Source organism: Synechococcus sp. GEYO (assembly GCF_900473955.1).
Taxonomy (GTDB): Bacteria; Cyanobacteriota; Cyanobacteriia; order PCC-6307; family Cyanobiaceae; genus Synechococcus_C.
Genome location: NZ_UCNL01000001.1, coordinates 1 through 52,985 on the forward strand (window position 1 = coordinate 1; position 52,985 = coordinate 52,985).

Below are 52,985 nucleotides of genomic sequence, written 5' to 3' on the forward strand. Positions count from 1 at the left end.
CCTGCCGCGCAGTCCAAAAACATAACTCACAAACATCCCCTAACGCAACTGATCGCATCTCAAGACTTGCTTCCACTGCCGCAATCGAAAGCCAGCACTACGTTTTGGCTACACGCAACGGATCATGGCAGGACGCTTCAGCCAGCAGAACCAGCGTGTCCGACCGAGCTCAAAGGAAGACCAGGTGGTCCAGAAGGCCCGCGAGCACTTCGAGCGAACGCTGATTCCCCTGCGTGGACATTTGGCTGGCAGCGTCGCCGCCCTGGAACATCCCCGTCACGACGAAGCTCTCAACTACGGCGAGATCTTCCTGAGGGACAACGTTCCCGTGATGGTCTACCTGCTAACGCAGAAACGATTCGACATTGTCCGTCAGTTCCTGACCATCTGCCTTGACCTGCAGAGCACCACCTACCAGACACGAGGAGTCTTTCCCACCAGCTTCGTGGAAGAGGAAGGACATCTGATTGCGGACTATGGCCAACGCTCTATCGGTCGGATCACCTCAGTCGACGCAAGCCTCTGGTGGCCGGTTCTGTGCTGGATGTACGTGAAGTCCAGTGGAGACGAAGAATTCGCCTCGAGTCAGGCTGTTCAGCGCGGAGTTCAGCTGCTGCTGGACCTTGTGTTGCATCCCACCTTTGAAGGAACTCCGGTGCTGTTCGTGCCGGACTGCGCTTTCATGATTGACCGTCCGATGGACGTCTGGGGAGCACCACTGGAAGTGGAGGTGTTGCTGTACGGATCTCTGCGTTGCTGCACTCAGCTCATGGAGCTGGGACGAAAGCACCACAACAGCAGGCTGCTGGATCAACGACTGGTGCTAACCAGGCAGTGGGTTCACGACCTTCGCCAGTTTCTGCTCAAGCACTACTGGGTCACCAGCAAAACCATGCAGGTGCTGCGTCGCAGACCGACCGAACAGTACGGAGACAACCAGCACCAAAACGAATTCAATGTTCAGCCTCAAGTCATTCCTGACTGGCTGCAGGACTGGCTGGAAAACCGTGGGGGCTACCTGATCGGCAACATGCGCACAGGACGACCTGACTTCCGCTTCTACAGCCTCGGAAATTCACTCGGCTGCCTGTTCGGACTGCTGACGGCCCCACAACAACGTGCACTGTTCCGCTTGACGCTGCACAACCGCGACCACCTGATGGCCGAGATGCCCATGCGCATCTGCCACCCTCCGATGGAAAGCCTTGAGTGGCAGAACAAGACCGGGTCGGATCCGAAGAACTGGCCCTGGAGCTATCACAACGGTGGGCACTGGCCGAGCCTGTTGTGGTTCTTCGGTGGCTCCATCCTTCTGCACGAGCGCCGCCATCCCCATGCCGATGTCCTGCTGATGGGGCAGATGAAAGCACTGCTGGAGGAGTGCTATTGGAGTCATCTCAACCAGTTACCAAGGCAACAGTGGGCTGAATACTTCGATGGCCCAACAGGGACCTGGGTGGGCCAACAGTCGAGGACCTACCAGACCTGGACGATTGTTGGTTTTCTGCTGCTCCACCACTTCCTGCGCGTCAATCCAGATGACGTGATGCTTCTGGATCTCGATGAAGGAGCTGTTCCTGACCCTGCGGATGAGTTTCCTGAAGACAATGATCACGACTGGGATCACCATTAAAAAAGCCCAGCCATAGGGCTGGGCCAATGAGATCCATCTCAGGGAAAATCAGAAGAGTCCCAGGGTCAGAGATTTATCGATGGGCATTGCTGCACCGATACCGAGGTAGATGGTGGTGGCTGTACCGAACAGGAACACAGCCATCGCGACAGGGCGGCGGAAAGGGTTCTGGAACTTGTTGAAGCTCTCGATAAACGGAACCAACATCAAACCGAGAGGAACAAGGGTCTGAAGAGCGATTCCCAGAAGCTTGTTGGGAACAACCCTCAGGATCTGGAAAACGGGATACAAGTACCACTCAGGAAGGATTTCCAGAGGAGTTGCGAAGGGGTCGGCCTTGTCGCCAAGCATGGCGGGATCCAGGACGGCGAGTCCGACGATGCAGGCAATGGTGCCCAAGATCACGACCGGGAAGATATAGAGGAGGTCGTTCGGCCAGGCAGGTTCGCCGTAATAGTTGTGGCCCATGCCCTTAGCGAGCTTTGCGCGCATTTTGGGATCGTTCAGATCCGGCTTCTTGAGGATGTGCATGGATCAGGGGGTGTTGTTTGAAGCTTAAGCAGACCAGGGGGGCTGAACGACAGAGCGCTCAGAGACTGAAACGGATCACAAGGGACCAGAAATACCTTGCTTCCGGATCATCAGGAAGTGCATCAGCATGAACACCGCCAGAAGCCATGGCATCACAAAGGTGTGAAGGCTGTAGAAGCGAGTGAGTGTGGACTGTCCAACACTTTCACCGCCTCGGAGCAGTTCAACCATGAAGTCACCAACCACTGGGATGGCAGCAGGAACACCTGAAACGATCTTCACAGCCCAGTAGCCGACCTGATCCCAAGGAAGGGAATAGCCCGTCACGCCAAAGGAGACAGTGATCACAGCCATCGTGACGCCGGTGACCCAGGTGAGTTCACGGGGGCGCTTGAAACCGCCAGTGAGATAGACCCGGAACACGTGGAGAATCAGCATCAGCACCATCATCGAGGCACTCCAGCGATGAACCGAACGGATCAACCATCCAAAACTCACATCCGTCATCAGGTACTGAACGGATGTGTAAGCCTCAGCGACCGTGGGCTTGTAGTAGAAGGTCATCGCGAAGCCTGTCGCGAACTGAATCAGGAAACACACAAGTGTGATTCCACCGAGGCAGTAAAAAATGTTGACGTGTGGAGGCACGTACTTGCTGCTGATGTCATCAGCAATGTCCTGAATTTCAAGACGTTCCTGGAACCAGTCGTAGACAGGTGAGGAGTTCGCCATGCAGAGGTGGGCTTGGATTGCGAGAGTCTACCGATGTCGTTCCAGTTGCGGGCAGGGATGAAGCCAATGTTGCCGACTGTTAACGGATGGCCAGATCGTCTGCGACGTCTAGCTTTTGGTTTGGCGAGTGCCATTCTCATCGTTCTGATTGCCAGCCCGCAGGCCCTGGCGCTCAACGATGCTCAGCAACTGGTGGTGGAAAGCTGGCGTCTTGTGAACCAGGGTTATCTGGACCCTGACCAGTTCGATCGGATCCGCTGGAAACGCCTTCGCCAGAAGGCTCTTGAAAACACCATTGAAAACAGCGAAGAGGCTTACAGCGCCATCGAGGCGATGCTGCTGCCGCTCAATGACCCCTACACCCGCCTGCTGAGACCTGCGGACTACGAGGTGATGAAGGCCAGTAACGAGGGGAACCTCAGCGGCGTTGGCCTGCAGCTCGGTCATCGCCAAGACAGCAATGCAACCGTGGTGATTGCTCCACTGGAAGGGTCCCCCGCAGCTGAAGCCGGCATCGTCAGTGGAACTGAAGTCTTGGCCGTGAATGGAGAGGCTGTCGAGATGCTCGGCCTCGAAACGATCGCGGCACGCCTCCGGGGAGCAGTAGGAACCCAGGTGGTGCTCACCCTGCTGCCACCGCAAGGCGAGCAGCAGGAAATCACTTTGGAACGACGCAACATCGATCTGCGGCCGGTGCGGACAAGGCGGCTGCGCAGTGACACCCACACGCTCGGTTACATCCGGATCACACAGTTCAGCGAAGGCGTGCCCGAACAGGTTCGCGCAGCCATTGACGAGCTCTCCGACAAGAGCGTTGAGGGGCTGGTGCTTGATCTACGCAACAACTCAGGGGGGCTGGTCAGCGCTGGGCTTGCGGTGGCCGATGCATTTCTGGATCAGCAGCCGATCGTGGAGACCCGAAATCGCAGCGGCATCGCCGATCCGATCCAGGCAGGAGCTGAAGTGCTTTACAGCGGACCGATGGTGACGTTGGTCAATGAAGGGACGGCAAGCGCCAGCGAAATCCTTGCGGGCGCACTTCAGGACGATGAACGATCGCTGCTACTTGGCAGCAACACCTTCGGCAAAGGCCTGATTCAGACTCTGACCAACCTCAGTGATGGCAGTGGACTCGCCGTGACGGTGGCGGGCTATGTCACCCCCAGCGGGAGAGACATTCAGGGCGAAGGCATCACTCCAGACAGAATCCTGGACGGACCGGAACCACTGAATCCCGGCGGAGAAGGCGATCGCTGGCTCAGCGACGCCGAACTCGTCCTCCAGTCGATGATTGATCAGGAAGCAAGTCAGGCCAGTCCAGATCCCATGCCGATCACGGATGACGTTGAAGCGGAGCCAACGAGCTGAATGGGCTCCCGCACCTATCACGACCCACTTCATCACGGCATCAGCCTGGACGCCGATCAACCCGCCGAAGCCATGGTGCTCGCGCTGGTGGACTCGGCTCCTTTTCAACGACTGAGGCGTATCCGCCAGCTCGGCCCAGCATTCCTCACGTTTCACGGGGCGGAATCCAGCCGATTCACTCACTCACTGGGTGTCTTTGCCATCGCCCGCCGAGCGATGGACCGCCTGATTGAGCTCGATCCCTCTCTGGACAAACAAAAGGGAGTGCTTTACGCCGCCGCCCTGCTTCATGACCTTGGCCATGCTCCTCTCAGCCATTCAGGCGAGGAGATGTTTGGCACGCACCACGAACAGTGGTCAGCGCGTGTGATCCGCGAACATCCCGACATTCAGGCCCCCCTCGAACAGTTTTCAACAGGGACGGCTGCCTCGGTAGCCGATCTTCTCGAACATGGTCGTGCAGAACGGGGCGTCATCAAGGCTCTGGTGAGCAGCCAGCTTGACTGCGATCGTCTGGATTACCTCTTGCGCGACAGTTACAGCACAGGGGCCCGATATGGCCAGCTGGATCTTGATCGCATCCTTGGTGCGATCACCCTTGCGCCAGATGGTGAATTAGCCATTCATCCGAAAGGGCTGATGGCGGTGGAGCATTACCTGGTGGTCCGCAGCCTGATGTACCGCAGCGTCTACAACCACCGCCTCAATGTGGTTTGCAATTGGTTGCTAGATCAGTTGATCCGCCAAGCACGACTGCTGGGACCTAGTCGCATCTGGGCTGACCAAACCATGCAGGCTTGGCTGTGGCAGACCCAGGAGCTTGACCTCCACAGTTATCTCGCCAACGACGACCTGCGCACCGGTTATCACTTTCAGCGATGGAGAGAGGAGGCACCGGAGCCGCTTGCCGATCTCTGCGATCGATTCCTCAACCGCCGACTGTTTAAAGCTCTCGATGTCAGCCAGATGGACGCATCAACACAGTTGGAACTGCTGGCTAAAGCGCAGACTTATTCGGCTGCAGCAGGCCTCGACCCTGAAATGTGTTGCGGACTTCGACACCAGCAAATCCGGGGATATCACCCCTATCGAGGTGGATTACGCCTTTGGGATGGTCAAAGCCTTCAGGCGCTCGAGCAGTGCTCGCCACTGGTCAACAGCCTCGCGATTCCCGCGGCATCTGCCTGGTTAATTCACCCGGGAGAGATCACAACCGAACTCCATGTGGCCATGGCCAGCATTCGCTAGGCGGATGATCGCACTAATCTCCGGCCATGACCGCTGAACCAACACCTCAGGTTCCTTACTCCCTCAGGCTGCCGGCGTTCCGGTCCGTGTCCTGGCAGCAATGGCTTCCGGCACAGCTGCCATCTCTCCCTCCAGGTGATCTGGATCTAGACATCGGAGACTGGAGCCTGAGCTGTCGCGATTTAGACGAGCTGCTGCATGCTTTAGATGAGGCTGGCCACGGCGTTCAGCTGCTGATCACGCGCTGCCGCGACACGTTGATCAGCGCAGCGGCACTGGGTTTGTCTGTTCGCGAGGCCAGCAATGTCATTCCCACACGTGAAGCCAGGGATGATCAGCCGAACGCGACCAAAACCATGGTTGACCTCACAGTTCATCGGGGAACCTTGCGGTCCGGTGATCACATCGAAACCCAGGGTCACTTGCTGATCGTGGGTGACGTGAATCCAGGGGGGTCAGCGTCCGCCGAGGGGGATGTCTATGTCTGGGGACGCCTACGAGGCCGGGCTCACGCAGGCAGCAAGGGCAACAGCAACGCCAAGATCGTGGCGTTGCAACTGAGGCCACTTCAGCTGCGGATCGCGGAGCTTGTGGCCCGAGGTCCTGAGGATCGGCCCCAGCCTGGTCTGGCCGAGCAGGCTTGCATTCTCGATGATGCCATCTCCATCGAGCCAGCCAGTCCGCCCTTTTTGCCTCAGCAAATCTGATCGATTTCAGGCGGACGAGATGAATTAATGCCATTAAGGTGGCGCGATCAAAACGGGACCCCGTGACCAATTCGCGAACGATCCTGATCTGCTCGGGAAAGGGCGGCGTCGGCAAGACCACCCTCACTGCCAATCTCGGCATTGCTCTAGCCGGGCAAGGGGCTCGCACCGTGGTTCTCGATGCGGACTTCGGCCTCAGAAATCTCGATCTGTTGCTTGGACTCGAGAATCGAATCGTGTTCACAGCTCAGGAAGTGCTGGCAGAAACCTGCCGCCTTGATCAGGCCTTGGTGAAGCACAAACAGGAGCCGAACCTGGCACTGCTGCCTGCGGGGAATCCACGCATGCTCGAGTGGTTGAAACCTGAAGACATGCAGACCATTGCTGGAATGCTGTCGGAACGTTTCGACTATGTGCTGATCGATTGCCCCGCAGGCATCGAAGACGGCTTCAAGAATGCCGTGGCAGCAGCGAAGGAAGCGATCGTGATCACGACCCCGGAAGTGTCTGCAGTCAGAGACGCGGATCGCGTGATCGGATTGCTCAACACCCATGGGGTTTCACCAGTTCAGCTCGTGCTGAATCGAGTCAGGCCAAAAATGATGGCCAATCAGGAGATGTTGGCGGTCGATGACGTTACCGACATCCTGGCTCTACCGCTGCTTGGCCTGGTTCTTGAAGATGAACAGGTGATTGTCAGCACCAACCGAGGTGAGCCTCTGACACTTAATGGGAGTGCTTCTCCTGCTGCCAAGGCTTACGGGAACATCGCCCGTCGCCTTCAAGGAGAGGACATCCCTCTGATGGACCCTGCGAAGGATGGACGACGGGGAATTCGCGCCAGGGTGCGCCAACTGATGCAAACCAAGATTTTCTGAACGCCATGACCTTGCAAGACTTGATCGACAAAATCCTGCGCCGTCAGCCCGCCAGTGCAACCACCGCGCGCGAACGCTTGCAACTGGTTCTGGCTCACGATCGCAGCGACCTGAGCCCTGAAACGCTGGATCAGATGCGACGCGAAATCTTTGAAGTCGTGGCCAAATACGTGGACATTGATCTCGAGGAAGGCGATGTGAGCCTGGAGACCGAAGATCGCGTCACAGCACTCGTGGCCAATCTGCCGATCCGACGTTCAATGGCGACTAGCTCACAAGATTGACCGCACTGCGATTGAGGGGAATCCCAAGAGCAGGACTTCCCTTGATCCATGACGAACTTTCAGCTCACACCAGCCGAAATTGGCGTGCTCAATCTTTTATTGCAGGGCTGCAGCAACCACGCCATCGCTGAAGCACTGGTTCTGAGTGTGCGAACGGTTGAAAGCCATATCAGCAGTTCCCTCAGAAAGACAGGCTGTCGTTCAAGACTGCAGCTCAGTCTCTGGTGGATGCATCAAGTCAGCGCGGATCAGCGGATGTGCGCCGGTAGAGTTCGATCATTGCCGGCTTAGCTCAGTGGTAGAGCAGCGCTTTTGTAAAGCGAAGGTCGTCGGTTCAAATCCGTCAGCCGGCTTCTCGGGACTCAAATCCGACTGTTCAGGGCACTCGATCTGAGTCAGTGCGCCCAGCCAGCAACCAGATTCCTACCAAGCCCAACAACAAAGGCAGCACCCTAAGTTCGAACAAGGGCGTGAACCATCGGATCGCAGGCTCCAGCGTCCAGTGAAAGAGGGCCTGGAGCACCAGCACAAGCGCGATCAGCCAGAGCATGGGGGAGATCTCTCAATCACATCAACCATCACAGCGCCCTGGCGCAGGAGTTGCCAGCAACCTGGTGATGTCCAGGCAATCACGGTGCTCGCCAGCCCAGAGGGATCAGGCCAGGGCAAAGGAGCCAGCAACGGCAGATCGGGAAAAGCAATAGCGGCTTCTTCTGCGCTCTGAGTTGGCGGAGCTCCGGAAGCATTGGCACTGGTTGTGGCCAGTGGACCGCTCTGCGCCAGCAGGGCTCGGGTGAGATCACAATCTGGAATGCGCATGCCCAGAGTTGCTTGACCAGGGTTGAGGCGCTGAGTCAGATGCCCCTCGACAGGAAGCACCAGAGTGAGTGCGCCTGGCCAGAAGCGACGGGCCAGCGTTTCAGCATCAACTCTGGCGTCTTCAATGGTGAGTGCCAGTAACTGATCAGCCTGTGCTGCCATCAGGATCAGTGGTTTGTCCTGCGGACGCTGCTTGAGGGTCCAGATCTGAGCCGCATGGTCAGGAGCAGCGGCAAGAGCTGGCAAGGTATCCGTGGGCAGCAGAGCTGCTCCACCATCGCTGAGATGTTGGGCCAACTCCTTGGCTGACATCAATGAGGACTCATCGTTGGTCATGGGGACGAGCGAGCAACAAGATCCGAGTCAAAGAGGGCGTCTAGCGATGGCAAAACGCTTCACACCGCTGAGATCTGAGCAGGCTCTGGACAACACCAGTCCTGCGGACCTCATCAGGCCAAGCACCTGATCACTCTGGTCGTGATGATGCTCGAGCAGGAGCCATCCGCCTGGAGAGAGCGACTCAGGAGCCCGTTCCAGAATCGCTCTGCAGCAATCCAAACCATCCTCACCGCCGCACAGCGCCTGCCTGGGTTCATGGTCGCGAACGAGAGGGTCGAGCACCTCCACAACCTCGGAGGGGATATAGGGCGGATTGGCGACAACAAGATCAAACTGTCCCCACCAGCGATCCAGGGGATCCCACCAAGACCCTTGATGCAGCTGCCATGTCCGAGACGTCGTCAAGGCGTTGAGGTTGATCCGTGCCAACTCGAGAGCAGCAGCGCTGAGATCCACAGCATGTCCGTCCCAACCCGGCAGTGCACGAGCGAGGGCAATGGCCAGGGCTCCACTGCCTGTGCCGAGATCTGCCCAGCGACCCGCAGAGGCACAGCCTGCCGTTAGTGGGTCCTGCAGACAATCAAGCGCAAAATCAATCAGAAGCTCGGTCTCCTGACGGGGTATCAGTGCGGCTGGGCTGATCTGAAGATCAAGATCGCGCCACGGACAACGTCCGACGAGATGTTGCAACGGAACATGATTTTGAAGATGCACGGCCCAGAGCTTCTCCAGGTCCTGGAGGGTGCTGGCCAGAGAAGCGGTTGACTCAGGCAAGATGCGCAGCCGCTGCAATTCAGCCCAGCTCAGGTTGGCCTCCATCGCCAGAAGCCAGTCGAGATCAACAGCCCGCCCGCCACGCAGCAACTGTCGGCGACGCCAAGCCAGCAACTCCTGTCCTGAGCACGAGGCGGACTCCATGAAATCAACCTAGAGCGAGCGCCAGCGCAGCCCTGGCTGCGCCACCACCAAACCCTCCAGCTCAAGCTTCAGCAGCTCCGCTGCAACACGTTCAGGATTGGATTGAAGTGCTTGCACCATCTCGTCGAAGCTGGAATCCTCATCCACCAGCTTCAGTAAATGGGTTTGCACAGGGTCGGAAGTTTGAGGCTTCTTTGACTTCAACGCAGAGGCATCACCTTGCCCAAAAGAAGACACACAAGGGCCTGCCCCAAGTTGATCCATCAAAGACTGCGTGTTGATCAGCGGCAGCGCCCCCGACTGCAGCAACGCATTGCTGCCTTGAGACGATTCCCGCAGAGCATCGCCTGGAACAACCCAGACGGGAATACCCAAAGAACGCGCCATCGCTGCCTAACGCAGCGCCACACTGTTTTCTGGACATTCCACCACCACAACAGCCTTGGTCACAGCAACGAGCAAGGACAAAAGACGTCGACGTCCACGCCACTGAATCGACAAAGGCGGGCGCTCCAACCTCTCAAAGCCAGCGGGCCACGCAGGATCACAAAGCAACAAAACATCGACAGGAACCTCGATGCAAGGTCGCAGGCCGATGCTGGCTCGATAACCCTTGAGCAAAGACAGCACCGACGCCGGCCATGCGAACTCCTTGTGCAATTTCGAGAGAGGCCAACTCCAGAGCTCCTGAAAACCTTGAGGGGCCTCAGCGGCTGCAGAACAGAGCTGGCGCATTCGGGCTGACCCAATCCCAAGACACTGCAACCACAACCACCGCCAGGAGCGCTCCGACACGCCATTATTGCTAGTACAAAAATACCATCAAAGCCCTTGTTGTGGCCCGTCAGCGAGAGCGCGAAATGCTTCCGCCACTGCTTCGGGCGGATGACGCAAAACCCTTCGGACCGGATGCACGCTCACCAGGGCAAGCTCCACAGAAGCTTCAGCCACGCAGACACTATTTTTGATAAATCGAGTCGACCAGGGCCAGCGAACACCCTGGGGAGCACTGGAGACACTGATCAGCTCCACCTCATCCCCAAGCATCAGCGCTTCCCGATAGCGGATCTGAAGCTGAACAACGGGCATTTCCAGGCCGACTGAGGCCATCGCTTCATAGGGATAGCCCGTTGCGGATAGCGCCTCCACCCGAGCCTCCTCAAGCCATCCCACATAGGCCCCATGCCACATCACACCGCCATGGTCTGTGTGCTGTGGCAGCACTCGTTTGACCAGGCGCCAGGGATGCCTAGTAACGCTCTCATTCACCATCCGAACTGGACACTCCAATCGGCCATAGGCTGCTGCATAGGCTGAAACTTCGCCGTGTTCAAGAACCTTTTGATCGCCGATTCAGGCAAAGGCCATGTCGGTGAAATGATCAACATGCTGCGCGACCTGCCGGCCTTTCAGGCAGCCAGGATCAACCTGCTGCATGTGGTCCCGGAACAGACCATGGCAGCAACGCAACAGCACTGGGAAAGTGCCGGCAGCCTTCTGGCTGAATCCGTGGAGAGACTGGGACTCAATCCACAGGACGTGAATTCAATCATTCGCCAGGGGGACGCCAAGCAGACCGTTCTCAGCGTGGCGGATGAACTGAACGTGGACCTGATCGTGATGGGATCACGAGGTCTTGGCCGGCTCCGGTCGATCCTGGCCAACAGCGCAAGCCAGTACGTCTTTCAACTGTCGACCCGGCCGATGTTGCTAGTCCGCGACGATCTTTATATCCGTCATATCAACCGTGTTCTGGTCACCATCGATGGCACGGGAGTCGGCGACGACGCCCTCAAGCTGGCCTGCGAAATGGTGCGCGAGATTCCAGGAGGACAACTGACCGGCGTTCACGTGGCGCGCCAAGACCCCACACCATCACGAGGAGCAGCCAGGAAGAGCGATACCTACCTCGACCGCGCCGTCCAGAGAGCTCGCAAGCTGGGGGTAGAACTCAAGCCCTTGCACGTGACCGACTCGGACATCGGCAAAGGGGTGTGCATGGCAGCCGAGACGGTCAACGCTGATCTGGTCGTGTTGGCCTCTCAAGACCGTCGTCCTCTGGTGGCGAGAGGACTCGTTGACCTCGACAAACTGCTGGGAGGTTCAGTGAGCGATTACATCCGAGTTCATGCCCCTGCCCCAGTGCTTCTCGTGAGAGAACCGGAACAGCGGTGATGAATAGGGAGCTAACAGCCCTGAGGGAAGTCACCCCTCACGGCTGTTGGTCTGAATGAACAGGATGATCAGGAAGACGGTCGGCACCAGAACAAACAGCAGGCTGGCCACGAAGCCGAGATCGTTGGTTTCCATGAATGTGAAAGAACCTGCTGGAACGTATCACCGTCCGGAAAGCTTTGACTCGAACCGATCAGCGCTCTTCACCGGGCGTTGCAGGCGAACCTTGACCAGAGACTTCCAAAGGCCGCTTGGTTTCGTCAGTGACTGACGTGTCATCAGCGTCCTCATCAACGGCGGACGCACCAGGCCATTCCAAGGGTCCGGAAGGCAGAGGCGCCGCCAAGGCTGCAGCCACCCGCTTGTCCTGATCAGGCATCGAAGCCTGTGGCTTGGTCACCACCACGACCGACTGCTCAACCAGAGATTGACAAGCGAGGCGCCATCCTTCTGGCCTCCGTCTGAGCTTGGCCTCCTCCACCGCAGTTCTCGGACTCATGGCGGCTGTCGAAGTCTCGCCTTCAACTTTCACAAAGCAGGTGCTGCACTGTCCGCAGCCACCACAGTTACCGAGCTGCCCTTTCAGCCCATAGAGCTGAATCCCTTCACGGACGGCCACAGCGCGCAGGTTTTCACCCGGGAAGCACTCCACATCCCGACCCTCACGCACAAAACGGATGACAGGCATTGAACCTCTTGCAGAGAAGGGCGCTGCGACACGCCGAGGTATAGACACTACGAGTCCCAGGTTGCGTTTTGTAACCCCCCGGCCAGAGATGGCAGCGAACACAAGCAATGCCAGGAAAGCGGCGGGATCGAGAATTTCGATCACCTCGGCAACCGTCAATTCACGTTGCAGCTCACGACAGCCTGACGCGTACATCGAAGTGAACGCCCTACGATCGCCGGGTCTGGCTGCATTGGCAGCTCCGTTCCCCCGAACCTGACCCATGGGATTGCCCTGGTATCGGGTGCACACCGTCGTCATTAACGACCCAGGCCGCCTTCTGGCCGTGCACCTCATGCACACTGCCCTCGTCGCCGGCTGGGCCGGCTCGATGGCTCTTTATGAACTCGCCATCTTCGACCCCTCCGATCCAGTCCTGAACCCGATGTGGCGTCAGGGCATGTTCGTGATGCCCTTCATGGCCCGCCTGGGCGTGACGGACAGCTGGGGTGGCTGGAGCATTACAGGTGCCACTGGTGTGGATCCTGGCTTCTGGAGCTTCGAAGGTGTCGCAGCTGCTCACATCGTGTTCAGCGGCCTGCTCATGCTGGCCGCCATCTGGCACTGGACTTTTTGGGATCTTGAGATCTGGCAGGACCCCCGCACCGGGGAGCCAGCTCTCGACCTCCCCAAAATCTTTGGCATCCACCTGCTCCTCGCAGGCCTCGGCTGCTTCGGATTTGGAGCCTTCCACCTCACCGGTGTTTTCGGTCCTGGGATGTGGATCTCTGATCCTTATGGCATCACAGGTCACCTAGAGCCGGTGCAACCGTCATGGGGTCCTGAAGGTTTCAACCCCTTCAACCCTGGCGGAATCGTTGCCCACCACATTGCAGCTGGAATCGTCGGCATCATTGCCGGAATTTTCCACATCACAACGCGTCCGCCGGAGCGCCTTTACAAGGCTCTACGGATGGGCAACATCGAAACCGTTTTGGCGAGTGCGATCGCTGCCGTTTTCTTTGCTGCGTTCATCGTTGCAGGGACCATGTGGTACGGAGCTGCTGCCACTCCGATTGAGCTATTTGGCCCCACTCGTTATCAGTGGGACCAGAGCTACTTCAAGACTGAGATCAACCGGCGCGTTCAAACCGCGATGGATCAAGGTCAATCGGAATCAGAGGCTTACGCTTCAATCCCCGAAAAGCTGGCCTTCTATGACTACGTCGGCAACAGTCCTGCCAAAGGTGGACTGTTCCGCGTCGGCCCCATGGTCAATGGTGATGGCCTACCTACCGGCTGGCTTGGGCATATCGCTTTCACCGACAAAGAAGGACGCGAACTTCAAGTTCGCCGTCTGCCCAACTTCTTTGAGAACTTCCCAGTGATTCTTGAAGACTCCGATGGCATTGTCCGGGCAGATATTCCCTTCCGTCGCGCTGAAGCCAAGTACTCCTTCGAACAGCAAGGCGTCACAGCATCAGTCTTCGGTGGTGCACTCGACGGTCAAACCTTCACTGATCCCGCTGACGTGAAGCGATTAGCCCGCAAAGCACAGTTGGGAGAAGCGTTCGAATTCGATCGCGAGACCTACAACTCCGACGGCGTCTTCCGCAGCTCACCTCGCGGCTGGTTCACCTTCGGGCACGCCACATTCGCGCTGCTGTTCTTCTTCGGCCACATCTGGCACGGAGCTCGTACGTTGTATCGCGATGTGTTCGCCGGAATTGATCCCGACCTCGGCGAACAGGTGGAATTTGGACTCTTCCAAAAACTGGGAGACCGTTCCACCCGCCGATTGCCAGAGGGCTACGTTCCCCCTGCAGGCACACCGCTCAGCTGATCAGTCCTTAGGAGATAACCGATGGAAAGCTTCGCTTACATCCTCATCCTCACTCTCGCGATTGCAACTCTGTTCTTCGCGATCGCATTCCGCGATCCCCCGAAGATCGGCAAGTGATCATCTCCGCCCCGCTTTCAGCGGGGCTTTTTTTATGTCTAAAACGTGAATTCGCGCCACAGATGTCATGGGTGGACGCGAGCCTTACAATTCATACATCTACGTAATTGCTTGGGCGTGCAGTGCCCCTCCTGCCAGAACACCGATAGCCGGGTGCTCGAATCAAGAGCCGCCGACGGAGGTAGAAGCGTGCGTCGGCGCAGGGAGTGCCTCAATTGCGAATTTCGTTTCACAACATACGAACGGGTTGAAACCGTTCCAATCACAGTGATCAAGCGAAATGGCAATCGTGAAACTTTCAGTCGGAGCAAATTGCTTCATGGCTTAAGTCGAGCTTGCGAGAAAACTGGGATTCCTCCAGAACGCCTTGAAACCATGGTTGAAGAGCTGGAACTCAGCCTTCAACAACGCAGCGGCCGTGAAGTCTGCAGCAGCGACATCGGTGAACTTGTGCTCGACAAGTTGAAAAGTCTCAGCGAAGTCGCCTACATCCGCTTTGCATCCGTTTATCGCCAGTTCAGCGGTGTGAGTGATTTTGTCGCCACTCTGGAAGGCATCAATGCAACCAAGGCGGAGCTGACAGCCGCGATCTGAGCTTGGTCGTCGATCTGTAGACTCGGCAATTGCCTGATCCAGGTCGGCGGGCCTGTTTCAGATCCCATCGCTCTGCCCTAGAGGCAGACCGCCAACGTTCCATGACTGTCACTCCCACAGATCCTTCCCAGGAATCTGCAGTGGACGCCGCAGAAGCGGTCACATCCGAAACCGAAGCCGCGGCTGAAGGGTCAGCTGATCAAGCCGACTTCGGTACCGATGAAGACCTCGGCATTCCCGAAGACATCCCCACGGCTGATGATCCCAGCAGCCGGGCGACGAGCCGGGACATGGACAGTGCTGGATTCACCCTTGATGAATTCGCGGCATTACTCAGTAAGTACGACTACAACTTCAAGCCCGGAGACATTGTCAACGGCACAGTTTTCGCCCTGGAATCCAAGGGCGCAATGATCGATATCGGAGCCAAAACCGCTGCATTCATGCCTCTTCAGGAGGTGTCGATCAATCGCGTTGAAGGACTCAGCGATGTGCTGCAACCCGGAGAAATCCGGGAGTTCTTCATCATGAGCGAGGAGAACGAAGACGGACAGCTCTCCCTCTCCATTCGCCGGATCGAATACCAGCGAGCCTGGGAACGTGTCCGCCAGCTGCAGAAGGAAGACGCCACCATCTATTCCGAGGTGTTTGCCACCAACAGAGGTGGAGCCCTAGTGAGGGTGGAAGGACTGCGTGGCTTCATCCCCGGATCCCATATCAGCACCCGTAAACCCAAGGAAGAACTTGTTGCCGACTTCCTCCCCCTCAAGTTCCTTGAGGTCGATGAAGAGCGCAATCGTCTGGTGCTGAGTCACAGGCGCGCTTTGGTCGAACGCAAGATGAACCGCCTCGAAGTGGGTGAGGTGGTCGTGGGTACCGTTCGCGGCATCAAGCCTTACGGCGCTTTTATCGACATCGGCGGTGTCAGCGGTCTGCTGCACATCTCTGAAATCAGTCACGAGCACATCGAAACGCCACACTCGGTGCTGAACGTGAATGATCAGATGAAAGTGATGATCATCGATCTCGACGCCGAACGAGGCCGCATCTCACTCTCCACCAAAGCGCTTGAACCGGAGCCTGGTGACATGCTCACGGATCCGCAGAAGGTCTTTGACAAGGCTGAAGAAATGGCTGCTCGCTACAAGCAGATGTTGCTTGAGCAAGCCGAGGAAGGCGAAGAGCCCCTGGGTTCAATGATGATTTGAGGGAGCCGAGCCAATGGCTCATCTCAAACTCAAGGACCGCGAGCTCGGTTCAGTGCAGGGGGTGCTGTTCGATAAGGACGGCACCCTTTCCCATAGCGAGCCGCGTTTAATCGAACTGGCAGACGCCAGGCTTGATGAAGCAGGGCGCCGTTTTAGATCGAGAGGTGCCTCAGCTAGCGAGCTTCAGGAGCTGAACGATCTGCTAGCGCGAACCTACGGACGCTGTAGTGCCGGGGTCATCCCTGACGGCACGCTGGCTGTCGCGTCGCGACATCACAACCTGCTGAGCACTGCAACTGTGTTCTGTCAGATGAATCTGAGCTGGCCTCAATCACTGGTCCTGGCTCAGGAGGTGTTTGATCATGTGGATCACCACAGACAGGCGCTGCATCCAGGTGGGTACCCGATTGGCTTGTTGCCTGATGCAGCAAGGCTTCTCAGAGAGCTGGCCGCTGCTGGAATCACTTGTGCCGTGATCAGTAATGACACCACAGAGGGCATTGAGAACTTTCTGCACCAGCACCAACTGAATGACTGCATCAGTGGGCTCTGGAGTGCCGATCACCACCCAGCCAAACCAGACCCTGGAGCTGTTAAGGGACTGTGCTCACAGCTGGACCTCCGAGTGGAGAACTGCGCCCTGATCGGAGATGCCGACACCGATCTGTTGATGGCAAGACAGGCAGGGATCGAACTGACCATCGGCTATGTGGCCGGATGGCATCGCGAGCCAACGCTCACCGCCCATGAACATCTGATCAGTCACTGGAGCGAACTGACCGCAACAACAGACGCACCGTCAAAGCATTAAAGAGTCGACCCCGTAAAGTCGCCGGCAATGACAGATGGCCATGAGTCGATACGTTTTTACCTCTGAATCCGTGACGGAGGGGCATCCCGACAAGATCTGCGATCAGGTCAGTGATGCCGTACTCGACGCCCTTCTGGCGCAGGATCCAACCAGCCGTGTGGCCTGCGAAACAGTTGTGAACACTGGCCTTTGCATGATCACAGGCGAAGTGACATCCAAAGCGCAAGTGGACTTCATCCACCTTGTTCGCAATGTGATCAAGGAAATCGGATACAGCGGGGCTCGCGCCGGTGGCTTTGATGCCAACAGCTGTGCTGTCTTGGTCGCCCTTGACCAGCAGTCGCCCGACATCGCTCAGGGTGTGAATGAAGCCGACGACCACGCTGGCGATCCGCTGGATTTGGTTGGCGCCGGCGATCAGGGGATCATGTTCGGCTATGCATGCAACGAGACACCCGAGCTGATGCCCCTGCCCATCAGCCTGGCCCACCGGCTGGCAAGAAGGCTGGCGGAAGTACGTCACAACGGCACCCTCGATTACCTCTTGCCTGACGGCAAAACGCAGGTGAGTGTGGTTTATGAGAATGACAAGCCGGTTGCGATCGACACGATCCTGATCTCAACCCAGCACACGGCTGAGGTGGGAGGCATGAGTGATGAACAGGGCATCCGTGAGCGGATCACGGAGGACCTCTGGACCCACGTCGTGGAGCCGGCAACAGCCGATCTAGCCCTGAAACCCAGTCGCGAAGCGACCAAATATCTCGTCAACCCGACCGGAAAGTTTGTTGTCGGCGGTCCCCAGGGTGATGCCGGGCTCACCGGTCGCAAGATCATCGTGGATACGTACGGGGGGTATGCCCGTCATGGCGGCGGAGCCTTCTCAGGCAAGGACCCCACCAAAGTGGACCGCTCAGCAGCCTATGCAGCTCGTTACGTGGCGAAATGCCTTGTAGCAGCCGGTCTGGCCGAAAGGGCCGAGGTACAGCTGAGCTATGCCATCGGCGTTGCCAAGCCGGTGTCGATTTTGGTGGAATCCTTCGGAACAAGCCAGTTGGCCAACGATGCGCTGACAGGCCTGGTTCAGGAGCACTTTGACCTGCGCCCCGGAGCCATCATCGAAAGTTTCGGACTGCGCAACCTGCCTCAGCAACGTGGTGGACGCTTCTACCAGGACACGGCGGCCTACGGACACTTCGGCCGCAATGACCTGGAGGCTCCCTGGGAGAACGTTGACGCCAAGGCGGCAGAACTACGCAACGCCTGATCGGTTGATGCACGATTCACTGGCGCTCGGAATTGATCTGGGCACCAGTGGAGTGCGGGTTGCGGTTCTCAATCAACAGCGCGATCTGCTCCACACGGATTCCAGCGGCTACGAGCGAGGCCTGGCTGATCCAGATGACTGGCTGAAAAGCTGCATCCAGCTGATCAAGGCCATCCCACACGAGCTGCGCAGCCAGCTCAGAGCTGTGGCTGTCGATGGAACCTCAGGGACATTGGTGGCCTGCGATCCACATGGCACCCCCCTAGGACAGGCTTTGCCTTACAACGTTGCCTGTCCGGAACAGCTGGATCAGGTGCGTGAGCTGGTGCAAGCAGACCAGCCGGCGGCAAGCGCCAGTGGCAGCTTGGCCCGCGCACTGAGGCTGCTGGAACAGCACTCGCAGCCGCTGATTCTTCGTCACCAGGCTGATTGGATTAGCGGCTGGCTGCTTGAAGACTGGAGGTTTGGAGAAGAAGGCAACAACCTTCGCCTGGGCTGGTCGCTCAGCGATCAACGATGGCCTGGTGCATTGGAGCGGCAAGCCTGGCGTGAGGCACTGCCGCAGATCCGACCCAGCGGCTCAAAGCTCGGGATCATGAACGCTGCCCGAGCCAGACAGCTGGGGCTATCGGAGCACATGCTCGTGATTGCAGGCACAACCGATGCCAATGCGGCAGTCCTCACCGCCGATGCCGCCGACGATGAAGGCATCACCGTGCTTGGGAGCACGCTTGTGCTCAAACGCTTCACCAGCATCCCTTTACGAGCTGGTGCAGGGACATCCACCCACCGAGTGGGCGGTCGCTGGCTGGCCGGGGGAGCCTCCAACAGCGGCGGTGCAGTGCTGCGGGATTGCTTTCCAGGGATCGACCTCGACGAACTGAGCCGACAGATCGACCCTGATCAAGACAGTGGACTGAAGCTGCTGCCCCTGATCGGTCAAGGAGAGCGCTTTCCCGTGGATGATCCCGATCTTGCGCCAATCCTCACTCCTCGACCGGTGAGTGATGCGCTCTATCTGCATGGTCTTTTGGAAGGTCTGAGCCGGATTGAATGCCAGGGCTGGACCAAGCTCACCGAACTCGGCGCACCCGCTCCACAACGACTCGTGACCCTGGGGGGGGGCGCCAGAAACCCCCAGTGGCGGCGCCTGAGGCAACGCTTGATCGGTGTTCCGATCCGCAGTTGTGACAGCCCTCCTGCTGCAGGGGTGGCGCGACTCGCACTCAGCGCTCTGCAACAGCAGCATGAACAAATCAGCCATTCCGGGAGAGAATCGACTGAGCTTCCATGAGCCTTTGACAAACAAACTCCGTGACGCGCTCGCCATCGGGTTGTTCGTCGTGTTGGCCGGATACGTGGGGTACAGCGGTTTTCGACTGGCCCTGCTGCTCTGGCAGCGCTTTAGCTGATTTCGTTCATCAATCCCTGAATCTTTCCCATGGCCGCCGAACCGCTCACTCCAGCCATCAGCGAACGCATCTGTCGTCATATGAATGACGACCACAGTGATGCTGTGCTCCGCTACGCCCACCACTACGGAGGCCTGACATCCGCAACGGCAGCCTCGATGACAGGAGTGACCGCAGAAGCCATGACCCTTGAGGTGAATGGCGAAACCCTCAGCATTCCCTTCGACCACATGCTCACCGACAGCGAGGACGCACACCGCACTCTCGTGGCCATGTTGAGAGCCATGCCTGCCAGTGCTGACCAGGGGGAATCCTGAGGTGAATCGCAGATCGTTGCCTTGCTGACCAGCATCAAGAGCTGTCTGAAGCAGCTACTGATCGAACCCAGTTGCGCGATCTGCAAGCGACAGACCAGCTCAGAAGCTGATCAATCAGGCCTCTGCCAGACCTGCCAACAACGTCTGGGGCTTGCAGAATCAGGGCAGAGGGGCATGAGCCCCCTGCCCTGGCGCGCGGCCTCTTGGTACAGAGGCGCCATGCGTCAGTTGATTCTGTCGTTGCGCAGGAATCCGAAGATTGACTCTCTGCAAGCGATTTGCACGAGTCTTCAGTGCAATCTGCCACAAGGCAGTCTGCTGATACCGATCCCTGGGTGGAAGGCAAAGAGCCGGTCGAATCCGCTTCCGGAACTGATCTGCCGCTGCCTGGAACGACCAACACTTCAGCTGCTGCAGCGTTGCCGCCCCACGGTGGGTCAGCACCGGCTGAACCATCGACAGAGAGTGAGCAACCAGTGCGGCAGCTTCAGGCTGAACCAGGTTTCCACTCAGTGGACAAGCCATGCCTGGACGAACCTGCGCAGTCAGCAGCAGGTCTGGCTGGTCGATGACATCGTGACAACAGGTGCAACCGTTCTGGCCGCGAAGCAGGCCCTCCAGGCTTCAGAAGTCAACATCCAAGGGGTGCTTTGCCTGGCCAGAACCCCCTGGGAGCTCCACCCCGTGATTTAAGATTCAAAGGTCGCGTAGAGAACGCGCCGGGATAGCTCAGTTGGTAGAGCAGGCGACTGAAAATCGCCGTGTCCCCAGTTCAAATCTGGGTCCTGGCACCTTTCTTAAGAGCCCAAAGAGCACCGAATGGTTCCTGAAGTGGCACCGTTGGGTGCTTTTGAGTGCCCGACTCTCCTGAAAGCCATCCGCGTTGCATCAGCGCAAAAGCGAACAAAAAAAACGGGATGGTTTCTCGCGCCACCCCGTGATTCCCCTATTGGTGTCTTCCCAATTAAGTCAGCACCTCCTCCCAGCGAACAAGCACAGTGTTATGTATCATGCTGATACATAATGTCGTCAAAAGCACAGTTCAGAGAGAAGGGACCGTCAGGCGTCAATTGAAGCCATCAGCCGCCATTGCAGAAGCGAACTGCTTCGGCATTGGTCACGCCCTTTGCGATGACCTCGTCTACACAACCATTGAACGCCTTGCTTTCCTGCTTGACAGCACAGAGGCCCAAGGCGATTGCTGCCAGTGATATAGCGGAGATGACGGTGGCAGAAATCTGAATCACGCCATAAGCCAGCATCGCCTTCTTGTTGCCAGCACAACCTTTCTTCCCTTTCTTCTTGCTGGGAGAATTTTGGGAGGAGTTGACTTCAGTCATGGTCAAAGAAACGTTTTAAGAACGTTATGGACTGGGACCATGCGCCGAAGCAGATTTCGGACGTAATAACCGCACCAAGGTTCTAAAAGGAACAACACCTAGAGAGCATCAAAACAAGTGTTTGTTCTGCTCCCCAACCAGCACAAACCTCTTGAAGCCCTCTGACGGCCTAACCATTCAAAGCCCATCCAGCTCCTCTCTAAGCATCTTCTGAAGGTTGATCAGACGTGCCACTTTTCCTGGCGTGCTTCTTGATCACAGGAAATTCCGGGCAAGTGAGAGCAGGAAAATCGGCTCTTGCCTCCATGAAGAGGTGACGAATCAGGACTTTGTATTGACGCCTGGTGTCGTCCACAGAGAGCCCCTGCGCTGCACAGTGCTTGCGAACGATGAGCAAGAACTCCAAAAAATCGTTGCTGGAAATTCGCTCAATTGTCTTGGTCGTGGCCCACGGCTGAAGACCAATGCCGATCGCTCCATTCCAGAGGTTCCGCTTGTCACTTAACCAGCGATTGCGATTGCTCCTTGGTTGCTGCTCTGCATGGGCATACCAGCGCTCCCAATACACCGAAAGGGCTTGGCTTTGCTCACGCTGCAGCTGCTCCAGCTGCTGATGCAGAGTTCGCCACCGCTCCTGGGACGCAGCCACAGCAATGGTGACGGCTTCCCAGGGATCAGTGGTTCCACAGGTTCCCTCAATCGACAGACGCTTGCCTTGTCCTCGGTTGGTTCTTCCCTTAAAAAGACGCGGATCATCGGCCTTTTCTGGAAGAAAACGCCATTGAAGATTCTTGGTCTTCCTGCTTTTGGCGCTTGGTTTCTGGCGGAAGACGGATAGAGATGGATGAACGATCGCCCCTGCCCATCCCAGATCTCGCACCACATTCAGACTGTGCAGAGTGCCGTCGATCCAGTTCTGGGGAAGAGAGCGAGACATAGAGTTCCCCTACCAACGCCACCGATCAGGAGGGCGAAGGAGCTACTGCCGAACCAAACCAAACGTAAGGTCGCGGTATGGGAGCAGCAAGACCAGTCTTTGCCAAAAGGCGTTGTCTTGATCACTGCTCAACCATTTTGAGTGTTTTAACGGGTCAATAGTCGCATCAGCCCCAGCTCAAATCCTGGTCCTGGCACTTCGCAGAACCGTTCATTGATTCCAATCCCGGTTAACGACGATCGACAGTTCAACAACGCCGATGGATTTGCCATGGTGTTTGATCCCGCCTGGAAAGAATGTCTCAGGCGTGGCGAACTTGAAAACAAGTCAGTCGATGAAAAAATCGAAACAGTGATCGATCATTTGAACGACCATCCTTTTGTGCAGTCAGAGCCAACACAAGCTCGACAGGTTGCTCAGTTCAGGGTCCGCCTACTGGAGCTGTGAGCAACTGAAGCAACCTTGAACCCCAACGATCAGGCACTCAACAGATCAATTTGATCATTTTCGTCCTGATCATCGTCGTCCTGATCATTGAGCTGGTCATGAGCAGGATCAATCTGCGGGTCATCCACGTAGACGGTCTCCTTCAGCGAGGGCTCAAGCTCATCGAGATCCTCACGATCAGAGATGGCTTCATCAATGCAGCCAGAAGCCATTTCATCGGCTGATGGAGGCACGAGTTCGAGCACCTGGCCGGGAGCGTCTTCGTCGAGCAATCCTTGGAGATGCCTTAGACGGTCACCACTGTCATCAAGCAGCTGTTGGCTGGCTTCATCTGGAGCAGGGTCTGATCCAGCAGACAAAGCATTCAGTTGCAACTGCTCAAAACGCTCCTCCATGGCCATCAAACGCAGCGTGAGTGACTCAGCAATCTCACTCACTGCATGCAGCTGTCGACTGAGCTGCTGGACCATCAGCGCATTGGATTCAGCTGCAGCCATGGGACACGAGCGTTGGCGGCCCGATCGTATCGATCGTGCGTGGGTTGTCCAGGAGTACCTGGCGCAAGCCAAACCCCACCTCACCCCATTCGACTTCAGGTGACATCCCTGATGCACGGCAACTGAGATTCCGAACAGTACGGATACAGTTCCCAAGGCCGGATTTGAGCGATGGATGGATCACAGCAGGCCAACCTCATGTCGTTGCTCGAGGGGGTTGGAGCTGACAACGAACAGCTCCATTCAGTCGGGGATCAGATCCTGCGGCTGAATCTCAAACCCGATGACCTGCAGCTCTGGCAGGACACTTTCGCAGCCATGACGGAGCCTGGAAATGTGCTGCTCGCCTGCGAAAGCGACGCCTGCCCATTAGGTGCAACCAAACTCACCTGGGTTGTTGGTGCCGCCATCCGCAGCACGGCAGCGAGGTCTGCTTCCGATGTTGGAGCACTGCTGAAAAGCCTTGGAGTGAGTGATCCAATTGCCGATGCCGTCCCCGATCACTGCCCAGGAGTGGGGCAGGAGATTGCCTGGGCGTTCTATCTGGAACGCCACGGCTGGCTGACCGCATGCCCGATTCTTCCTAAGACTTCGAGAAACAAGGCGGTTCATCCGTGAGCTCCGCTTCAGCAGAACGCATCAAACAACTTGCACGCAATTCGAAGGTGTGTGGGCTCAGTGGAGATCCCAGCCTTCCAGAGAACCTGCGTGATCTGATCCATGAGGCCGATCAGAGCAAACGCTTACTCAGCGATGAAGAGATTCAAGAGTGTTGTGACTGGTCAGGTCTTGAAGCCGCTCCCCTGACTGCACTTCAACGTCAGGTTTCAGATCTTGTTGACCAGGCGCGTGCCGATCTTCTGAGTGAGCAGCCGCAGCTGGTGCAACCAGGCGGCAAGTTGTTCCCGCAGGATCGGGCCGACGCCTGCTGGCGCGACTGCTTTCATTTTCTGCGCGTCAGCATTTACGGCACCGCATTACGTAAAAGCGATGTCACGGACAGCGAGGGCATGCAATGCCTGGCAGAGCTTTATGCACTACTCGACGTGCCAGTGCCTGGCTTACTGCTGGCTCTGGATCGACTGCGCCTGCATTCAGTGGCCAGTTACAGCAGATTGGGAGCAGGAGCCAATGCCGAAGCACTGGGTGATGCGTTATCTCACCTTGGCAACATGATTCGCAAGGAGATGAAGAGACACGACGGGTCTCAACGGGAAAGCAGTGAAGCAGACATAAGATGAGCAGCATTGACTGAGCATTTCTACGGATGGCGCTTCAGCTGCTCGACTACCCGCTGACCAGCCAGAACAACCGTGTTGGCGACCAGGGCGGCCTGAAGTCTGAGCTGAATCGAGCGACATATCCAAGCCGTGAAGACCGGGGCTTCCAGATCGAGCAGGCCTATCGGCAGATCTTCTTTCACGCCATGAAATGCGATCGTGACGTGAACCTTGAATCCCAGTTTCGTGATGGAAGCATCACAACCAGGGACTTCATCCGCGGCTTACTGCTGTCAAGACGCTTCCAAGAAGGCTATGTGGCCTGCAGCACAAATTACAGGCTTGTCGATCAGGTGGTTGGCCGCGTTCTCGGCAGAGAAGTGCATGGCCAAAGCGAGCGAATCAGTTGGTCAATCCTGATTGCAGAGAAAGGCTTCAGCAGCTTTGTTGATGCTGTGCTCGACAGCAAAGAATATCTGGATTCATTTGGCTATGACGATGTTCCTAGTCAGCGCTCTCGCGTGATTCCAGGTGCCTCAACCGGAGTAATGCCGATCTACCAGCAATATCCTCGCTACGGAAGCGACTGGAGAGATCAACAATGGGACCAGAAACTACAAGCCAGGCTTGAAATTGAGACGCTTGTCCCTGCCTATATCAAAACACCTGAGTGGGCTAAAAAGGCCTGGCTTGGCCTGGCTGCGATTGGAGCCTTTGAAATCATCAGAGTTCTCCTTATTGTTGCCGGAGAAATGTATGGCACTCGCTAATTGAAGTACGGTTGATTTAGACATCGTTTTTAGGCACAACTGACGACGCACAACGGCCATCCTCATCATGGAGACACGAGATGGCGCGAAGTTTTAACGTGAAAGAGCTACTCGATGGAAGAAAGAGCATCATTTGATGACAACCAATGCTCCACAAAATACTTGAGGTGAAGAAGCATTAAGCATCTAATCGGCTACCATTAAGAAAGTCGAAGAATCGCGAGAAAACATTTTGTTGCAAGCCTCCTGGCTGCGGGGAGTTCATCCGAAAACGCGATTACTGTCTGTTCACAAGTACTCCTTTGAGATCAGTAATGGTCGCCATCAAGCCGACACGTGATTTCACGAACCTGAACCGCGTCTCCTACGCCGCAGGCAACTCCACCAAAACACGCAGCAACACGGCGACCAATCTCTACCGCCAGGAATGCGAAAAAGGCAACTTGATTCCGCGCCAGGGCCTTGCTGCTTCAACACCTGAGGAATACAAAGCAAATCTGTGTTCCTCCATGGGCATTGGCATCGGACCAAGGGTTCACAGCGAATGTCCTTTCAGCAGTGTCAACGAGGTTTACGCAGCCAACGGAAGCGATGCCCTAGAGACAGCGATCGCCGCAAGCTACAAGCAAGTTTTCGGCAACCTGGGCCCCATGGGTAACCAGCGCTGCACTGAGCTGGAGTCGCAACTCAGCACCGGCGAAATCAGCGTAAGGGATTTCGTGGCAGGACTTGCAAAGTCAGACCTCTACAAAGAAAAGTATTTCCATCGTGTTTCGCCGATTCGCGGCATCGAATTGAACTACAAGCATTTGCTTGGAAGACCGCCCCTTAACCAGGCTGAAGTGAGTGCAGCGATCACGCTCATCGCCGAAGGTGGGTTTGATGCATTGATCTACAAAATCACCCACTCTGGTGAATATCTGGAGGTGTTTGGAACAGACACTGTTCCTTATCCACGCGCCTGGACTTCGGCAGCTGGTGCTTATTGCTCCACATTCACCAATCTGGCCAGAGTCACTCCAGCCAACGCAGCTTCCGATACAACAATCGAAGGGCGCAGCCAACTGGTGATGGAATTCAGCAACGCTCGCCGAATTTCTCAATCAGGTTCCGGATACGACGTCAGTGGATTCGTTTACTCCAAGGCCGTCAAAGACCCTTACAGCGGTGCATTCCAACGCATGTATCAGTCTAAAAATGCAAAAACCTGGGCATAAGGAAAGAGTCTGAGGACTCAGCTAACCAATCTCAACGAAGAGTTGAGCATCAAAGCACCGACTGATCCAGTCGGTGCTTTTTGATGACTGCATCCAGCCCCAAAACAGCGCAATTCAGCATGGGATAATCGATTGATAGGGCCCACACAAGGCGCAAGGACCAACTCGATCTCAACAACCATCACCCATGAGCACTGATTGAGTCAGATCATTCAGTTGGGAGAGAGGTAGCCTCGATGCAATGCAATTCAGGAGGATCGAGCTCTGACGTCTCAATTCATCGACCTTCGCAACTGGACGGCCCCCGAGACGCAAACGCCTGAAAACGCACAAGGTTCAGCAGTGGATGCTCGTGGTTCCGACTGGAGCCAACAGGATTTGGGTGAACGTGATCTGAGCGGCGCTTTGCTCTGCCGTTGCAACCTTCGAGGCAGTGATTTAAGCCAATGCAAATTGGAAGGCGCAGATCTACGTCTGGCGGTATACGACTCGAGCACCAAGTTTCCTGAGAATTTCGATCATCAAAACAGCGGAGCCGTAGGTCCAGGAGCAAAGCTCAATGGTGCCTTTCTGAATAACGCAGATTTAAGAGGAGTTGACCTGCGCAAAGCGGTGTTAATGGGTGCCTATCTCAGCGGGACCGATCTCAGCGGGGCCATTCTCGATGGCACGGCCATGGCTGGGGCAGATCTTCGACACGCCAACTTGCGAGGTGCGATGTGCAGAGGCACACGCTTTGGAACCAGCCAGCTGGATATGGCCGATTTCCGAGGCGCAGACCTCGAAGCTGCAGCGCTTGACTGCGTCGAATCGATTCGGGGAGCTGACTTCAGTCTTTGCCGAGGTCTTGACCAGCAGCTGGACACATTGCTGAACCGTGAAGCGCTTGAACTGGATCAATGGAACCCGCTAACACGCAGCTCAACGCGGACAAGCCTGGAATCGCTGAAAGCAAAAAATGGTTCGGGAAACCAAAACTGATGCCTGCTCAAGACCCCTTCCAGGAGCACTGAATTGTCACGTCACGCAATATTTAGACACACTTGATTGAGCTTTATAAAGAAGGCGCTCGCGCACGGCAGTTCTGACAGACGATAGGGCCTGCGAATATCGCGAGAACCTTCATGCCCTTCGGTCCTGCCTCGCTTTTGGGGGTCGAGCGCTTCTCGGACGAGAGTGAAGCACCCCTCGAACTGCTCCCTGGCGATGACGATGCCAAGAAGGAGCAAATCATCCGCAAGGTGTATCAGCAGGTGCTTGGCAACGCTTACGTCATGGAAAGCGAGCGCCAAATCATTGCTGAATCGCAGTTCAAGCTCGGTGAAATCAGCGTGCGAGAACTGGTGCGACGCATTGCCAAGAGCGAGCTATATCGCACACGCTTCTTCGATACCTGCGCGCGTTACCGCTACATCGAACTGGCCTTCCGCCACTTTCTCGGAAGGGCTCCTGAAGACTTCCAGGAAATGCGCACCCATGCTGAGCGCCTAGACAGCAAGGGATATGAAGCCGATATCGACAGTTTTCTGGATTCAGACGATTACCAGAATGCATTCGGTGAGTGGACCGTTCCCTATCAACGCGGTTGGAAAACCGAATGTTGCACGACTCTCCAGGAATTCACCTGGAGCTTCCAGTTGTTGCGTGGAAACAGCAGCAGCAGCCTGAAGGGTGATCTGGCTGGCAACCGCAGCAAGCTGGGCGGTGCGGCCTATCAGAACCTGCCACTTCCAGTGGTTCCTCCGTCATCCACTCAGGCCACAGGCTGGAGTTTCCGCCCTTCAACCAATTTGCAGGATGCACCGACCCGACTGGGTGCAGGTGCTGGCGAGGAGGGAGTGACTTACCGCGTGGAAGTCACTGGCTACAGCGCCAACAATCTGCGGCGAATCTCTCGCTATACCCGCAGTAACAGGGTCTTCTACGTTCCGTTCGACAAGCTTTCCGAGCAATTCAAAAGGATTCACCGTGAAGGCGGAAAGATCGCAAGCATCACTCCGGTGACCTGATCTCATCTGAACAAGCATTCGACCACAACCCAACAACCTTTCATTAGATCTGAACCATGGCAACCAACCAAACTTCGAACGGATTCGGCGCTGAAACCAAGTGGAATAGCCCTGTCAGCTTCCAGAGGAAAGGACAAAACGCTCAGAAGCCTGCACTGACTATTGGCGAATTCCTCAAACAGTCATGCGATCAGATGGCGATCGGTGTTGGTCCTCGCAGCCATGAGGATTGTCCCCACCGCGTCACAGCGGAGTGCTATAGCCCCGACGACCAAGCATCACTGGATGAAGTGATTGCTGCCAGTTACCGACAGGTGTTCGGCAACGCGCACGTCATGGATTTTGAACGCTGCACTGAACTGGAAGCACAACTGAGAGACGGCAGGCTCACAGTTAGGAACTTCATCCGAGGGCTGGCGCAATCAAGCTTTTACAAGTCTCGTTTCTTTTCTGCAGTTGCACCGCAACGTGGAATCGAACTGAACTTCAAGCATCTGCTAGGACGCGCACCCCATTCTCAAGCTGAGGTGTCTAAAAAAATCAGCTTGCAGGCTGAAAGCGGCCACGCAGCACTGATCGACAGCATCATCGACTCGGCGGAATACCTCGAGGTGTTTGGCAGTGACATTGTTCCCTATGCACGTGCTTGGAGCTCACCCGCAGATTTAGCCACCTCAGCATTCTCAATGCTGGCAGCACTGCAAAAAAGCTTTGCTGGAAGTGACAGCGCACGCGGAGGCAGCAGTGCACTGACAAGCAGCATGGCGTCTGGAATGGCCCCCCGCATCGGCCGTCCTTCCGAAGCCCTTGGAGTTCGCCCCTCCACAGCATTCTCGCGTGGTCAGATTCCAAGCAAAGCTCCAGGAATCACCAGCGGCGGCGATAGCGCGCCGATGCGCGGTGACTCCTACGTGTTCTTTGGGTTGGGGCAAAGGGAGCAAGAAACGTTCCAACGTTGCCCTGGCGATAGTGCAGATCAACTGAATGCACTGATTCGGGCCTCATACAAGCAGGTGATGGGCAACCCCCATCTCATGGAATTCGAACGGTCCGTATCGGCAGAAAGCAAATTCATCGATGGCTATCTGAGCACTCGCGAATTTGTGCGGGCGATTGGCCTTTCCGCCGAATACAAAAAGCGTTTCTTCGAGACCAATGCCCCCTATCGCTTTATCGAACTGAACTTCAAGCATTTCCTTGGACGTGCGCCAAAATCCCAAGCAGAAATCAGTGAGCACACACGAATTCTTGCTGAAGGTGGTTATGACGCGGAAATTTGTAGTTACGTTGACTGCGAGGAATACCAAAGCACGTTCGGTGAAGACACCGTGCCTTTCGCACGAATTCTCTCCGAAGACGGCCGCTCACAGGTTGCCTTCAACCGTCATCTCAAGCTGGCCGAAGGTTTCGCTGCAAGCGACACAGTTCTGACCAGTTCTTCGTTGGTCACTTCAGTGGCAACAGGAATGGTTCCGGGCGGATGGAGCTCCACCACAACGAGAATCAACAGAACTGGCACCCAATCAGGTGCACCAGATCCCACCAAAAAACGCTTCCGGATTGTGGTTGCAGCTCAAGCTGCACGTACAAGGCAACGCACAGCCGGCAGCACCTACTTGGTGTCTGGCAAAGACATGTCCAGCCAGATGAAGTACATCCATGCAAGAGGTGGAAAAATCGTCTCCATCACCGAAGTGATGTAATCGAATTCCCATCAACGACTTGTTGAATAGGCCCTTTGATGATCAAAGGGCCTAAAAAATTGACCCATCACCTAATCACCTGAGACATGACGGAAACCACCACACTGGCGACCCAGGCCAATGCAGATCTGGGACATGCTGATGAAGTGATTCAAAGCATTTACAAACAGGTTTTCGGTAACCGTCACCTCATGGAGCTGGACGTCAACAAGTCTCTCGAAGCCTTGTTTATGAATGGCGATCTTACGGTTCAAGGGTTCGTCACAGCGCTTGCACAATCTGATACCTACAAGAGACTTTTCCTCGAAAACATGAGTCCCTACCAATTTGTAGAGCTTAATTTCAAGCATTTACTAGGACGGCCTCCTCATGATCAGAGCGAACTGATGGAGCATGTCACCCGCATGAACACTGAAGGATACGAAGCAGAAATTGCAAGCTACACCTACAGCGAAGAATATCTAGCTGCCTTTGGTATCGACCAAGTCCCCCACAATCGCTCAAGCGCATCGATAAGTGGCGGACGAACCATTAATTACACACGTGGAATTGCAGTTGATGCCGGCTTCGCTGGCTACGACGCTGCTAGCAACGAATCAAAGCTGTTAAGAAGCCTCTCCACTGGCAATGCACCTGCGATTGTCGATCGCAAGAGCGTTGGCAACGCCAATGGGATCTCAATCTTTTGGACGACCCGGCGGCAGGTCAGCGCTAATCGACGTGTGATGCAGAAATCAGTTGTCAGCCAAAGCTCCATGTCTGCAACGCTGCGGAGCATCCAAGCCCAAGGTGGTCGGATCGTTTCTATTTCGAAGGCTTAACCCTTCACGGAGTTGAGCTCTGATTCTTGATTGAATCAGAGATAATTGGATTGGCTCTAGTAAACGCCAATCCAATTCCATCAATCAACCGGAAAGACTCCACGTTTTCTCGTCGACACACCCTCACATGCCAATTCTTAGAGACACCACCAGGTCTGACCCCAATCAAACAGACGCTTTCAATAAGTCTGTGTCATCGGTCCCAATGGCTATGTCAATGATGGTTGACTCGATGGTCAACATGATGCAGGCCAATTTACCTAAAAAAACCGAAGGGTTCGACAGTCAAGGTAATATTAATGATGGATATTGAGCAGTTTGTTGCTCAAAGCATCGGAGAATGGCGCTCAATGAGAAGCGGCCACTCCCTTGCATTTCAACAATTCGAAGATGTACTCAGTGAAATATCAATCACGGCATTTAATGGTGATCCAAACAAAATTTCAGAGCTAATCAAAGCATCATCTGAGCCTTCTAACAGCCAGCATCTATCTCCCTTTTGCATGGAGTGGAATGCTGAAAGTGACTGGGAACCCGACGATCCAAGTGAAGTCTCAAGTGGATCTTGCCTAATCGTACCGATCCCATCGAATGAAATATCGGGAAAACTCCTGAGAAGCGTGGGTTACGCAGAAGCTGTAGCAGCAGAATCAGAGTACCGGTTTCTTGACGATGGTACGTTTATTCTTAAAACTCACTATGATCAATCGATTGCCGAAGAACGCATTTGGTTTGTATCAGAGCACGTTCGCTGTCGATCTTCAGTTTTAAAGACATCGGCTGGATCTGGAATCCTTCAGGCTTCTTTTGCTTCTGAAGTCCGAAAAATCTCAGCCTAATAACTCAAGCCTAAAACCTTCAGCCATGGATAATCAAGATAAGATCAGATTCGCAAAAATACTATCAGGTATCTACGATAATTTTGCTCAATCACAAGAGAGACCCAAAGACTTCGCACGAATCAACATTGTCTTCCGGCCGTTGCCTTGGACTGTTTTCAAAGGTCCTGGTTTTTATTCAGAGCAATATTACGATTACTCACCTTGGAATCCCTACAGACAAGGAGTTCATCGCCTCATCTGCCAAGACGATGTTTTTGTAATTGAAAACTTTGATTTTACTAATAAAGAACGACTGGCTGGATCAGGAAGAAATCCAGAATTACTTGATTCACTGGATAGCGATAGCCTCAAAAAACGTTGCGGCTGTTCAATGCATTTCAAAGAAACAACAGCCAATCATTACGTTGGCAATGTTGAACCGGGCAAAGAATGTCTAGTACCCCGCGATGGAAAGCTAACCTATTTAGTCAGCGAAGTCGAAGTGAATCAAGAGACTTGGGTTAGTCGAGACCGAGGATTTGATCCGGAGACTGATGAGGTGAAATGGGGCTCAGAGCATGGACCTCTCAAATTCAAAAGGATTGAAGATATCTCTGATATAATTACTTCGTCTTGGATAGAAGAAAAAAAATAGTGAATGGAAAATAGCGAAAAACAGCTTAAAAGCTGGATCCGTTCACAACATATGATCTGCGAAGGCACTGATTTTATTTTTGAAACGGTTGATCAAACACAACTCGAAAAATTTGAAGCATGTATGCTGCAAATTGGGGGTCAAGTTCGACAAGTGAAAGCTGTTGGCAATTGGCCAATGGGGCCCAATCGATCGTTTAAAATTCTAAGAGCTATTGCCAGTGTTCCCCGACCAGGAGGCGAGAATTTAGTGACATACTGGGCAAAGCGTGGAGGAAAACAAACACGATACGCCGATATCAATACATAAGGTTATTCGCCAAACCAGCCCATCCAAGTTGGCTTCGAGAAATCAGTGTGTTTACTCCACTTTCTTAAAATTGCGAGCGGATCGATTTGAAAACCTCGCTCAGCCGCAATCGAGATAACCTGATCTTGATTCAGAGCCGATTTAATCTCATCTTGAAGAGTTTGATCTTTCTTGGCTAAAGCAATAAATTGCTCAAGGATTTGATCTTGATCGACATCAGACATAAAAAGCTCTCTAAAAGTGATCATTGCGCAGCAGTTAATGAGATTAACTATCCGCTCCTTCCATGAGCATAGCTCTCCATGCCGTGAGCTGACGAAAAGCCCATGACCAATGGCTTGGATCAGCACTCAGTACTTTTTGTTGTATGGAAACTGACAAACCAGAGAATTCACGCTCATAATATAAATTCCATTGAGCTTCGCTGAAATCAAACCCCTGCTGTTGGCCATAAGCAATGATCTCTTGATGAGAACTCAGAGGTTTCAAACCAGTTGCAAGTTCGTGAGAACGAATCACCTCATTAACAAAGCGAGTAAGCTCTTCGGAATGCATTAGCAGCTCTCTATCCAAATCGCAAAATTAGCCTTGCAGCAGATCAATTGCAAAACCAGTGGTCCGCCGGTACAACGAAGCAAGCGCCAGGATATCTCTTGATCCATCACACCAGAATCCACGAGAATCTTTGGCGCACGAGTTGCTTGTTCGAGTGGTATCACGGCTGAACCAGTTAACGAAGCATCAACCGATTGAACAACTTGGCGAAGTGTTTCTATATCAGTGGTGAGATTGAGTCGATCTCGAATTTTCTGATCACTCTTCAGCGAGTCCACAAAACGTGGTAACGCTTGTTCCGCTTCTGCAGAGGCAGGCATAAGGACAAGTCAACAAACATTATTTTAACAGAAAAAACAAAGCCCTTAAATGGAATCACCCTTGCGAAGGCTAGGGATGTAGAGTTAACAAGACTTAGATAACGGGCGGCATCATCAATCATGTCTGAACGATTTGATGTTCTCTTTGCCGGACTTCCAGAAGAAAAAGCGATCGAGTTACTGAAAACAAACCCTGAAGAGCTTAAAAATCCAGTCGAGAAATACACAGCAGCGACTCGGCTAGCTGCATGCCAAAGCGACGAATCACTCGAAGCTCTGATCGAAGCGATCAGCCTTGAACAAGAGAACCTCTTTAATCGCATTACCCGCCGGAAAGTGCTGGAAGCTCTGGGGCGACGCCGAGATCCCCGCGCCTTGCCGGGACTCTTCAGCGCACTGGCATTTGATGATGAGCCTTCAGTAATCAATGCTGTTGACTCGATTTCGCAGATTGGTTTCGCTCTTGAAGACGAGCAACGCAGGACTCTGCTTAATGCCTTAAGAGGCAGCGACAATCAGAAACGATCGGTGATTCAGGCGCACACACGTCTTGGGATCGAAAAAGCAGACCATGAAATATCCGCACTGGAGGACGACGCCAATCCCCTCGTTGCAGGGGCTGCCCGCGCCTATGCAGTAAAGGTTCATGGTCGGGTCGATCGGCTAGAGCCCCTGATTCCTCAGCTCACCGATCCCATCGCTGGGCGAAGACGATCTGCAGTGATCGATTTAGGGGATGCCGGCGAGAGTTCCGTGTTGGAGCATCTGGTGTCATGTCCGGTGTCGATGCCGCTCAGAGCGAAGAGCGCCTTTCAAATCGTGGATCCCGAGAAAACAGGACTGGTACCGGCTCCCTACGCAGAACTGATCACGAGGCTGCTTCAGGACAATCCTTTGGATATGGCCTTACAACAAGACTGGAGCTGCGAAAGCTCACTGAGCGACATCGAAAAAAATCTCCAGCACCGTGACGAAGGCAAGCAGTACGGAGGGGCACTCACTCTGATGAAAATGCCCAACCAACAACAGCTGGAGGCAATCGACCACATTCACGACAAGTTCTGGAGTGACTATGGGGCGAATTACTTACTCACAGCAGTCATCGGACTGAACAAAGTGCATGAGCGCAGCGATCTGGTACGAACGGCCCTGGCTGAGACACTGCCTCAATATGCAAAATCCCGAGTTGCCGCTGCATGGGCCTGCCTCAGCCTTGAACTCAATGACCAGATCGAGCTTCTCCAAGACATTCAATTCAATGCGCGGTGGTTACCACTGAAATGGAGCTGCGAGCAGGTGCTTAAACAGATGTCATAACCACCACTTCGACTGCCGCACAGGAGGTTCAGGGCTAAACGCTTAAGAACTTTGCAATTTTTATTTTTTCCTTCGAATTGGTTTTGCAAACTTGTGTGTCCTGACAATCTGCTTTTGGTGGCGAGGCAGAAAGCAGGGTTAACGTCATTCGTGATGCGGATTTGCATCCCCCTCTAATCTTTCCGAAGCACCCATGCTCGACGCATTCTCCCGGAAGGCCGTCTCGGCCGATTCCAGCGGCGCTTTCATCGGCGGAGGCGAGCTGGCCTCCCTCAAGTCCTTCATTTCTGAAGGCAACAAGCGCCTTGACGCTGTTAACGCCATCTCCGGCAACGCTGCCTGCATCGTTTCTGATGCTGTTGCAGGTATCTGCTGCGAGAACACCGGTCTGACCGCTCCTAACGGCGGTGTGTACACCAACCGCAAAATGGCTGCATGCCTGCGCGACGGTGAGATCGTTCTCCGTTATGTGAGCTACGCCCTGCTCGCCGGTGACGCTTCTGTGCTGCAGGACCGCTGCCTGAACGGTCTTCGCGAAACCTACGCCGCTCTGGGCGTTCCTACCGGTTCCGCTTCCCGCGCTGTGGCCATCATGAAGGCTGCTGCTGGTGCTCTGATCACCAACACCAACAGTGGTGCCAAGAAGGCTGCTGTCACCCAGGGTGACTGCGCAAGTCTGTCTGCCGAAGCCGGCAGCTACTTCGACATGGTGATCAGCGCCATCAGCTGAACCACTTCTGTTTGATCGTTCAAAACAACACACATCCTTCATCATGAAGTCCGTCATCACCACTGTTGTCGGCGCAGCCGATAGCGCTTCCCGCTTCCCCTCCGCTTCCGACATGGAATCCGTTCAGGGTTCTATCCAACGTGCTGCTGCACGTCTGGAAGCTGCTGAAAAGCTGGCATCTGGCTACGACGCCATTGCTCAGCGCGCAGTTGACGCTGTGTACGCTCAGTACCCCAATGGCGCCACCGGCCGTCAGCCCCGCCAGTGCGCCACCGAAGGTAAAGAAAAGTGCAAGCGTGACTTCGTTCACTACCTGCGTCTGATCAACTACTGCCTCGTCACCGGCGGCACCGGCCCCCTGGACGAGCTGGCTATCAACGGCCAGAAAGAGGTCTACAAGGCCCTCAGCATCGACGCTGGCACCTACGTTGCTGGTTTCTCCCAGATGCGTAACGACGGTTGTGCACCCCGCGACATGAGCCCCCAGGCTCTGACCGCTTACAACACCCTGCTGGACTACGTGATCAACTCCCTGGGCTGATCACAGCTCATCGGTTGATTCAATTCAGCAATGTGACATGGGTGGGCATTTCTGCCCACCCTTTTTTTTACCTTCGACTCGAAAGGTGAAATCAGCAAAGTCAAAAAGTTGCTGAAAACGAGATAATCTCAGTCAACTAGCCAATTGGGCGTTGAAACAGAATGATGCCAATCATCTGTAGCAACAGCAAAAAATCCTTGTTTTCTTGTTGCATCAAAGTTTGCAACCGACTTGCTCTTGAGCTTCACGATTAAAAGCATTATTCAGGGGTAATTCGGGACAAACAATCAAACCTATCTCCCCAATTCTCATCATGCTCGGCACAGAAACCAGCCTGAAGTCACTCACTTCAGCTACTCGAACCGGACCTGCTGCTTTTGCCACACAAAGCAAAGCCGGTAAAAACACAGCACACCGAACAGTCGCAGGAGTACGCGCTGAGTACAAGCGGCAACACTGTGCCTCCATGGGGATTGGAATCGGCCCCCGTCTTCACGCCGAATGCCCCTTTGGAGCTGTTTTCGATCAGTACAACCCCGACAACACGGCAGCTCTTGAGCGCGTGATCGCTGCTGCTTATCGCCAAGTCCTTGGAAATCTTCCTCCAACAGACAATCAGCGCGAAACTTCTTTGGAAGTAAGGCTGATGAACGGTGAAATCACTGTTCGTGATTTCGTCAACGGCTTGGCTAAGTCGGACTTTTACAAGACAAACTTCTTCCATGCCGTTGGCGCCCAACGCGGCATCGAACTAAACTTCAAGCACCTGCTCGGCAGAGCACCTCTGAACCAAACTGAAGTTCAGGATCACATCAAGCTTCAAGCAGAAGAAGGCTTTGATGCGCTGATTGACAAGCTGACCGACTCAGCTGAATACACAGAAGTGTTTGGCGCTGACATCGTGCCCTACGAAAGAAGCCACGACTCCTATGCAGGAATGTTCACACGTTCCTTCAATCTGATGCGTGAGCTTGGTGGCATGAAGGTTGCCATCAGCGACAACGCCCAGGGCCGCAACAGCCGCACCATCAACCCACTGGCGATTGCATCCAGAGAGGAATCCAAGCCTCAGGCGTTCTCTTACACTGCCGTTCAGAAAACTCCTGTCAAACTGCCCCAACAGCAGTACAGCGGACATCAGCCTCCCAAGATGACCGATTACGTGGCATTCCGTCCTTTCGGAGTTCACTTCTGATCCAAACTTAGGTTTGATCAATAGACCAATGACCCCATCCTTTGATGGGGTTTTTTTTGCCAAATGCTTGGAATGGTATTCCCAAGCAACAGAACGACGACCCAACCGATTAGATTCAATCCAGGTAACTGAAAACCATGAATGAGGCAACATCTAATCAGCAAATCAATGAACTTGAAAGTCTTACCGAGCAAGAAGCTTTGGAATTGGCTGAAGTGTTAAAGCAAAAATTGCTCGATCAAGAAACACCAAGCTCTGATCAAACGTCGATCAAGCAAATGGTTGCAGGATTGGGAGATCAGCGTGGTTCTTTGCGGCTCACATTCGCGCAAAGCCTGGGAAACGTAGGTGAAGCAGCTATTCCATATTTATGCGATGCCATGAAAAACAACCCAAACGTGGTCATTCGACGCGCATCTGCCAAAACACTCAATCTGATTGGCAGTAAAAAAGCCTTACCAAATTTGATCGAAGCATTTAAAACAGATCCTGATCCTGTCGTTCAAGGATCCTCAGCCGGCGCGATGGCAACGATAGGAGTCCCTGCAATTGAAGATCTTCTGAAAATTCTCACCGAGCCAGACTGCACAGCATTCCAAGTAGGACTGATCAACCTGGCATTAAGCTTTATCGGCTCAAAAGCTCCAGACGCACTGAACAACGCAACACAATCCGAAAACATAGAAATCCGAATCGCTGCCATAACAGTTTTGGCAGAGCAGATTCAATCAGGAAGATACCAAGCCGCGAGCAAGACGCTCCTCAAGGCATTGTCGGATCAATCAAGTGAGGTCAGAGCAGAAGCAGCAACGATGGTCGGAAAAACATTAGAGCCAGAAGATGCCAGCCATAAACTCTGCGAGTTGCTGTCCGATGAGTCAGTACAAGTCCGAAAAAATGCATCGCTGGCACTGATGAAAATGGAAGCCGAAGAAGCCATCGGGCCACTCAAAAACGCAGAAGCAATCGAAAAAGACGATCAAGTCAAATCAGTGATGAACGTGGCAATTAAGGTATTAGTACAAGACTAAAAACCTGATCAATCTAGGCCCAAGCTCTGCCGCCTCTCAAGACTTGCTTGAGCAACCTCACGAATTAGCGAATCTTTCAATTCGTCATCTGCCAGATTTTTCAAGCATTCATTGACTAGTGGCGAATCAATTTCAGCAAGAGACATTGCCGCACCTTGGACATGGGCAATATTGCTGCTATCGCACGCCTTAATGAGAAGTGGAATGACTCGATCTTCTTCTGAGGCCTGCTTCGAGAGATGCCCCAATGTCATCAAGGCAGACTGAGCGACGACAGGATTTGCATCATCCATAGCTTCTTCTAGCATCGTTAGCACTTGAAGAGGAAATGCTTCATCAGGAGAATGAACTGATACCTGAACAATCGCCTTGATACAACAAGCTCGAATGGTGCCATTGTCTGATTCAGCAAACAATTGAATCAAACCGGGAAGACTACGATGACCGAGCATCCCTAACGCTTTGACCGCAGTTCGATACAGACCTGGATCAGGATCATGCATCAAATCAAACAATTTCGGCAGCGACTCATCAGGAAAATGCTCGGCAAGAAGCGAACACGCATCAAAACGAATATTGGGGTTTGGATGAGATAAATCAGCAAAAAGTGAGTCAAAAGAATGGGAAGAAGGACTCATATTAATGCTCAGAAATTTAACTTTTTTAATTTTAGCATTAAACAGTAGTCAGGCACAGAGGCAAATCGTTCTCTACACAGGAAGCTCTTTATTAAAAACCATTTTTGAATGTCAATCTTGCTCGCACGAAATTATCACTATCATCAGCGAGCAAATCTCTTAACTGACATTCCTGTTGACGGCTTTCATCCTTCAAAATTGATTCGATTGCCATAATTAAAACATAGCGACAATCCCATGGAGGTGAGCATGATTGATCCAAGAAACTGGGAATCAGCTCCCAAAAGAGACTGGGGTTTAACTGAGAGATTGAGTAGATGGCGGCTGAACGGCTTTTTTGAAATTGTGGACGTCTATTAACAGCAGCGCTCTTGAGGATGTCGAGAATAAAGTCAAGCGAGTCATCAGGCCAGTCTGCCCGCGAACCCAGCAATCTCATGAAAAAGTAATGCGCACCATAATCGTTGCAGGCCTCGTCTTCCCAGATTTTCAACATTAATGGCCAAACTAATTCACCTGAACATTGACGAAGAGATTTCAGAGCAAGGTAGCAACGGCTAAAATCAGTATTGAACAAATCTCTAATCAGAAATTCAACATCGGGATCCACATCATATCTGTGAACAATCTCAATATGATCTGGGTCATCAACCAGCAAAGAATCTATCAACGGAAGATAATGTATAGACTCAGAATCCAAAACCTCAGATGTTATCAGCAGCCTGCAGGCACGAAGGCGAAAAGCTGGAGAAACTGGAGCACGAACAATTGGACGCAAACACTCTAGAGCTCCAGCATCGATTAAATCCTGAATCGCACACTGCCGATCCATCTGATTCGGAAGAGTCAGGTGATTCACAATGCTGGAGAGCTGTTTTGTATCTCCGGTGAGCTGAGCAATTGCTGAGATAGCAGCGCCTCGAACACCCGGTGATTCGGCTAGTTGCAAACCTTTCAACAATGGAACAATTTGATGAATAGAAAGACTCGACAAGCACTGAATCAAAACACGCTGATTATAAGTATCCTCTTGCAGAAGATGAAGCATTTTTTGAATTAACCTTGGCTCACTGCACTTCAACCGCTGCAATGCGAAAACAGTATTTTCAACAAGATATTGATCATCAGACCACAGACATTGACCAACGTTAGATATTAAATAGGTAGCACCCAGCCTACCTAAAACCTCGACTGCTTTTCTTTTGGCAATTTTTACTGCCTGATCATCCTGAGAGCATTCAAGCAAGTCGGCTAATGACTTTTCAGTTTCGGGACCGGGACAGTTAATCAAATGAGACGCCGCCATATAATAATCACTCTGCGAGTCAAGCTCATTAATAGGCTGAAGAAGGATTTGCCGTGCATGTTGGCATGTGAGCTCAGGGTGAATATTGTCAAAACGACCCGTCATCAAGAAAAGAAATAGCGTATAAATTTTACCGCAAAATCGAACAAGAAGTCTTCACCAAACTCAAACTCATCAACAAAAACAAACTGACCAGCCTGCAGAGAAGACTCGTTATAGACTTCGCTCAGTTACAGAAACATTGTGGGACCTTTTCCAGGACAACAATTCAAAGTTCAAACGATGGCTACGAATCGATCAAGACCATCCTTATCAGTGAATTTCAATATTCCATTTGAGGAGTTATCGCGTAGCATGCAAGTGATGCACCGTGCTGGATTCAGCGTGAGGTCAATGAACGTTGGCTCAGCCCAAGTAAATAGCCAGCAACAAGATATTTCCTCCAAGAAGCCAAACTTAGGCTCAAAAGCAAAGGACTCTCTCTCCAAAAGTACAAACAAAAGTGTCGATAGAGAAGTTGGTGAATCTAAAAGTGCCGACAAAAAAGCACAACGAGGTCGCCGACAACGCCGCAAATAAGTGCGATTTTAAACAGTTAAACTAGCCTTTTACTTCAAAAATTGCGTCACTGGGTCGCCCAGCTTTAAGGCCTTCCCAGTTGATGCTTAGAAGAAATTGATCTGGGTTGATGCACTCAACCATATCGACACCCCAAGCACCTTGTTGAAGAGGTGATCCAGCGGATCCCGGTGTATCTTTGCGACCACCCAATGCAAGGCAGTCGTGATCACTTGCATGCCCGGCAGCTCGACGAAAACCCTTCCAAGCCTTTACAAGTTCATCAGCCATAGCTTCGGCATCTAAAGATGACTCCAATCTGATCAACCAATGAGGATGACTCAGGGCCTCGGCAACAGTGAAAGAATTGGATTGCCCCTTTAGTGCTTCAGCCAATGCAACAGCAGAAAGGGCTGGAACATGATCCGAAGTGATCTGAAGATTATGGGAGACAACGAAGATGGTCATGGTGTGAGCTAAGGTCAAGGTCAGGTTAAACAAAGGCAACGGCCAGGGTGATGGAAAAAGAAGAATTTCCAAAACCAAATTTTCAAGACAATGATTCGTTGAATCATTCAGCTGATATTCAGCTGAGCGAAGAAGAAGCTCTTGATCTGGCGACGCATCTCAAAGAAAAATTAAAAGCAGGTCTTCCGATCGATGCTGATCCAGACTCGATTGCAGCGATGGTAGCTGGTTTAGGTGATCCACGTGGTCTTCTAAGACTTCGCTTTGCCGATAGTCTCGGATCAGTAGGACAAGCAGCCGTTCCTTCCTTGTGTCAGGCAATGCTGCTCAGCGAGCAAGTCACAGTACGAAGAGCTGCTGCTAAAACTCTGACTTTGATTTCAGACCCAGCCAGTCTTCCGGCTCTTGTTGATGCATTTCTGAACGATGAGGATTCCGTCGTCCAAGGATCAGCAATGGGTGCAATGGCGGCCATTGGCACTGATGCCGTTGAAACAATTTTGAGCATTCTCGAAAAACCAGAAAGCAGTGAAATGCAAATTGGCTTAGCCAATTGGGCACTTGCATTCATTGGTGATCGTGCCCCAGAAGCTCTCCGCGATGCAGCAACGTCAGATCATCCAAATGTTCGTAAAGCAGCGATCTCTGCTTTAGGGAGTCAGATTCAATCTCTCGATGCTCAAAAGGATAGAGATTTGCTATGTATCGCACTCAGCGACTCATGTTCAGAAATCCGATCAGAAGCAGTCACACTCATTGGAAACCTCGAAGATGCTGAGTGGGGAGAATCATTCCTGGTCAAAGCTCTTTCGGATTCCGACAGTTGGGTCAGGAAAAACAGTGCGCTGTCGCTGATGAAGCTTGGGTGCAGATCAAGCCTTCCAATTCTTCTGAAGCTAAGTGAACAAGAATCAGACCCAGTCGTCAGCAGAGTGATGGGTCTTGCGATTGATCGACTTCAAAACGCTAAAAACAGTCATTAAAAAAGGGATGCCGAAGCATCCCTCATTCAGTGATTAATGATGAATCAAACTCAGGAGAGAGCGTTGATCACATAGTCCAGGTAGGACTTGAACTCGTTGAGAGCCTGGGGGCTCATGTCACGAGGAGCGCAAGCGCGGTCGCGGGTGTAGGTAAGTGCTTCCACGTAGGGGCCTGTAGGCAGTCCCAGGGAGCGGTACACCTCACGGGCGCCTGCAATTCCCCACTCGTCCAGAGGACCAGTGCCGCCAACAACGAGGCAGTAGTTGATCAGACGGAGATAGTGGCCCAGATCGCGGTAGCACTTGTCAACCTTGACCTGGCTATCACCAGCCTCACCGGGCTGCTTCAGATAGGCGTACTTGTTGAAGCAGGCATCGCCAGCTTCACGGGTGACGGCATCCAAACCTGCAGCCAGCTTTTCAGCAGCTTCAAGGCGGGCAGCGGCACGTTGGATATTGCCCTGAACGGCTTCAAGATCGTTCTGGGAAGGGAAGCGACCTGCTGCGTCAGCAGCAGTCACAACTGTGGTAACGACGGACTTCATTGATGGGTTCCTTTAAGAGGGAGAGTGTCTGAAAAGAAAGCGAGAAGCCGTTCAGGAAACGGCGCCGATCACGCGATCGAAGTAGGCACCAGCTTCAGCCACCAGAGCTGAACAGTCACCTTGGGTGGTCTCCATCTTGCGGAAACGCTTGCCACCCAATGCAGGGGTGTTGGTTTCAGCAATGTGAGCCGTTGCAGAAGCCTTCATGATGGCCACGGCACGAGCTGCGGACTGGGTGGGAACACCCAGAGCGATGTAGGTCTCCTTCAGACCGTTCAGGCAGCGATCGTCCAGCACGGAAGCGTCGCCAGCGAGAAGGGCGTAGCTGATGTAGCGGAGCACGATCTCACCATCACGCAGGCATGCAGCCATGCGGCGATTGGGATAGCAATTACCACCAGCCTGGATCAGGCCGGTGTTCTCGCAGATCATGCCGGTCACAGCATCGGAAACGATGCAGGAAGCATTGGAGGTGATGGCGTTGACAGCATCCAGGCGCTTATTGCCTTGGCTGACATAGGTGCGAAGGCCAGCGAGATCACTACCGCCAACAGGAGCGGTTTTGGCGTCAGCGCTGACGACCGAACGGGAGAATGCGTCGAGCATTTTGGGCCAGACAGTTTTGTGGGGGAGAGGCTTCTAATGCCGAGAGCAACCACTGAACAAGGCCTTTTGAGAGGTGACTTGGTCAGATGGCTGATAAACCCAAGGGGTTGGAAGCGCCTCAACAAACTAAGCCGGGTTAACCAAGCAGTGGTGCGGGATTTGCTTATCACGCAAGAGTTCGTCACCTTGCGACCTGAACAACAGGCAAAACAGGCTTGAGGATCAGGTGCATTCACAACTGATCTAACTGCCAAACATGCCTGAGCAGCTGTTAGATCACCAATCGCAACGCTGCCAAGCAGGCTGCATCTGGAGACGGGTAGGCTTCCTCCCGCTTATCAGTTTCCTTCCTAAACATGTCGGATCATCCTGCTGAGCAAGCGCCCACTGTCGAAGAATTACAGGAATCCATCGACGAGCTTTCCGCTTACCGAGATCGGCTCTACAACGATGTTCTTGGTTTGGGCAAAAAGCTCCGATTATCCCAAAAAAAAATCGACGCAACACTCAGCGAGCATCCCGAGCTCACTCGCATCGATGAAGTGCTGAATCAACTGAAGAGCCAGCGGAACGCACAGAGCAGCAGCTCATGAATCCAGTGGATCAGGTCCCAATGACGATGGCCAGCTTTTTTGAAGCAAGTCGGGGTACTTGGTTAAATCGTCGAGTGGTGCATCACCTCGATTGTCAGGACGATGAAGCTGCGGATTCAAATCTGATCATCGAACCGTTCGACAACAAAGACCCTGTTGTTGAAAAAGTGTGTTCCGCTCTGAATGTGAAAATCAGTGATACCAGCGGTGGAGCCAGATTTTGGTGGGAGAGCAATCTGATGGAAGACACTCGCAATAACGACTACGCCGCAGTGGTTGTCGATGCCCCTAATCCAGAAGACCCCCGTCAAGGATTTCTGTTGAGAGATGTCGGTTATGTGGAAAAAAAATCTGTTGTCAGCACCTATTCCTTTGCTGACGATGGCGTGTTGACAATCAAAACCCGATATGACACCAACACAGGTATCGAACGATGCTGGTTTGTGAATGATCAGATCAGAATGCGAGTGAGCTCGGTGCAGTTTCTCAACGGTGTCGCCATGACCACGTACTGCACGGAATTTCGCTGCCCCAGTAACGCTGACATTGCTGCACTGTCGTCAGCCACCAGAGAGAGAGCTGACAACAATCCTCCAATCCAGGAGAGCTGAAACGTGTTTGACCCATTTCTCAAGGAACTTCATAACGGCATCCAACAACGAGGCGGTAAGGCCATTGAGGTACCGGCTGGGCTCGAGGAATGCCAATCCAAAAAAGGCACCAGCGTGATTCGCAGCTGGCTTTGGGAAGTCCCGAATTTCCGTCGCTGGCGTGTCACGAGGCTTGATGCTGGTGACAAGCTGCAGGTTCTGAATTCGGTTGCCTATCCGGATTACAGCCTTGACCATCCTCTGATGGGAGTCGATCTGCTCTGGTTTGGTGCGCGGCAAAAACTCGTTGCCGTTCTCGATTTCCAACCTCTGGTCCAGGATGCAAATTATCTCGATCGATATTTCTCCGGTCTCAAGCAACTGAATCAGGAATTTCCTGATCTCAACGGCGAAGAGACGATGCGCTCGTTCGACCCGAATCAATACTTCTCATCCTGGTTGTTGTTTTGTCGTGGCGGTGCTGATCAAGCGGAGACCTCGTTGCCGCCGGCATTCAGTGCATTCCTGAAGGCCTACTGGGAGCTGCACGACACCGCTCTGAAAACCGATGCGCTCATTCAGTCGGATGAAGTGAAACGCCTCCAAGACAACTACGACGTTTACAGCGCCGAACGCGACCCGGCTCACGGACTCTTCACCAGTCATTTCGGCAAAGAGTGGTCCGACCGATTCCTGAGCGAATTTCTGTTCCCAGCATCCGCCAAGCAATGAGTTCAAACCGACGCAACAGCCTTGATCCTGTTGCCATTGAAGGCTGGAGCTGGCAACCGTTCCTGGAGGACGCTGTCAACTCTCTGCAGCCTCTAGGGATCGAGCCCTATCCGGTCAACGATGCGTTTTTGTTCAAACAGGATCAAACAGGCTCGAAAGCCAAACCTGTCTGCGTGACCACCGCCACCTGGGCCTGCAAGAGCCAGAAATTTCGCCAGGTGAGAGCGGCGTGCGTCAGTGCGGGCTCATCCGCATCGGTTCTGAACTTTGTGATCAATCCTCTGGCGCGGTATGACCTGCCCTTCTTCGGCGGAGACCTTGTCACCCTGCCGTCGGGCCACTTGCTCGCGCTTGATCTTCAACCGGCTGACAAGCAGGACAGCGAACACACCCAAGGCGTTTGGAATCGGCTGATGCCGATTTTTGATCGCTGGCGCTCTCAATTACCAGACGGAGGTCCAATTCCTGACGAAGCCCAGCCCTTTTTCTCGCCGGGGTTCCTCTGGACACGACTGCCCTTGGGAGACGAAGGCGATCAGCTCATTAAAAGCGTGGTGAGACCAGCTTTCAATGACTATCTAAACCTTTATCTGGAACTCGCCGCTGCGGCCGTACCTGTCTCCGATCAACGCATGGAGAATCTCCTGGCTGGGCAACGACGTTATACCGATTACAGAGCCGAGAAAGACCCTGCCAGAGGAATGCTGACTCGATTCCATGGCAGTGAGTGGACCGAGGCATACATCCACGATGTGCTGTTTGACCTCTGATTGTTGGCGTGATGCTCTGACCGGGGCAAAGCCCTGCTTTGACAGGGGATTAAGCATTATGAACAGCAGTCGGGTGTGCTTCGACCACTTAGCGAGAATTGTTTTCGACCCCGACGGGACTTTTACGATGTCCCTCCGGTGTCTGTGACACCCATTTAGACGCTGCCAAGAGGAGTTCCAAATGTTCGACGCCTTCACCAAGGTTGTCGCCCAGGCCGACGCCCGGGGACAGTTCATCAACACAAGCGAGATTGATGCACTCGCCGCCGTCGTCTCTGACAGCAATAAGCGTCTGGACGCCGTGAACCGCATTTCCAGTAACGCCTCAACAATCGTCGCGAATGCTGCACGCGCTCTGTTTGCTCAGCAGCCTGCACTGATCGCTCCGGGCGGCAACGCTTACACCTCACGTCGTATGGCTGCCTGCCTGCGCGACATGGAGATCATCCTTCGCTACGTCACCTACTCGGTCTTCACCGGCGATGCGTCTGTGATGGAAGATCGCTGCCTCAACGGCCTGCGCGAGACCTATCTCGCCCTGGGAACTCCCGGTGCATCCGTCGCTGCCGGCGTCAACCTTATGAAGGAAGCCGCCCTGGGAATCGTGAACGACAAAGCAGACATCTCTTCTGGTGATTGCGCTTCGCTTAGTAGCGAGATCGGAACCTACTTCGATCGCGCAGCAGCGTCCGTCGCCTGATTCAGAGACCCGTCTTTTTCGCTCACTCGCTACTCCATCCATGAAAACTCCCCTCACCGAAGCCGTCGCAGCAGCAGACGCTCAGGGTCGCTTTCTAAGCAACACTGAAGTTCAGGCTGCTTCCGGACGCTTCATCCGCGCAAAAGCCAGCCTTGAAGCGGCCAAAGCTCTTTCAGCCAAGGCTGACACCCTGGTGAACGGAGCTGCTCAGGCCGTCTACACCAAGTTCCCTTACACCACCCAGATGGAGGGAGCTAACTACTCCGCTACCACTGAAGGCAAAGCCAAATGCTCCCGTGACGTGGGCTACTACCTGCGCATGGTGACCTATTGCCTGGTTGCCGGCGGAACAGGTCCCATGGATGACTACCTGATCGCAGGTCTGGATGAAATCAACCGGACCTTTGAGCTTTCTCCCTCTTGGTATGTAGAAGCTCTGAAGCACATCAAAGCCAACCACGGCCTGAATGGTGACGCTGCGACAGAAGCCAACAGCTACATCGATTACGCCATCAACGCTCTGACCTGATCAGTGTCTCTGATGCCATGCATGCCCTCCAATGGAGGGCTTTTTTAATGTTTAGAACTGGAAACGGCGTGAGGCCTGATGACGTCAACTTTGAGGAGCTTTCTGTCCTTACTCTGCGGGGACTACAGCAATCAAAAACAGGCCTTTGACAACCCTCCCCTGTTTGCCCATATTCATCTGAGATATCGACCGATCGAGCATCTGCAACCAGGTTCCATCCTGCTTGAACAGACCTATGCAGTTGATCCCAAAAACCCCTACCGACTGCGGATGATTCGAGCAGAAGAACAACCCAATGGCGTGATCAAACTCTGGAATCACACCTTTCGAGAGCCATCACGCTTCAACGCTGCAACTTTCGACCGGGCACTTCGCGGTGAGATCCAGGAAAGCGATCTGATTTGCCTCGATGAATGCCATTACCAAGTGCAAAAGGTTGCAGGGTCGTATCTTGGATCTCTCGAACCAAACTGCCGCTGTATTGTTCACCGAAACGGCAAAGACACCGTCTTAGTGAGCACATTCAAGCTCGAGAAGAATCAACTCAAGACACTTGATAGGGGCCATGATCCTGTGACCAATGAACGCTGTTGGGGCTCAATCGCGGGAGAGTTTCAATTTCAAAAGCTAACAAGCTGGAGCAGTGAAATTCCTGCTGACTGGTGACAATGAAAGCCTTCAGCGAAGAGCAAATACTAGACAATTTGCGCCAACAGGATGACACCTCTGCGCAGTACTACGCAGCCTGGTGGCTGGGCAAGATGCGATCTCAACACCCAGAGGCGATTCCATTACTGATTCATACTTTATCGGCACTCAATAAGCAGCCAATAGACCCTGATCGAAGAGGAGTTGCCCTTAACTCAATCCGTGCACTTGGATTACTCAGGGATGCATCGGCCAGCGGTGATCTACTCCAGTTGCTTCAATCGGACGACTACTCAGTTCGTGAAGAAGCAGCCAGAAGCCTTGGCTCCATGAAAGATCCAGGCGCCATCAAACCAATCTGTCAATTATTGAGTGGTGGCATCGACAAAGCTGGCAGGGAGCAGAAGGGCACAGCTTTACTCCGTGAACCCTGCGAAGCCCTGATTGAGGCATTAGGTGAGATTGGGGACGACAGCGCGATGATTCGGGACACGATCCTGCCGTTTTGCCAGCATCCGCGTCCGCTAGTTCGGGCCGCGGCATGCCGATCTTTGCTGCAGCTCACTGGCTGCTATCAATGGGCAGAAGAGCTGGAAACACTCCTTGAACATCCAGAACCACTGGTACGTCGAGGAGCTCTGCTGGATCTAGGGGCAACTGGATGGACTGCAGCACTGCCGGCGATCAAAACAGCCGCGGTGGAAGCCAGCCTCAAACTTGTTGCACTTCGTAGGCTAGCTGAATGTAGCGATGACACGGCTGTATTGGATGCCATGGATGATCTTTTGTGATGACAATCGCTGACTTACAAACTGCAGTACTTCAACTCGATCGAGCAACCAGCACACCTGAACTTGTCCGAGCGACAAAAAAGATTTGTGCCTTGATGGATCCGAATGCAGCGCCGACCCTGATCAAGGTTCTTGGTTACAACAATCCTGCTGTGGCCGCGACTGCAACGCAAGGACTCATCAAGCTTGGCAGAAACATTGTTCCTACACTGCTTATTAGCTTGAACACAGGGAATTACGGAGCCAGAGCATGGATTGTGAAAGTGTTGGCAGCACTTCGTGACCCACGTGGACTCGACTTGCTTGAACATGCTCTTATCGCAGATATTGCGCCCAGCGTGCGACGTTCAGCCGTAAGAGGGCTGGCTGATTTGGACTTGGATGAATCCAAAGCCCTAAAGGAGCTAGCCCGCTGCTGCAACGGTCTGCTTCAAGCTTGTAAGGATGATGAGTGGATTGTGCGCTACGCCGCTGTCTATGGACTCGAACGACGGCTGTCATTGAGTGCTTTAACACCGTCAATGAAAAACAAAGGGCGGTCAATGTTGAATCAGCTCGCCAGCGAGCAAGAGAATGTCAAGGTGGTGCGGCTCAGGGCGAGCCTGGCCCTGCAACGTCTTTGCGTCGGATGACCCAGAAAGTTCTTTTCGTCTGTCTCGGTAACATTTGCCGATCACCCGCTGCGGAGGGGGTGTTCCTGCATCTTCTGAACGAACGAGGATTAAACAACCGTTTCGTGGTGGACTCCGCCGGCACCGGCAGCTGGCATGTGGGAAATCCCGCGGACCGTCGGATGCAGGCCGCGGCCAAGCGGCGTGGCATTCATCTGCCAAGCCGAGCCCGTCAGATCGACCTCAATGACCTGGAAGAGTTCGACCTGGTATTAACCATGGACGACGACAATTTCAGGGCTGTCAGCGGCCTAGCCCGAGAAGCGGGGGAAAGGGCCACCGCCCAGATCCGGCCGATGCTCAGCTACGGAGAGCGCTATAGCGAAAGCGAAGTTCCTGACCCTTATTACGGAGGGGATGCCGGCTTCGATCATGTGCTGGATCTACTGGAAGAGGCCTGCGCAGCGATGCTCGATGAACTAAGCGCAGAGGATTAAACAGCAACCATCCAGCCCTGAACAGCGATCAGCGCTCGGGAGTGGGCCAAACTTCTTCTGCAACCCGCCCTCGGAACAGGTCCTCGAGTGCATCAATCACGGCTTCGATCCCCATCCCGTCGGTGATCAGCTCGGTGGCGTCATCCGCCTGCACCAACGGCGCAATTGTTCTGGTGCTGTCGAGTCGGTCTCGCTCAACAATCTGCGCTTCGAGTTCGCTGAGCGCAGGCACGGCATGACCGCGCGTCTCCAGATCCTTGGCACGACGACGAGCCCGTTCTTCAGGAGTCGCAGTCAGGAACACCTTGAGCTCGGCATCCGGAAACACAGCTGTACCGATATCGCGGCCTTCAGCCACCAGGCCGCCCTTCTCACCGAGTCGCTTCTGCTGCCGCGTCAGCAGTGCCCGTACGCAAGCATGGGCAGCCACCAACGACACCGCACCGGTGACCTTGGGATCACGGATTGCATCCGTGACATCCCTGCCGTTCACACAAACGGTCTGCACTCCATTCCGCAACGGCGAAAGATCCACCTCCAACCCTCTCAGAAGCCGCTCGACGGCGTCTGCGTTGGCCGGATCAGCCCCATGCTCCTGGACCCATAAGGTGACGGCCCGATACATGGCGCCGGTATCGAGATACAGCAGACCCATGCGTTCAGCGAAGGCCCGGGTGACCGTGCTCTTTCCAGCACCGGCGGGGCCGTCGATGGCAACGATGGGAGAGCGGGTCATGACAAAAATGTGATCGATCAGGCGTGTGGATCCAGAGCAGACGGCCGCGGCCAAAAGGCGCAAGGACTGCGTTTCCGCAGCAGGCTGCAGCGTGGATGGATCCACGACCTCTACATACTCCACCTCAAGGCCTGCGGTTTCGAGCTGCCGTCTGAGTTGGATCAGAACATCCCTCTGGCCAGCCAACTTGTTCTGAAGTTGCGTCGCCGCACGACGGAGAGCGGCTCCGATCGATACCGCGCTTCGTCGCTCCGCTGGAAGCAGGTACAAATTGCGCGAACTGGCAGCCAGACCATCGGGCTCCCGCACGGTGGCACATCCCCTGACCCGAACCGACAATCCCAGGTCGCTCACCATCCGGCGCACGATCGCGAGTTGCTGCCAATCCTTCTCACCCAGCCAGAGCTGTCTTGGCTGGACCAGTGCCAACAGGCGGCTGACCACGGTGGCAACTCCATCGAAATGGCCTGGTCGCCAGGGACCGCACAAACCCGACTGCAAAGCTGACGGCGCTTGCAGCCTCCAACCCGACGCGACACCTTGCGGATAAATCTGACGCTCATCCGGACACCAGATTGCTGACGCACCGGCCTGCTGTGCCAGAAGGCAGTCAGCCTCGAAGGAGCGGGGGTAACGATCAAGGTCCTCCCCCTCTCCGAACTGCAGAGGATTGACATACACACTCACCAGAACGGATCCCGGCTCCGGACAACCAGCAACCGCACGCTGGATCAGCTGGGCGTGACCTTGATGCAGCCCCCCCATCGTGGGAACGAAATCAATCGGGCCAGGCCGTGATGCACGCCAGGACGTGAGTTCTGAGCGAGTTCGGAGGACGCGAAGGCTCAGCGAAGCACCTCAAGACGAACCTGAGCAATGCCACTGCTCGTCAAGCCCAGCTCGCTTGCAGCACCATGCGCCAGATCAATGACCCTGTCCCCAGCAAATGGGCCACGATCATTAATGCGCACCACTGCTTTGCGACCGTTCCAAAGGTTGGTCACACGCACACGCGTACCGAACGGCAAGGTGCGATGAGCGGCAGTCATTGTTCCCGGGCGAAACAACTCTCCATTGGCGGTGCGATTCCCATAGAAACCGGGGCCGTACCAGCTGGCTTCGCCCGAATGCGTGGAGATCACAAGCGGAACAACAGGCTTGGGTGGCTGCGGCGGAATCGGAACCACCACTGACTCAGGCTCGGCAATGGCTGTCACTGAATCAGTGATCAGCGGATCCAGTGGCGCTTCGATCGATGGTTCAGCGACTTCAAGAGCGGAAACAGGCTCGGAAGGCAGAACCAGGTCCAGAGGGTCAGTGATCCCAAAGCCATCAAGGTCTCTCGCCAGCACCGGATAGAGAGCGAGGCCTGCGAGCGAAACTCCGGCAAATGCAGCAATGGCAGGAAAAAAACGAGCCATAAGAGTGGGTCACACGGTGTTCTGGGAGAGACCGTTGCTTCGGTCGTTAAGGGCGAAAAAACCGCGACCGAAGCGCATGAAAGTCGCTTGAACGTAAAAATGTCTGGACGCCCCTGCAGGCAGGGAAAGGCTCACGCCGAGCAAGCCAAGACGCTGATCAGCCGCCCGGAGAGGATGCAGCAACTGGGTTGCAAGCACAACGCACCGAGGGGCCATTGATCAGCTCAGGCAATCCGAACAACAAGCCCCACTGATGACCAGGGGACCGGCGATCGCAGCGGCACAAGAGCACGACACAACGCCCTGCTCACGAGGGGAGAGGATCAGGGCAGAACTACTGCTGCTGATGGACTACAGAGCCGCCGGTGTGGACGTGGAAGCTGGGCGAGCTTTCGTGCAGCGGATCAAAACCGGTGTCGAAGCAACGCATCGTCCAGAGGTGGTCGGCGGGCTGGGCGGCTTTGGAGGCATGATCCGGCTGCCGCAAGGGCTTAAACGTCCACTGCTGGTGTCGGGAACCGACGGCGTTGGCACCAAGCTTGAACTCGCCCAGGAGCATCACAACCATCACGAAGTGGGCATCGACTTGGTCGCCATGTGCGTCAACGACGTCATCACCAGCGGCGCCGAACCCCTGTTTTTCCTCGATTACATGGCAACAGGAGCCCTGAGCCCTGATGCCATGGCCACGGTGGTCGAGGGCATTGCCGATGGCTGCCGCCAGAGCGGCTGCGCACTGCTCGGCGGTGAAACAGCAGAGATGCCGGGCTTTTATCCACCAGGCCGCTACGACCTGGCGGGTTTCTGCGTGGCCGTCGTTGACGAGGATGCGGTGATTGACGGCAGCCAAGTTCAAGCCGGCGATCGCATCGTTGGGGTCAGCAGCAGCGGAGTTCACAGCAATGGCTTCAGCCTGGTGCGCAAAATTCTCGAGACCAATGGCGTATCGGCCGAAACACG

71 protein-coding genes and 2 tRNA genes (1 of these 73 running past the window's edge) are annotated in these 52,985 nt (G+C 54.3%); 49 read left to right on the plus strand and 24 right to left on the minus strand.

The features are described 5' to 3' along the window. The first annotated feature begins 124 nt into the window (after positions 1-124). Positions 125-1,633, plus strand: coding sequence for a glycoside hydrolase 100 family protein (locus DXY37_RS00005; RefSeq protein WP_115124812.1), 1,509 nt, complete (start codon positions 125-127; stop codon positions 1,631-1,633). Positions 1,634-1,681: 48 nt separating this feature from the next. Here the strand turns inward: DXY37_RS00005 and petD are convergent, their stop codons facing one another. Together petD and petB are read right to left on the minus strand one after the other, a co-directional pair. Next, positions 1,682-2,164 (minus strand): cytochrome b6-f complex subunit IV, encoded by a 483-nt coding sequence (gene petD, locus DXY37_RS00010; RefSeq protein ID WP_067095562.1) that lies wholly within the window; start codon positions 2,162-2,164, stop codon positions 1,682-1,684. A gap of 75 nt (positions 2,165-2,239) precedes the next feature. Beyond that, entirely contained in the window at positions 2,240-2,896 is a 657-nt protein-coding gene (gene petB / locus DXY37_RS00015; protein ID WP_007100534.1) for a cytochrome b6, read from the minus strand. A gap of 66 nt (positions 2,897-2,962) precedes the next feature. On the opposite strand from petB, the gene ctpZ reads away from it, so the two are divergent. From ctpZ to DXY37_RS00050, 7 genes are all read left to right on the plus strand, one after another. After that, complete coding sequence (gene ctpZ / locus DXY37_RS00020; RefSeq protein WP_371637745.1) at positions 2,963-4,264, plus strand: carboxyl-terminal processing protease CtpZ; 1,302 nt, start codon at positions 2,963-2,965, stop codon at positions 4,262-4,264. Continuing rightward, positions 4,265-5,512 (plus strand): HD domain-containing protein, encoded by a 1,248-nt coding sequence (locus tag DXY37_RS00025; RefSeq protein WP_115124813.1) that lies wholly within the window; start codon positions 4,265-4,267, stop codon positions 5,510-5,512. A 26-nt stretch (positions 5,513-5,538) separates the two neighbouring features. Next, positions 5,539-6,219: a septum site-determining protein MinC gene (gene minC / locus DXY37_RS00030; protein ID WP_115124814.1), complete on the plus strand. Its 681-nt coding sequence runs from the start codon at positions 5,539-5,541 to the stop codon at positions 6,217-6,219. 62 nt (positions 6,220-6,281) lie between these two features. Further along, the gene (gene minD / locus DXY37_RS00035) at positions 6,282-7,097 is read left to right on the plus strand and encodes a septum site-determining protein MinD (protein ID WP_067095549.1); all 816 of its coding nucleotides are present in this window, start codon (positions 6,282-6,284) and stop codon (positions 7,095-7,097) included. A 5-nt stretch (positions 7,098-7,102) separates the two neighbouring features. After that, positions 7,103-7,381, plus strand: coding sequence for a cell division topological specificity factor MinE (gene minE, locus DXY37_RS00040; RefSeq protein WP_067095546.1), 279 nt, complete (start codon positions 7,103-7,105; stop codon positions 7,379-7,381). A 48-nt stretch (positions 7,382-7,429) separates the two neighbouring features. Then, positions 7,430-7,672: a response regulator transcription factor gene (locus tag DXY37_RS00045; protein ID WP_115124815.1), complete on the plus strand. Its 243-nt coding sequence runs from the start codon at positions 7,430-7,432 to the stop codon at positions 7,670-7,672. Beyond that, a tRNA-Thr gene (locus tag DXY37_RS00050) sits at positions 7,663-7,734 on the plus strand. The genes DXY37_RS00045 and DXY37_RS00050 overlap by 10 nt, the downstream gene beginning before the upstream one ends. Positions 7,735-7,757: 23 nt before the next feature. Here DXY37_RS00050 and DXY37_RS13125 read toward each other — a convergent pair. The 6 genes from DXY37_RS13125 to DXY37_RS00075 all read right to left on the minus strand — a co-directional run bounded on the left by DXY37_RS13125 (position 7,758) and on the right by DXY37_RS00075 (position 10,729). Continuing rightward, positions 7,758-7,931: a hypothetical protein gene (locus tag DXY37_RS13125; RefSeq protein ID WP_170951729.1), complete on the minus strand. Its 174-nt coding sequence runs from the start codon at positions 7,929-7,931 to the stop codon at positions 7,758-7,760. Then, complete coding sequence (locus tag DXY37_RS00055; RefSeq protein ID WP_115124816.1) at positions 7,919-8,536, minus strand: L-threonylcarbamoyladenylate synthase; 618 nt, start codon at positions 8,534-8,536, stop codon at positions 7,919-7,921. The genes DXY37_RS13125 and DXY37_RS00055 overlap by 13 nt, the downstream gene beginning before the upstream one ends. Positions 8,537-8,563: 27 nt before the next feature. After that, positions 8,564-9,457, minus strand: a complete 894-nt coding sequence (prmC, locus tag DXY37_RS00060; protein WP_115124817.1) for a peptide chain release factor N(5)-glutamine methyltransferase — start codon at positions 9,455-9,457, stop codon at positions 8,564-8,566. 9 nt (positions 9,458-9,466) lie between these two features. Next, entirely contained in the window at positions 9,467-9,844 is a 378-nt protein-coding gene (locus DXY37_RS00065; protein WP_115124818.1) for a hypothetical protein, read from the minus strand. Between the two features lie 6 nt (positions 9,845-9,850). Next, positions 9,851-10,192, minus strand: a complete 342-nt coding sequence (locus DXY37_RS00070) for a hypothetical protein (RefSeq protein ID WP_115124819.1) — start codon at positions 10,190-10,192, stop codon at positions 9,851-9,853. A gap of 87 nt (positions 10,193-10,279) precedes the next feature. Next, positions 10,280-10,729 (minus strand): thioesterase family protein, encoded by a 450-nt coding sequence (locus DXY37_RS00075; protein ID WP_115124820.1) that lies wholly within the window; start codon positions 10,727-10,729, stop codon positions 10,280-10,282. Between the two features lie 54 nt (positions 10,730-10,783). On the opposite strand from DXY37_RS00075, the gene DXY37_RS00080 reads away from it, so the two are divergent. Then, a complete protein-coding gene (locus tag DXY37_RS00080) occupies positions 10,784-11,632 on the plus strand; it encodes a universal stress protein (RefSeq protein WP_115124821.1) in 849 nt (282 codons plus the stop codon). 30 nt (positions 11,633-11,662) lie between these two features. Here the strand turns inward: DXY37_RS00080 and psbM are convergent, their stop codons facing one another. Further along, complete coding sequence (psbM, locus tag DXY37_RS00085; RefSeq protein WP_006042119.1) at positions 11,663-11,767, minus strand: photosystem II reaction center protein PsbM; 105 nt, start codon at positions 11,765-11,767, stop codon at positions 11,663-11,665. 58 nt (positions 11,768-11,825) lie between these two features. Further along, on the minus strand, positions 11,826-12,320 hold the full coding sequence (locus DXY37_RS00090) for a 2Fe-2S iron-sulfur cluster-binding protein (RefSeq protein WP_115124926.1): 495 nt from the start codon (positions 12,318-12,320) through the stop codon (positions 11,826-11,828). 262 nt (positions 12,321-12,582) lie between these two features. Here DXY37_RS00090 and psbB point away from each other — a divergent pair, with 262 nt between their 5' ends. From psbB to DXY37_RS00140, 10 genes are all read left to right on the plus strand, one after another. Further along, positions 12,583-14,142, plus strand: coding sequence for a photosystem II chlorophyll-binding protein CP47 (gene psbB, locus DXY37_RS00095; protein WP_115124822.1), 1,560 nt, complete (start codon positions 12,583-12,585; stop codon positions 14,140-14,142). Positions 14,143-14,163: 21 nt separating this feature from the next. Further along, positions 14,164-14,259, plus strand: coding sequence for a photosystem II reaction center protein T (locus DXY37_RS00100; protein ID WP_006042122.1), 96 nt, complete (start codon positions 14,164-14,166; stop codon positions 14,257-14,259). A 117-nt stretch (positions 14,260-14,376) separates the two neighbouring features. Continuing rightward, positions 14,377-14,853, plus strand: a complete 477-nt coding sequence (gene nrdR, locus DXY37_RS00105; protein ID WP_115124927.1) for a transcriptional regulator NrdR — start codon at positions 14,377-14,379, stop codon at positions 14,851-14,853. 101 nt (positions 14,854-14,954) lie between these two features. Further along, positions 14,955-16,061, plus strand: a complete 1,107-nt coding sequence (locus DXY37_RS00110) for a 30S ribosomal protein S1 (protein ID WP_115124823.1) — start codon at positions 14,955-14,957, stop codon at positions 16,059-16,061. Between the two features lie 13 nt (positions 16,062-16,074). Next, entirely contained in the window at positions 16,075-16,872 is a 798-nt protein-coding gene (locus DXY37_RS00115; RefSeq protein ID WP_115124824.1) for an HAD family hydrolase, read from the plus strand. A 40-nt stretch (positions 16,873-16,912) separates the two neighbouring features. Then, the gene (gene metK, locus DXY37_RS00120) at positions 16,913-18,139 is read left to right on the plus strand and encodes a methionine adenosyltransferase (RefSeq protein ID WP_115124928.1); all 1,227 of its coding nucleotides are present in this window, start codon (positions 16,913-16,915) and stop codon (positions 18,137-18,139) included. A gap of 4 nt (positions 18,140-18,143) precedes the next feature. Beyond that, positions 18,144-19,433 carry an FGGY-family carbohydrate kinase gene (locus DXY37_RS00125; protein WP_115124825.1) on the plus strand — a complete coding sequence of 430 codons (1,290 nt, stop codon included), beginning with the start codon at positions 18,144-18,146 and terminating at the stop codon, positions 19,431-19,433. Positions 19,434-19,580: 147 nt separating this feature from the next. After that, entirely contained in the window at positions 19,581-19,868 is a 288-nt protein-coding gene (locus DXY37_RS00130) for a DUF2470 domain-containing protein (protein ID WP_115124826.1), read from the plus strand. Positions 19,869-19,889: 21 nt separating this feature from the next. After that, on the plus strand, positions 19,890-20,561 hold the full coding sequence (locus DXY37_RS00135) for a ComF family protein (protein ID WP_115124827.1): 672 nt from the start codon (positions 19,890-19,892) through the stop codon (positions 20,559-20,561). A 25-nt stretch (positions 20,562-20,586) separates the two neighbouring features. Next, a tRNA-Phe gene (locus tag DXY37_RS00140) sits at positions 20,587-20,659 on the plus strand. A 288-nt stretch (positions 20,660-20,947) separates the two neighbouring features. Here DXY37_RS00140 and DXY37_RS00145 read toward each other — a convergent pair. Then, positions 20,948-21,208 carry a hypothetical protein gene (locus DXY37_RS00145; RefSeq protein WP_244276750.1) on the minus strand — a complete coding sequence of 87 codons (261 nt, stop codon included), beginning with the start codon at positions 21,206-21,208 and terminating at the stop codon, positions 20,948-20,950. A gap of 199 nt (positions 21,209-21,407) precedes the next feature. After that, positions 21,408-22,145 (minus strand): hypothetical protein, encoded by a 738-nt coding sequence (locus DXY37_RS00150; RefSeq protein WP_115124828.1) that lies wholly within the window; start codon positions 22,143-22,145, stop codon positions 21,408-21,410. 213 nt (positions 22,146-22,358) lie between these two features. On the opposite strand from DXY37_RS00150, the gene DXY37_RS00155 reads away from it, so the two are divergent. Beyond that, positions 22,359-22,592: a hypothetical protein gene (locus DXY37_RS00155; RefSeq protein WP_115124829.1), complete on the plus strand. Its 234-nt coding sequence runs from the start codon at positions 22,359-22,361 to the stop codon at positions 22,590-22,592. 29 nt (positions 22,593-22,621) lie between these two features. On the opposite strand, the gene DXY37_RS00160 is transcribed toward DXY37_RS00155, so the two are convergent. Further along, positions 22,622-23,089: a hypothetical protein gene (locus DXY37_RS00160; protein WP_115124830.1), complete on the minus strand. Its 468-nt coding sequence runs from the start codon at positions 23,087-23,089 to the stop codon at positions 22,622-22,624. A 171-nt stretch (positions 23,090-23,260) separates the two neighbouring features. On the opposite strand from DXY37_RS00160, the gene DXY37_RS00165 reads away from it, so the two are divergent. From DXY37_RS00165 to DXY37_RS00215, 11 genes are all read left to right on the plus strand, one after another. Beyond that, complete coding sequence (locus DXY37_RS00165) at positions 23,261-23,707, plus strand: hypothetical protein (protein WP_115124831.1); 447 nt, start codon at positions 23,261-23,263, stop codon at positions 23,705-23,707. Next, a complete protein-coding gene (locus tag DXY37_RS00170; RefSeq protein WP_115124832.1) occupies positions 23,704-24,330 on the plus strand; it encodes a phycobilisome polypeptide in 627 nt (208 codons plus the stop codon). Before DXY37_RS00165 ends, DXY37_RS00170 begins: the two co-directional genes overlap by 4 nt. 26 nt (positions 24,331-24,356) lie before the next feature. Further along, positions 24,357-25,079, plus strand: coding sequence for a phycobilisome rod-core linker polypeptide (locus DXY37_RS00175; protein WP_115124833.1), 723 nt, complete (start codon positions 24,357-24,359; stop codon positions 25,077-25,079). A gap of 314 nt (positions 25,080-25,393) precedes the next feature. Beyond that, positions 25,394-26,296, plus strand: a complete 903-nt coding sequence (locus DXY37_RS00180) for a phycobilisome rod-core linker polypeptide (RefSeq protein ID WP_115124834.1) — start codon at positions 25,394-25,396, stop codon at positions 26,294-26,296. 279 nt (positions 26,297-26,575) lie between these two features. Beyond that, positions 26,576-27,277, plus strand: coding sequence for a pentapeptide repeat-containing protein (locus tag DXY37_RS00185; protein WP_371637746.1), 702 nt, complete (start codon positions 26,576-26,578; stop codon positions 27,275-27,277). Between the two features lie 143 nt (positions 27,278-27,420). Next, the gene (locus DXY37_RS00190; protein WP_115124836.1) at positions 27,421-28,305 is read left to right on the plus strand and encodes a phycobilisome linker polypeptide; all 885 of its coding nucleotides are present in this window, start codon (positions 27,421-27,423) and stop codon (positions 28,303-28,305) included. A gap of 56 nt (positions 28,306-28,361) precedes the next feature. Beyond that, positions 28,362-30,008: a phycobilisome rod-core linker polypeptide gene (locus tag DXY37_RS00195; RefSeq protein ID WP_115124837.1), complete on the plus strand. Its 1,647-nt coding sequence runs from the start codon at positions 28,362-28,364 to the stop codon at positions 30,006-30,008. Positions 30,009-30,094: 86 nt separating this feature from the next. Next, the gene (locus tag DXY37_RS00200; protein ID WP_115124838.1) at positions 30,095-30,829 is read left to right on the plus strand and encodes a phycobilisome rod-core linker polypeptide; all 735 of its coding nucleotides are present in this window, start codon (positions 30,095-30,097) and stop codon (positions 30,827-30,829) included. Between the two features lie 302 nt (positions 30,830-31,131). Further along, on the plus strand, positions 31,132-31,668 hold the full coding sequence (locus tag DXY37_RS00205; RefSeq protein WP_115124839.1) for a phycobiliprotein lyase: 537 nt from the start codon (positions 31,132-31,134) through the stop codon (positions 31,666-31,668). Between the two features lie 25 nt (positions 31,669-31,693). Beyond that, positions 31,694-32,305, plus strand: coding sequence for a chromophore lyase CpcT/CpeT (locus DXY37_RS00210; protein WP_115124840.1), 612 nt, complete (start codon positions 31,694-31,696; stop codon positions 32,303-32,305). 3 nt (positions 32,306-32,308) lie between these two features. Continuing rightward, positions 32,309-32,614, plus strand: a complete 306-nt coding sequence (locus DXY37_RS00215) for a CpeR family transcriptional regulator (RefSeq protein ID WP_115124841.1) — start codon at positions 32,309-32,311, stop codon at positions 32,612-32,614. 2 nt (positions 32,615-32,616) lie between these two features. On the opposite strand, the gene DXY37_RS00220 is transcribed toward DXY37_RS00215, so the two are convergent. The 3 genes from DXY37_RS00220 to DXY37_RS00230 are packed head-to-tail and all read right to left on the minus strand — an operon-like array spanning position 32,617 to position 33,489. Next, on the minus strand, positions 32,617-32,862 hold the full coding sequence (locus DXY37_RS00220) for a Nif11-like leader peptide family natural product precursor (protein ID WP_244276752.1): 246 nt from the start codon (positions 32,860-32,862) through the stop codon (positions 32,617-32,619). 19 nt (positions 32,863-32,881) lie between these two features. Next, entirely contained in the window at positions 32,882-33,169 is a 288-nt protein-coding gene (locus DXY37_RS00225) for a Nif11-like leader peptide family natural product precursor (RefSeq protein ID WP_115124842.1), read from the minus strand. Beyond that, positions 33,169-33,489, minus strand: coding sequence for a hypothetical protein (locus DXY37_RS00230; protein ID WP_115124843.1), 321 nt, complete (start codon positions 33,487-33,489; stop codon positions 33,169-33,171). The genes DXY37_RS00225 and DXY37_RS00230 overlap by 1 nt, the downstream gene beginning before the upstream one ends. A gap of 120 nt (positions 33,490-33,609) precedes the next feature. Between DXY37_RS00230 and DXY37_RS00235 the strand changes: the two genes are divergently transcribed. From DXY37_RS00235 to DXY37_RS00255, 5 genes are all read left to right on the plus strand, one after another. Beyond that, positions 33,610-34,806 carry a HEAT repeat domain-containing protein gene (locus DXY37_RS00235; RefSeq protein ID WP_115124844.1) on the plus strand — a complete coding sequence of 399 codons (1,197 nt, stop codon included), beginning with the start codon at positions 33,610-33,612 and terminating at the stop codon, positions 34,804-34,806. 193 nt (positions 34,807-34,999) lie between these two features. After that, positions 35,000-35,536, plus strand: a complete 537-nt coding sequence (locus tag DXY37_RS00240; protein ID WP_115124845.1) for a bleomycin hydrolase — start codon at positions 35,000-35,002, stop codon at positions 35,534-35,536. Positions 35,537-35,579: 43 nt separating this feature from the next. After that, positions 35,580-36,077, plus strand: coding sequence for a class 2 C-phycoerythrin subunit alpha (gene mpeA, locus DXY37_RS00245; RefSeq protein WP_115124846.1), 498 nt, complete (start codon positions 35,580-35,582; stop codon positions 36,075-36,077). Between the two features lie 313 nt (positions 36,078-36,390). Further along, on the plus strand, positions 36,391-37,272 hold the full coding sequence (locus tag DXY37_RS00250; protein WP_115124847.1) for a phycobilisome rod-core linker polypeptide: 882 nt from the start codon (positions 36,391-36,393) through the stop codon (positions 37,270-37,272). Positions 37,273-37,409: 137 nt separating this feature from the next. Next, a complete protein-coding gene (locus DXY37_RS00255) occupies positions 37,410-38,303 on the plus strand; it encodes a HEAT repeat domain-containing protein (protein ID WP_115124848.1) in 894 nt (297 codons plus the stop codon). 8 nt (positions 38,304-38,311) lie between these two features. Here the strand turns inward: DXY37_RS00255 and DXY37_RS00260 are convergent, their stop codons facing one another. Further along, positions 38,312-38,941, minus strand: a complete 630-nt coding sequence (locus tag DXY37_RS00260) for a HEAT repeat domain-containing protein (protein WP_115124849.1) — start codon at positions 38,939-38,941, stop codon at positions 38,312-38,314. A gap of 91 nt (positions 38,942-39,032) precedes the next feature. Next, a complete protein-coding gene (locus DXY37_RS00265; RefSeq protein ID WP_115124850.1) occupies positions 39,033-40,352 on the minus strand; it encodes a HEAT repeat domain-containing protein in 1,320 nt (439 codons plus the stop codon). A 210-nt stretch (positions 40,353-40,562) separates the two neighbouring features. On the opposite strand from DXY37_RS00265, the gene DXY37_RS12990 reads away from it, so the two are divergent. After that, the gene (locus tag DXY37_RS12990) at positions 40,563-40,826 is read left to right on the plus strand and encodes a hypothetical protein (RefSeq protein WP_206749755.1); all 264 of its coding nucleotides are present in this window, start codon (positions 40,563-40,565) and stop codon (positions 40,824-40,826) included. A 21-nt stretch (positions 40,827-40,847) separates the two neighbouring features. On the opposite strand, the gene DXY37_RS00270 is transcribed toward DXY37_RS12990, so the two are convergent. Next, positions 40,848-41,273, minus strand: a complete 426-nt coding sequence (locus DXY37_RS00270) for a DUF2656 family protein (RefSeq protein WP_115124851.1) — start codon at positions 41,271-41,273, stop codon at positions 40,848-40,850. 50 nt (positions 41,274-41,323) lie between these two features. Between DXY37_RS00270 and DXY37_RS00275 the strand changes: the two genes are divergently transcribed. Continuing rightward, positions 41,324-42,256, plus strand: coding sequence for a HEAT repeat domain-containing protein (locus DXY37_RS00275; protein ID WP_115124852.1), 933 nt, complete (start codon positions 41,324-41,326; stop codon positions 42,254-42,256). Positions 42,257-42,306: 50 nt separating this feature from the next. Here the strand turns inward: DXY37_RS00275 and cpeA are convergent, their stop codons facing one another. Together cpeA and cpeB are read right to left on the minus strand one after the other, a co-directional pair. Beyond that, entirely contained in the window at positions 42,307-42,801 is a 495-nt protein-coding gene (gene cpeA / locus DXY37_RS00280; RefSeq protein ID WP_115124853.1) for a class 1 C-phycoerythrin subunit alpha, read from the minus strand. Positions 42,802-42,852: 51 nt separating this feature from the next. Beyond that, positions 42,853-43,407, minus strand: coding sequence for a class 1 C-phycoerythrin subunit beta (cpeB, locus tag DXY37_RS00285; protein WP_115124854.1), 555 nt, complete (start codon positions 43,405-43,407; stop codon positions 42,853-42,855). Positions 43,408-43,763: 356 nt separating this feature from the next. Between cpeB and DXY37_RS00290 the strand changes: the two genes are divergently transcribed. The 10 genes from DXY37_RS00290 to DXY37_RS00335 all read left to right on the plus strand — a co-directional run bounded on the left by DXY37_RS00290 (position 43,764) and on the right by DXY37_RS00335 (position 49,868). Next, the gene (locus DXY37_RS00290; protein ID WP_115124855.1) at positions 43,764-44,000 is read left to right on the plus strand and encodes a hypothetical protein; all 237 of its coding nucleotides are present in this window, start codon (positions 43,764-43,766) and stop codon (positions 43,998-44,000) included. A 20-nt stretch (positions 44,001-44,020) separates the two neighbouring features. Next, on the plus strand, positions 44,021-44,611 hold the full coding sequence (locus tag DXY37_RS00295; protein WP_371637743.1) for a phycobiliprotein lyase: 591 nt from the start codon (positions 44,021-44,023) through the stop codon (positions 44,609-44,611). Between the two features lie 3 nt (positions 44,612-44,614). Then, complete coding sequence (locus tag DXY37_RS00300; protein WP_115124857.1) at positions 44,615-45,322, plus strand: 15,16-dihydrobiliverdin:ferredoxin oxidoreductase; 708 nt, start codon at positions 44,615-44,617, stop codon at positions 45,320-45,322. Further along, complete coding sequence (locus tag DXY37_RS00305; RefSeq protein WP_115124858.1) at positions 45,319-46,092, plus strand: phycoerythrobilin:ferredoxin oxidoreductase; 774 nt, start codon at positions 45,319-45,321, stop codon at positions 46,090-46,092. The genes DXY37_RS00300 and DXY37_RS00305 overlap by 4 nt, the downstream gene beginning before the upstream one ends. A gap of 181 nt (positions 46,093-46,273) precedes the next feature. Continuing rightward, positions 46,274-46,792 carry a phycocyanin subunit beta gene (locus DXY37_RS00310; protein ID WP_115124859.1) on the plus strand — a complete coding sequence of 173 codons (519 nt, stop codon included), beginning with the start codon at positions 46,274-46,276 and terminating at the stop codon, positions 46,790-46,792. Positions 46,793-46,832: 40 nt separating this feature from the next. Then, positions 46,833-47,321 (plus strand): phycocyanin subunit alpha, encoded by a 489-nt coding sequence (cpcA, locus tag DXY37_RS00315; RefSeq protein ID WP_115124860.1) that lies wholly within the window; start codon positions 46,833-46,835, stop codon positions 47,319-47,321. Positions 47,322-47,399: 78 nt separating this feature from the next. Further along, entirely contained in the window at positions 47,400-47,987 is a 588-nt protein-coding gene (locus DXY37_RS00320; RefSeq protein WP_115124861.1) for a chromophore lyase CpcT/CpeT, read from the plus strand. 2 nt (positions 47,988-47,989) lie between these two features. Then, on the plus strand, positions 47,990-48,760 hold the full coding sequence (locus tag DXY37_RS00325; protein ID WP_115124862.1) for a HEAT repeat domain-containing protein: 771 nt from the start codon (positions 47,990-47,992) through the stop codon (positions 48,758-48,760). Between the two features lie 95 nt (positions 48,761-48,855). Then, positions 48,856-49,392 carry a HEAT repeat domain-containing protein gene (locus DXY37_RS00330; RefSeq protein WP_244276753.1) on the plus strand — a complete coding sequence of 179 codons (537 nt, stop codon included), beginning with the start codon at positions 48,856-48,858 and terminating at the stop codon, positions 49,390-49,392. Continuing rightward, positions 49,389-49,868, plus strand: coding sequence for a low molecular weight protein-tyrosine-phosphatase (locus tag DXY37_RS00335; protein WP_115124864.1), 480 nt, complete (start codon positions 49,389-49,391; stop codon positions 49,866-49,868). Before DXY37_RS00330 ends, DXY37_RS00335 begins: the two co-directional genes overlap by 4 nt. Before the next feature lie 28 nt (positions 49,869-49,896). Here DXY37_RS00335 and DXY37_RS00340 read toward each other — a convergent pair whose 3' ends face one another. The 3 genes from DXY37_RS00340 to DXY37_RS00350 form a co-directional block, all read right to left on the minus strand. Next, entirely contained in the window at positions 49,897-51,387 is a 1,491-nt protein-coding gene (locus DXY37_RS00340; protein ID WP_244276757.1) for a bifunctional pantoate--beta-alanine ligase/(d)CMP kinase, read from the minus strand. 62 nt (positions 51,388-51,449) lie between these two features. Beyond that, positions 51,450-52,025 (minus strand): septal ring lytic transglycosylase RlpA family protein, encoded by a 576-nt coding sequence (locus DXY37_RS00345; RefSeq protein ID WP_115124866.1) that lies wholly within the window; start codon positions 52,023-52,025, stop codon positions 51,450-51,452. A gap of 9 nt (positions 52,026-52,034) precedes the next feature. Then, positions 52,035-52,241, minus strand: coding sequence for a hypothetical protein (locus DXY37_RS00350; RefSeq protein ID WP_136975521.1), 207 nt, complete (start codon positions 52,239-52,241; stop codon positions 52,035-52,037). 130 nt (positions 52,242-52,371) lie between these two features. On the opposite strand from DXY37_RS00350, the gene purM reads away from it, so the two are divergent. Beyond that, a protein-coding gene (gene purM, locus DXY37_RS00355; RefSeq protein WP_115124931.1) for a phosphoribosylformylglycinamidine cyclo-ligase crosses the window boundary here: on the plus strand, positions 52,372-52,985 show its 5' portion. It continues 424 nt past the right edge of the window; only the first 614 of its 1,038 coding nucleotides appear in the window; the start codon lies at positions 52,372-52,374; the stop codon falls past the right edge of the window.

Excerpts from the sequence above, each read along its gene's own strand:
- DXY37_RS00005 (WP_115124812.1), top strand. The coding sequence starts at position 125 with ATGGCAGGACGCTTCAGCCAGCAGAACCAGCGTGTCCGACCGAGCTCA.
- petD (WP_067095562.1), bottom strand. The coding sequence starts at position 2,164 with ATGCACATCCTCAAGAAGCCGGATCTGAACGATCCCAAAATGCGCGCA.
- petB (WP_007100534.1), bottom strand. The coding sequence starts at position 2,896 with ATGGCGAACTCCTCACCTGTCTACGACTGGTTCCAGGAACGTCTTGAA.
- ctpZ (WP_371637745.1), top strand. The coding sequence starts at position 2,963 with ATGTTGCCGACTGTTAACGGATGGCCAGATCGTCTGCGACGTCTAGCT.
- DXY37_RS00025 (WP_115124813.1), top strand. The coding sequence starts at position 4,265 with ATGGGCTCCCGCACCTATCACGACCCACTTCATCACGGCATCAGCCTG.
- minC (WP_115124814.1), top strand. The coding sequence starts at position 5,539 with ATGACCGCTGAACCAACACCTCAGGTTCCTTACTCCCTCAGGCTGCCG.
- minE (WP_067095546.1), top strand. The coding sequence starts at position 7,103 with ATGACCTTGCAAGACTTGATCGACAAAATCCTGCGCCGTCAGCCCGCC.
- DXY37_RS00045 (WP_115124815.1), top strand. The coding sequence starts at position 7,430 with ATGACGAACTTTCAGCTCACACCAGCCGAAATTGGCGTGCTCAATCTT.
- DXY37_RS13125 (WP_170951729.1), bottom strand. The coding sequence starts at position 7,931 with ATGCTCTGGCTGATCGCGCTTGTGCTGGTGCTCCAGGCCCTCTTTCAC.
- DXY37_RS00055 (WP_115124816.1), bottom strand. The coding sequence starts at position 8,536 with ATGACCAACGATGAGTCCTCATTGATGTCAGCCAAGGAGTTGGCCCAA.
- prmC (WP_115124817.1), bottom strand. The coding sequence starts at position 9,457 with ATGGAGTCCGCCTCGTGCTCAGGACAGGAGTTGCTGGCTTGGCGTCGC.
- DXY37_RS00065 (WP_115124818.1), bottom strand. The coding sequence starts at position 9,844 with ATGGCGCGTTCTTTGGGTATTCCCGTCTGGGTTGTTCCAGGCGATGCT.
- DXY37_RS00070 (WP_115124819.1), bottom strand. The coding sequence starts at position 10,192 with ATGCGCCAGCTCTGTTCTGCAGCCGCTGAGGCCCCTCAAGGTTTTCAG.
- DXY37_RS00075 (WP_115124820.1), bottom strand. The coding sequence starts at position 10,729 with ATGGTGAATGAGAGCGTTACTAGGCATCCCTGGCGCCTGGTCAAACGA.
- psbM (WP_006042119.1), bottom strand. The coding sequence starts at position 11,767 with ATGGAAACCAACGATCTCGGCTTCGTGGCCAGCCTGCTGTTTGTTCTG.
- DXY37_RS00090 (WP_115124926.1), bottom strand. The coding sequence starts at position 12,320 with ATGCCTGTCATCCGTTTTGTGCGTGAGGGTCGGGATGTGGAGTGCTTC.
- psbB (WP_115124822.1), top strand. The coding sequence starts at position 12,583 with ATGGGATTGCCCTGGTATCGGGTGCACACCGTCGTCATTAACGACCCA.
- DXY37_RS00100 (WP_006042122.1), top strand. The coding sequence starts at position 14,164 with ATGGAAAGCTTCGCTTACATCCTCATCCTCACTCTCGCGATTGCAACT.
- DXY37_RS00110 (WP_115124823.1), top strand. The coding sequence starts at position 14,955 with ATGACTGTCACTCCCACAGATCCTTCCCAGGAATCTGCAGTGGACGCC.
- DXY37_RS00115 (WP_115124824.1), top strand. The coding sequence starts at position 16,075 with ATGGCTCATCTCAAACTCAAGGACCGCGAGCTCGGTTCAGTGCAGGGG.
- metK (WP_115124928.1), top strand. The coding sequence starts at position 16,913 with ATGAGTCGATACGTTTTTACCTCTGAATCCGTGACGGAGGGGCATCCC.
- DXY37_RS00130 (WP_115124826.1), top strand. The coding sequence starts at position 19,581 with ATGGCCGCCGAACCGCTCACTCCAGCCATCAGCGAACGCATCTGTCGT.
- DXY37_RS00145 (WP_244276750.1), bottom strand. The coding sequence starts at position 21,208 with ATGACTGAAGTCAACTCCTCCCAAAATTCTCCCAGCAAGAAGAAAGGG.
- DXY37_RS00150 (WP_115124828.1), bottom strand. The coding sequence starts at position 22,145 with ATGTCTCGCTCTCTTCCCCAGAACTGGATCGACGGCACTCTGCACAGT.
- DXY37_RS00160 (WP_115124830.1), bottom strand. The coding sequence starts at position 23,089 with ATGGCTGCAGCTGAATCCAATGCGCTGATGGTCCAGCAGCTCAGTCGA.
- DXY37_RS00165 (WP_115124831.1), top strand. The coding sequence starts at position 23,261 with ATGGATGGATCACAGCAGGCCAACCTCATGTCGTTGCTCGAGGGGGTT.
- DXY37_RS00175 (WP_115124833.1), top strand. The coding sequence starts at position 24,357 with ATGGCGCTTCAGCTGCTCGACTACCCGCTGACCAGCCAGAACAACCGT.
- DXY37_RS00180 (WP_115124834.1), top strand. The coding sequence starts at position 25,394 with ATGGTCGCCATCAAGCCGACACGTGATTTCACGAACCTGAACCGCGTC.
- DXY37_RS00190 (WP_115124836.1), top strand. The coding sequence starts at position 27,421 with ATGCCCTTCGGTCCTGCCTCGCTTTTGGGGGTCGAGCGCTTCTCGGAC.
- DXY37_RS00195 (WP_115124837.1), top strand. The coding sequence starts at position 28,362 with ATGGCAACCAACCAAACTTCGAACGGATTCGGCGCTGAAACCAAGTGG.
- DXY37_RS00200 (WP_115124838.1), top strand. The coding sequence starts at position 30,095 with ATGACGGAAACCACCACACTGGCGACCCAGGCCAATGCAGATCTGGGA.
- DXY37_RS00205 (WP_115124839.1), top strand. The coding sequence starts at position 31,132 with ATGGATATTGAGCAGTTTGTTGCTCAAAGCATCGGAGAATGGCGCTCA.
- DXY37_RS00210 (WP_115124840.1), top strand. The coding sequence starts at position 31,694 with ATGGATAATCAAGATAAGATCAGATTCGCAAAAATACTATCAGGTATC.
- DXY37_RS00215 (WP_115124841.1), top strand. The coding sequence starts at position 32,309 with ATGGAAAATAGCGAAAAACAGCTTAAAAGCTGGATCCGTTCACAACAT.
- DXY37_RS00220 (WP_244276752.1), bottom strand. The coding sequence starts at position 32,862 with ATGATCACTTTTAGAGAGCTTTTTATGTCTGATGTCGATCAAGATCAA.
- DXY37_RS00225 (WP_115124842.1), bottom strand. The coding sequence starts at position 33,169 with ATGCATTCCGAAGAGCTTACTCGCTTTGTTAATGAGGTGATTCGTTCT.
- DXY37_RS00230 (WP_115124843.1), bottom strand. The coding sequence starts at position 33,489 with ATGCCTGCCTCTGCAGAAGCGGAACAAGCGTTACCACGTTTTGTGGAC.
- DXY37_RS00235 (WP_115124844.1), top strand. The coding sequence starts at position 33,610 with ATGTCTGAACGATTTGATGTTCTCTTTGCCGGACTTCCAGAAGAAAAA.
- DXY37_RS00240 (WP_115124845.1), top strand. The coding sequence starts at position 35,000 with ATGCTCGACGCATTCTCCCGGAAGGCCGTCTCGGCCGATTCCAGCGGC.
- mpeA (WP_115124846.1), top strand. The coding sequence starts at position 35,580 with ATGAAGTCCGTCATCACCACTGTTGTCGGCGCAGCCGATAGCGCTTCC.
- DXY37_RS00250 (WP_115124847.1), top strand. The coding sequence starts at position 36,391 with ATGCTCGGCACAGAAACCAGCCTGAAGTCACTCACTTCAGCTACTCGA.
- DXY37_RS00255 (WP_115124848.1), top strand. The coding sequence starts at position 37,410 with ATGAATGAGGCAACATCTAATCAGCAAATCAATGAACTTGAAAGTCTT.
- DXY37_RS00260 (WP_115124849.1), bottom strand. The coding sequence starts at position 38,941 with ATGAGTCCTTCTTCCCATTCTTTTGACTCACTTTTTGCTGATTTATCT.
- DXY37_RS00265 (WP_115124850.1), bottom strand. The coding sequence starts at position 40,352 with ATGACGGGTCGTTTTGACAATATTCACCCTGAGCTCACATGCCAACAT.
- DXY37_RS00270 (WP_115124851.1), bottom strand. The coding sequence starts at position 41,273 with ATGACCATCTTCGTTGTCTCCCATAATCTTCAGATCACTTCGGATCAT.
- DXY37_RS00275 (WP_115124852.1), top strand. The coding sequence starts at position 41,324 with ATGGAAAAAGAAGAATTTCCAAAACCAAATTTTCAAGACAATGATTCG.
- cpeA (WP_115124853.1), bottom strand. The coding sequence starts at position 42,801 with ATGAAGTCCGTCGTTACCACAGTTGTGACTGCTGCTGACGCAGCAGGT.
- cpeB (WP_115124854.1), bottom strand. The coding sequence starts at position 43,407 with ATGCTCGACGCATTCTCCCGTTCGGTCGTCAGCGCTGACGCCAAAACC.
- DXY37_RS00290 (WP_115124855.1), top strand. The coding sequence starts at position 43,764 with ATGTCGGATCATCCTGCTGAGCAAGCGCCCACTGTCGAAGAATTACAG.
- DXY37_RS00295 (WP_371637743.1), top strand. The coding sequence starts at position 44,021 with ATGACGATGGCCAGCTTTTTTGAAGCAAGTCGGGGTACTTGGTTAAAT.
- DXY37_RS00305 (WP_115124858.1), top strand. The coding sequence starts at position 45,319 with ATGAGTTCAAACCGACGCAACAGCCTTGATCCTGTTGCCATTGAAGGC.
- DXY37_RS00310 (WP_115124859.1), top strand. The coding sequence starts at position 46,274 with ATGTTCGACGCCTTCACCAAGGTTGTCGCCCAGGCCGACGCCCGGGGA.
- cpcA (WP_115124860.1), top strand. The coding sequence starts at position 46,833 with ATGAAAACTCCCCTCACCGAAGCCGTCGCAGCAGCAGACGCTCAGGGT.
- DXY37_RS00320 (WP_115124861.1), top strand. The coding sequence starts at position 47,400 with ATGACGTCAACTTTGAGGAGCTTTCTGTCCTTACTCTGCGGGGACTAC.
- DXY37_RS00325 (WP_115124862.1), top strand. The coding sequence starts at position 47,990 with ATGAAAGCCTTCAGCGAAGAGCAAATACTAGACAATTTGCGCCAACAG.
- DXY37_RS00330 (WP_244276753.1), top strand. The coding sequence starts at position 48,856 with ATGGATCCGAATGCAGCGCCGACCCTGATCAAGGTTCTTGGTTACAAC.
- DXY37_RS00335 (WP_115124864.1), top strand. The coding sequence starts at position 49,389 with ATGACCCAGAAAGTTCTTTTCGTCTGTCTCGGTAACATTTGCCGATCA.
- DXY37_RS00345 (WP_115124866.1), bottom strand. The coding sequence starts at position 52,025 with ATGGCTCGTTTTTTTCCTGCCATTGCTGCATTTGCCGGAGTTTCGCTC.
- DXY37_RS00350 (WP_136975521.1), bottom strand. The coding sequence starts at position 52,241 with ATGGCCCCTCGGTGCGTTGTGCTTGCAACCCAGTTGCTGCATCCTCTC.